This window comes from Actinoalloteichus sp. GBA129-24, assembly GCF_001941645.1.
In the GTDB taxonomy this organism is placed as follows: domain Bacteria; phylum Actinomycetota; class Actinomycetes; order Mycobacteriales; family Pseudonocardiaceae; genus Actinoalloteichus_A; species Actinoalloteichus_A fjordicus.
Window position 1 is genome coordinate 2526737 of sequence record NZ_CP016077.1, and the last position, 57671, is coordinate 2584407.

General features: G+C 70.0%; 46 protein-coding genes and 3 riboswitches (2 of these 49 running past the window's edge). Of the genes, 33 read left to right on the top strand and 13 right to left on the bottom strand.

All coding sequences use genetic code 11. The annotated features are described in order from the left end of the window. Nucleotides 1–783: the 3' portion of a S8 family serine peptidase gene (locus UA75_RS11355; protein ID WP_075740220.1), read on the top strand. It extends 1695 nt beyond the left edge of the window; 783 of the gene's 2478 nt are visible here — the last part of the coding sequence; its start codon lies off the left edge, out of view; it ends in the stop codon at nucleotides 781–783. An 841-nt stretch (nucleotides 784–1624) separates the two neighbouring features. Continuing rightward, complete coding sequence (locus tag UA75_RS11360) at nucleotides 1625–2512, top strand: LLM class F420-dependent oxidoreductase (RefSeq protein ID WP_075743678.1); 888 nt, start codon at nucleotides 1625–1627, stop codon at nucleotides 2510–2512. A gap of 256 nt (nucleotides 2513–2768) precedes the next feature. On the opposite strand, the gene UA75_RS11365 is transcribed toward UA75_RS11360, so the two are convergent. Continuing rightward, entirely contained in the window at nucleotides 2769–3575 is an 807-nt protein-coding gene (locus UA75_RS11365; protein ID WP_075740221.1) for a S1 family peptidase, read from the bottom strand. A gap of 463 nt (nucleotides 3576–4038) precedes the next feature. Here UA75_RS11365 and UA75_RS11370 point away from each other — a divergent pair, with 463 nt between their 5' ends. Beyond that, a complete protein-coding gene (locus UA75_RS11370) occupies nucleotides 4039–5232 on the top strand; it encodes an aminotransferase class V-fold PLP-dependent enzyme (RefSeq protein WP_075743679.1) in 1194 nt (397 codons plus the stop codon). 78 nt (nucleotides 5233–5310) lie between these two features. Here UA75_RS11370 and UA75_RS11375 read toward each other — a convergent pair whose 3' ends face one another. Next, entirely contained in the window at nucleotides 5311–6039 is a 729-nt protein-coding gene (locus tag UA75_RS11375; protein ID WP_075743680.1) for an SDR family NAD(P)-dependent oxidoreductase, read from the bottom strand. 143 nt (nucleotides 6040–6182) lie between these two features. Here UA75_RS11375 and UA75_RS11380 point away from each other — a divergent pair, with 143 nt between their 5' ends. Then, nucleotides 6183–6680, top strand: a complete 498-nt coding sequence (locus tag UA75_RS11380; protein WP_232237725.1) for a winged helix-turn-helix transcriptional regulator — start codon at nucleotides 6183–6185, stop codon at nucleotides 6678–6680. Between the two features lie 384 nt (nucleotides 6681–7064). Here the strand turns inward: UA75_RS11380 and UA75_RS11390 are convergent, their stop codons facing one another. After that, a complete protein-coding gene (locus tag UA75_RS11390) occupies nucleotides 7065–8153 on the bottom strand; it encodes a ribonucleotide-diphosphate reductase subunit beta (protein WP_075740223.1) in 1089 nt (362 codons plus the stop codon). A 94-nt stretch (nucleotides 8154–8247) separates the two neighbouring features. Continuing rightward, nucleotides 8248–10782, bottom strand: a complete 2535-nt coding sequence (locus UA75_RS11395) for a ribonucleoside-diphosphate reductase subunit alpha (RefSeq protein ID WP_075743682.1) — start codon at nucleotides 10780–10782, stop codon at nucleotides 8248–8250. A 184-nt stretch (nucleotides 10783–10966) separates the two neighbouring features. Then, a riboswitch (cobalamin riboswitch) is annotated at nucleotides 10967–11213 on the bottom strand. 186 nt (nucleotides 11214–11399) lie between these two features. Between UA75_RS11395 and UA75_RS11400 the strand changes: the two genes are divergently transcribed. The 5 genes from UA75_RS11400 (at nucleotide 11400) to UA75_RS11420 (ending at nucleotide 17187) form a co-directional block, all read left to right on the top strand. Then, nucleotides 11400–12401 carry a metal ABC transporter solute-binding protein, Zn/Mn family gene (locus tag UA75_RS11400; protein WP_075740224.1) on the top strand — a complete coding sequence of 334 codons (1002 nt, stop codon included), beginning with the start codon at nucleotides 11400–11402 and terminating at the stop codon, nucleotides 12399–12401. Continuing rightward, entirely contained in the window at nucleotides 12398–13453 is a 1056-nt protein-coding gene (locus UA75_RS11405) for a metal ABC transporter ATP-binding protein (protein WP_075740225.1), read from the top strand. Before UA75_RS11400 ends, UA75_RS11405 begins: the two co-directional genes overlap by 4 nt. Continuing rightward, nucleotides 13450–14472 carry a metal ABC transporter permease gene (locus UA75_RS11410; RefSeq protein ID WP_075740226.1) on the top strand — a complete coding sequence of 341 codons (1023 nt, stop codon included), beginning with the start codon at nucleotides 13450–13452 and terminating at the stop codon, nucleotides 14470–14472. Before UA75_RS11405 ends, UA75_RS11410 begins: the two co-directional genes overlap by 4 nt. Next, complete coding sequence (locus UA75_RS11415; RefSeq protein ID WP_075740227.1) at nucleotides 14469–15350, top strand: metal ABC transporter permease; 882 nt, start codon at nucleotides 14469–14471, stop codon at nucleotides 15348–15350. Before UA75_RS11410 ends, UA75_RS11415 begins: the two co-directional genes overlap by 4 nt. 289 nt (nucleotides 15351–15639) lie before the next feature. Next, complete coding sequence (locus tag UA75_RS11420) at nucleotides 15640–17187, top strand: multicopper oxidase family protein (protein ID WP_075740228.1); 1548 nt, start codon at nucleotides 15640–15642, stop codon at nucleotides 17185–17187. A 7-nt stretch (nucleotides 17188–17194) separates the two neighbouring features. Here the strand turns inward: UA75_RS11420 and UA75_RS11425 are convergent, their stop codons facing one another. Then, nucleotides 17195–17977 (bottom strand): TetR/AcrR family transcriptional regulator C-terminal domain-containing protein, encoded by a 783-nt coding sequence (locus UA75_RS11425; protein WP_075740229.1) that lies wholly within the window; start codon nucleotides 17975–17977, stop codon nucleotides 17195–17197. A 172-nt stretch (nucleotides 17978–18149) separates the two neighbouring features. Here UA75_RS11425 and UA75_RS11430 point away from each other — a divergent pair, with 172 nt between their 5' ends. Both UA75_RS11430 and UA75_RS11435 read left to right on the top strand, forming a co-directional pair. Continuing rightward, nucleotides 18150–19109 carry an ATP-binding cassette domain-containing protein gene (locus tag UA75_RS11430; protein ID WP_412459534.1) on the top strand — a complete coding sequence of 320 codons (960 nt, stop codon included), beginning with the start codon at nucleotides 18150–18152 and terminating at the stop codon, nucleotides 19107–19109. Then, a complete protein-coding gene (locus UA75_RS11435; RefSeq protein WP_075740230.1) occupies nucleotides 19106–19900 on the top strand; it encodes an ABC transporter permease in 795 nt (264 codons plus the stop codon). The genes UA75_RS11430 and UA75_RS11435 overlap by 4 nt, the downstream gene beginning before the upstream one ends. 796 nt (nucleotides 19901–20696) lie before the next feature. Here the strand turns inward: UA75_RS11435 and UA75_RS11440 are convergent. Then, nucleotides 20697–21245 (bottom strand): acyl-CoA thioesterase, encoded by a 549-nt coding sequence (locus tag UA75_RS11440; RefSeq protein ID WP_075740231.1) that lies wholly within the window; start codon nucleotides 21243–21245, stop codon nucleotides 20697–20699. A 109-nt stretch (nucleotides 21246–21354) separates the two neighbouring features. Beyond that, a riboswitch (cobalamin riboswitch) is annotated at nucleotides 21355–21578 on the top strand. Nucleotides 21579–21726: 148 nt separating this feature from the next. Between UA75_RS11440 and metE the strand changes: the two genes are divergently transcribed. The 7 genes from metE to UA75_RS11475 all read left to right on the top strand — a co-directional run bounded on the left by metE (nucleotide 21727) and on the right by UA75_RS11475 (nucleotide 30657). Further along, a complete protein-coding gene (metE, locus tag UA75_RS11445; RefSeq protein WP_075740232.1) occupies nucleotides 21727–24027 on the top strand; it encodes a 5-methyltetrahydropteroyltriglutamate--homocysteine S-methyltransferase in 2301 nt (766 codons plus the stop codon). 258 nt (nucleotides 24028–24285) lie between these two features. Beyond that, entirely contained in the window at nucleotides 24286–25371 is a 1086-nt protein-coding gene (locus tag UA75_RS11450; protein WP_075740233.1) for an S-(hydroxymethyl)mycothiol dehydrogenase, read from the top strand. Next, a complete protein-coding gene (locus tag UA75_RS11455; protein ID WP_075740234.1) occupies nucleotides 25371–26000 on the top strand; it encodes an MBL fold metallo-hydrolase in 630 nt (209 codons plus the stop codon). The genes UA75_RS11450 and UA75_RS11455 overlap by 1 nt, the downstream gene beginning before the upstream one ends. Before the next feature lie 233 nt (nucleotides 26001–26233). Beyond that, a complete protein-coding gene (gene solA, locus UA75_RS11460; protein WP_075740235.1) occupies nucleotides 26234–27379 on the top strand; it encodes an N-methyl-L-tryptophan oxidase in 1146 nt (381 codons plus the stop codon). 816 nt (nucleotides 27380–28195) lie between these two features. Further along, complete coding sequence (locus UA75_RS11465) at nucleotides 28196–28660, top strand: helix-turn-helix domain-containing protein (protein WP_157434122.1); 465 nt, start codon at nucleotides 28196–28198, stop codon at nucleotides 28658–28660. A gap of 124 nt (nucleotides 28661–28784) precedes the next feature. Continuing rightward, nucleotides 28785–29318: a hypothetical protein gene (locus UA75_RS11470; RefSeq protein ID WP_157434123.1), complete on the top strand. Its 534-nt coding sequence runs from the start codon at nucleotides 28785–28787 to the stop codon at nucleotides 29316–29318. A gap of 73 nt (nucleotides 29319–29391) precedes the next feature. After that, nucleotides 29392–30657, top strand: a complete 1266-nt coding sequence (locus tag UA75_RS11475; RefSeq protein ID WP_075740236.1) for an MAB_1171c family putative transporter — start codon at nucleotides 29392–29394, stop codon at nucleotides 30655–30657. A 56-nt stretch (nucleotides 30658–30713) separates the two neighbouring features. On the opposite strand, the gene UA75_RS11480 is transcribed toward UA75_RS11475, so the two are convergent. Together UA75_RS11480 and UA75_RS11485 are read right to left on the bottom strand one after the other, a co-directional pair. After that, nucleotides 30714–31586, bottom strand: coding sequence for an LLM class F420-dependent oxidoreductase (locus tag UA75_RS11480; RefSeq protein ID WP_075740237.1), 873 nt, complete (start codon nucleotides 31584–31586; stop codon nucleotides 30714–30716). A 219-nt stretch (nucleotides 31587–31805) separates the two neighbouring features. Next, a complete protein-coding gene (locus UA75_RS11485; protein ID WP_075740238.1) occupies nucleotides 31806–32414 on the bottom strand; it encodes a superoxide dismutase in 609 nt (202 codons plus the stop codon). Between the two features lie 424 nt (nucleotides 32415–32838). Between UA75_RS11485 and UA75_RS11490 the strand changes: the two genes are divergently transcribed. The 9 genes from UA75_RS11490 to serS all read left to right on the top strand — a co-directional run bounded on the left by UA75_RS11490 (nucleotide 32839) and on the right by serS (nucleotide 42667). Further along, complete coding sequence (locus tag UA75_RS11490) at nucleotides 32839–33066, top strand: hypothetical protein (RefSeq protein ID WP_075740239.1); 228 nt, start codon at nucleotides 32839–32841, stop codon at nucleotides 33064–33066. Nucleotides 33067–33258: 192 nt separating this feature from the next. Beyond that, nucleotides 33259–33861: a CDP-alcohol phosphatidyltransferase family protein gene (locus UA75_RS11495; RefSeq protein WP_075743686.1), complete on the top strand. Its 603-nt coding sequence runs from the start codon at nucleotides 33259–33261 to the stop codon at nucleotides 33859–33861. Nucleotides 33862–34104: 243 nt separating this feature from the next. After that, nucleotides 34105–34497 (top strand): glycine cleavage system protein GcvH, encoded by a 393-nt coding sequence (gcvH, locus tag UA75_RS11500; protein WP_075740240.1) that lies wholly within the window; start codon nucleotides 34105–34107, stop codon nucleotides 34495–34497. Nucleotides 34498–34677: 180 nt separating this feature from the next. After that, a complete protein-coding gene (gene garA / locus UA75_RS11505) occupies nucleotides 34678–35139 on the top strand; it encodes a glycogen accumulation regulator GarA (protein WP_075740241.1) in 462 nt (153 codons plus the stop codon). Beyond that, complete coding sequence (locus UA75_RS11510; RefSeq protein WP_198042990.1) at nucleotides 35136–35864, top strand: MerR family transcriptional regulator; 729 nt, start codon at nucleotides 35136–35138, stop codon at nucleotides 35862–35864. Before garA ends, UA75_RS11510 begins: the two co-directional genes overlap by 4 nt. Nucleotides 35865–36012: 148 nt before the next feature. Continuing rightward, a complete protein-coding gene (locus UA75_RS11515; protein WP_075740242.1) occupies nucleotides 36013–36489 on the top strand; it encodes a bifunctional nuclease family protein in 477 nt (158 codons plus the stop codon). A gap of 512 nt (nucleotides 36490–37001) precedes the next feature. Then, entirely contained in the window at nucleotides 37002–37568 is a 567-nt protein-coding gene (locus UA75_RS11520; RefSeq protein WP_075740243.1) for a MerR family transcriptional regulator, read from the top strand. Between the two features lie 93 nt (nucleotides 37569–37661). Next, nucleotides 37662–37764, top strand: a riboswitch (glycine riboswitch). Nucleotides 37765–37990: 226 nt separating this feature from the next. Then, complete coding sequence (gene gcvP, locus UA75_RS11525; protein WP_075740244.1) at nucleotides 37991–40912, top strand: aminomethyl-transferring glycine dehydrogenase; 2922 nt, start codon at nucleotides 37991–37993, stop codon at nucleotides 40910–40912. Nucleotides 40913–41392: 480 nt separating this feature from the next. Further along, a complete protein-coding gene (gene serS / locus UA75_RS11530) occupies nucleotides 41393–42667 on the top strand; it encodes a serine--tRNA ligase (protein ID WP_075740245.1) in 1275 nt (424 codons plus the stop codon). Nucleotides 42668–42803: 136 nt separating this feature from the next. On the opposite strand, the gene UA75_RS11535 is transcribed toward serS, so the two are convergent. From UA75_RS11535 to UA75_RS11545, 3 genes are all read right to left on the bottom strand, one after another. Next, nucleotides 42804–43886, bottom strand: coding sequence for a substrate-binding domain-containing protein (locus tag UA75_RS11535; protein ID WP_075740246.1), 1083 nt, complete (start codon nucleotides 43884–43886; stop codon nucleotides 42804–42806). Nucleotides 43887–44291: 405 nt separating this feature from the next. Further along, entirely contained in the window at nucleotides 44292–45353 is a 1062-nt protein-coding gene (locus tag UA75_RS11540) for a hemolysin family protein (RefSeq protein ID WP_075740247.1), read from the bottom strand. Next, the gene (locus UA75_RS11545; protein WP_083683128.1) at nucleotides 45350–46747 is read right to left on the bottom strand and encodes a hemolysin family protein; all 1398 of its coding nucleotides are present in this window, start codon (nucleotides 46745–46747) and stop codon (nucleotides 45350–45352) included. The genes UA75_RS11540 and UA75_RS11545 overlap by 4 nt, the downstream gene beginning before the upstream one ends. 377 nt (nucleotides 46748–47124) lie before the next feature. On the opposite strand from UA75_RS11545, the gene UA75_RS11550 reads away from it, so the two are divergent. After that, nucleotides 47125–48597 (top strand): peptide MFS transporter, encoded by a 1473-nt coding sequence (locus UA75_RS11550; RefSeq protein ID WP_075740248.1) that lies wholly within the window; start codon nucleotides 47125–47127, stop codon nucleotides 48595–48597. A 21-nt stretch (nucleotides 48598–48618) separates the two neighbouring features. On the opposite strand, the gene UA75_RS11555 is transcribed toward UA75_RS11550, so the two are convergent. Continuing rightward, on the bottom strand, nucleotides 48619–49215 hold the full coding sequence (locus UA75_RS11555) for a TetR/AcrR family transcriptional regulator (protein WP_075740249.1): 597 nt from the start codon (nucleotides 49213–49215) through the stop codon (nucleotides 48619–48621). 142 nt (nucleotides 49216–49357) lie between these two features. Here UA75_RS11555 and UA75_RS11560 point away from each other — a divergent pair, with 142 nt between their 5' ends. The 4 genes from UA75_RS11560 to egtD are packed head-to-tail and all read left to right on the top strand — an operon-like array spanning nucleotide 49358 to nucleotide 53897. Then, the gene (locus tag UA75_RS11560; RefSeq protein WP_075740250.1) at nucleotides 49358–50605 is read left to right on the top strand and encodes a glutamate-cysteine ligase family protein; all 1248 of its coding nucleotides are present in this window, start codon (nucleotides 49358–49360) and stop codon (nucleotides 50603–50605) included. Further along, nucleotides 50602–51942 (top strand): ergothioneine biosynthesis protein EgtB, encoded by a 1341-nt coding sequence (egtB, locus tag UA75_RS11565; RefSeq protein WP_075740251.1) that lies wholly within the window; start codon nucleotides 50602–50604, stop codon nucleotides 51940–51942. Before UA75_RS11560 ends, egtB begins: the two co-directional genes overlap by 4 nt. Then, complete coding sequence (locus UA75_RS11570; protein WP_083690678.1) at nucleotides 51943–52923, top strand: hypothetical protein; 981 nt, start codon at nucleotides 51943–51945, stop codon at nucleotides 52921–52923. Continuing rightward, entirely contained in the window at nucleotides 52920–53897 is a 978-nt protein-coding gene (gene egtD / locus UA75_RS11575; RefSeq protein WP_198042991.1) for an L-histidine N(alpha)-methyltransferase, read from the top strand. The genes UA75_RS11570 and egtD overlap by 4 nt, the downstream gene beginning before the upstream one ends. A 241-nt stretch (nucleotides 53898–54138) precedes the next feature. On the opposite strand, the gene UA75_RS11580 is transcribed toward egtD, so the two are convergent. Then, nucleotides 54139–54909 carry an HNH endonuclease family protein gene (locus UA75_RS11580; protein ID WP_083683130.1) on the bottom strand — a complete coding sequence of 257 codons (771 nt, stop codon included), beginning with the start codon at nucleotides 54907–54909 and terminating at the stop codon, nucleotides 54139–54141. A 1096-nt stretch (nucleotides 54910–56005) separates the two neighbouring features. Between UA75_RS11580 and UA75_RS11585 the strand changes: the two genes are divergently transcribed. After that, a protein-coding gene (locus UA75_RS11585; protein WP_075740253.1) for a multicopper oxidase family protein crosses the window boundary here: on the top strand, nucleotides 56006–57671 show its 5' portion. Its footprint extends 179 nt past the window's final position; the window shows 1666 of its 1845 coding nt (coding positions 1–1666); it begins with the start codon at nucleotides 56006–56008; its stop codon lies off the right edge, out of view.

The following is a 57671-nucleotide window of genomic DNA, read 5'->3' on the forward strand; positions in this document are numbered from 1 at the left end:
GGCATCGAGGTCGCGATCGGCCGAGGCGTGCTGCCGTCGGAGACCACCGGTCAGGACGGGGGATTCGTCTTCGAGTCGGTCCCGGAGGGCGCCTACGAGCTGTCCGCCACCGGATCGGGCTGCCTCGTTCCCGCCGCGAGGGAGGTGGTCGTCGCGGGCGACGCCGTGGTCGTCGACTTCACCCTGCCCGACGTGACGGACTCCCACGGCCACTTCTGTCGCGACGGCGGGGACGTCTTCATCGCCGGTGAGGACCGGCTCAGTCTCACCGGCTGGGACGCCGTGACGACCGTGACACTGCCGTTTCCCGTCGACTTCTATGGCGAGCAGTACAGCCGGGCCTTCGTCAGCTCCAACGGCGTCCTCAACTTCCTGGCGCCGTCGCCGGGCGGCGGCACCACCCCGCGGATACCCGCGGCTGCCGCGCCGAATGCCGTGGTGGCTCCCTTCTGGACCACGATCAACGTCGAGGCGACCGCAGGCGTCTACACCGGGCTTTCCGGGGAGCCGGGCGAGCGGGTGTTCGTCATCGAGTGGCGTGACGTACGACCGCTGAGCTTCGAGCCGGAACTGACCTTCGCCGTGCAGTTCCACGAGGCGGGCGGGATCGTCTTCTCCTATGCGGACCTGCCCGCCGACGACCCCGTCGCGCTGGGCCTGCGGACCACGGTCGGCATCGAGAACGCCGACGGGACCGACGGACTGCAGTACTCCTACCGCGCCCCGGTCCTGTCCTCGGGGACATCGATCCGCTTCGACACGCTCGACATCGCCGCGGGCTGATCGGCCGGACACCCAGGATGTCGCCTGCCGAGATGCGGCGTCTCGATTCCCGGGGATCGAGACGGACCTGACCCGGTAGCGGCGGCCGCACCGGATGATCGGCAGCGGGCGTCGGACGAAAACGATCGTCCGGCGCCCGCGTTCTCGCGTCAACAGCGCACGCGGAGACACCCGATGCGTGGACGTGCGGAATACCGCAGCGGTTGATGTTCGGCCCGCAAGGCAGCGGACTGCTCGATGTCGATTCTGTCCGCACCGCATCCGGATTCCCGGCGAAAGAATTCGAGCCGTAGAAAGAGGAAAGCGGCCAAGAGGGACGCTTCGCGATCTCTTTCCCGCCGCGCTCGGGCCAGAGTGGACAGTGTTTCCGGCATTCGGGTGAACGAATTGACCACATCTTCCCTACGCGATATCGGAAACCGTGAATCCGCTTCGGCGGCGCGTGCTCGGCAGGCCACAGGGCCGCCGGAGCTGTGGTATCCGCGATCGACGCTGGTCGAAGGGTGCAATGAACACGACTCCGGCGCCGATCCCATTATACCGGGAGATGATCTCCCCGGCCAGTTGACGAAGATCATGCCTGCGGTGCGAATCCGGCGTTGCCAGGCACGAGCGGCAGCCGCGATCGAGGGCTAGGGTCGTCGGTGTACGGCAGGTCGGCGGTGGTCGTACCCGGCGTGGTCGCCCCGGTGGCGACGCCGAATGGGGCACGCCTCTCCCCGTCGGATCGTCCGGCGATTCACCGTCATTCCGCCTGCTTCGCCGATGCCCGCACGGAACCGCGCGGGTGCCGGCTGCCTCGTACCGAATCGTTCTCCTTCGTGAGGAAGGCACCGCATTCATGGAGCTCGGCTTTCATCTCCCCATCTTCGACATCGACGGCGGCACCTCCGCCATCGCCGGTGAACTGGCCAGAGTCGGCACGGCGGCGGAGGCGTCCGGTGCAGTCTGGCTGTCCTTCATGGACCACTTCTTCCAGATCGAGCAGACCGGCCTGCCTGCGGAGTCGAACATGCTGGAGGGCTACACCGCACTGGGCTTCCTGGCCGCCCACACCACCACGATCGAGCTCGGGCTGCTCGTCACTGGGGTGACCTATCGGCATCCTGGCCTGCTAGCCAAGACCGTCACCACGTTGGACGTCCTGTCCGGCGGGCGTGCGGCACTGGGCATCGGTGCCGCGTGGTTCGAGCGCGAGCATCTCGGGCTGGGCGTGCCGTATCCGCCGGTGGCCGAACGGTTCGAGCGGCTGGAGGAGACGCTGCGCATCTGCGGGCAGATGTGGGACGCGGAGAACAACGGATCGTTCGAGGGCAGGCACTATCAGCTGGCCGAGACGATCTGCGCACCGCAGCCGATCCACCGGCCGAAGGTCCTCATCGGCGGCGGCGGGGAGCGCAAGACCCTGCGGCTGGTCGCGCAGTACGGCGACGCCTGCAACCTGTTCGCCTCCTCGACCGAGGAGGTCCGCCACAAGCTCGACGTGCTGCGACGGCACTGCGACGACGTGGGCCGGGACTACGACGAGATCCGAAAGACGATCCTCGCCTCGGGTCTCGAGCCGGACTCGGCCGCCCACGACGCATTCGTGCGGACGATGGCGGACTACGCCGAACTCGGCGTGCACACCGCCATCGTGACCCCGACGACCGGTTCACCTGCCGCCTGGATCGACGGCGTCGCACCCGTCGTGCCTCGGCTCGCCGAGCTGGGGGCGGCGAGGTCCTGAACCCGGTTCTGCGCGGGCGGGGCCGTCGCGGGGCGGCCCGCGTGCCCGGCCGAGCGGGTCCAATCGGGATCGGCCCGAGCACGGAGCGGACGGGCGGGACCGACACACGGCGGGATCGAGCGAGACGCTGATCCGGGTCCGGCCCGCTGCGGACGGCAGGCCGGGACGTCTGCGTATGGCGGGGTGAGTCCGCCTGCGAGACGACGGCGGCGGGCAGGAGGAGGGGCCTGCCCGCCGCCGAAGCGAAGGGTGGTGATCAGGAGGCGATCTGCGCCTCGATGTCGGCGGTGTAGGCGCCGACCCGCGTGTAGACGCCGGGGAAGCCTGCCTGGGCGCAGCCTCGGCCCCAGGAGGTCAGGCCGACCAGCACGCCGTCCACGACCAGCGGTCCGCCGGAGTCGCCCTGGCAGGCGTCGATGCCGCCCTCGGGATAACCAGCGCAGATCATCGAGTCGCTGCCGTAGGAGCTGCCGTAGGCGTCGGAGCAGGTGGCATCACTGGTCAGCGGGACCACCGCCTCCAGCAGGTACCGCGAGCTCGATCCGGTCTCCGTGGTGCCCCAGCCCAGGACCGTCGCGGAGTTGCCCTGCGCGTAGAGGGCGTCGTCGGCCGACGACGCCAGATCGATGGTCTCGTAGGGCAGCGAGGTCTCCAGCGTCAGCACCGCGACGTCCTCGCCCGAGGTCGCCGTGACGTAGTCCGGGTGCACCCAGATGTCGGTGACGCCGACGACCTCGCCTGCCGTGCCCTGCTTGTCCTCGCGGCCCGCGACCACGTCCACCGAAGACGGGCTGTCGCCGTCCACGCAGTGCGCGGCGGTGGCGACCTTGTCCGGGGCGACGAGCGCGCCGCCGCAGAACTGGAAACCCGTCGACGTGGCGAGGTAGACCGTGTACGGGTAGTCGTCGATGGACGCCCGCTCACCGCCGATCACCCGGGTCTCGATCGGGTCCGTGGCGGGGTCGTCGGCCGCCGTCGCGACGCCGAACCCGGTGACGCTGAGCGACACCGCCGCCAGTGATGCTCCGAGCAGCGTCCGCAGGCGAGGCAGGGTGATCGCCATGTGGTTCTCCTTCGTCTCATGTTCCTGGTCGAGCGCCTTTCACATCAACAGAGACGGTGAATCACTGACAATCGTCCGTTTGGGTTACCTAGCACCGATAGGGGGCCTCGAGAGTGGAACCGGTGACGGAAATGTCATCTGGGGCGAACGTGATCACCCGAAATATGTGCTCAGTGACGATTCCGATGCGAAGAGTGATCACAATGTGTCGTCCAGTGAGGACCGTCGCAGGTCCTTCGGCGCGACCGGCCAGACGCCGCACATTCCTCACTGAGCGTGATCAATCTTCGGGTTGATCGGCGCGGCCTGCCTGCGACGCGACGGGTGTCCGGCCGCCTCGTCCTCGTGCTGCGGACGGGCGAACGGGGCGCGTCCCGCGCGGTCCGCATGGGCTGCGCCCGGCCGACGCGGTCCGGTGCTTGCCCGCCGTCGACGCGACCGGTATCCAGAGACGATGGTCTCGATGACGGATACGGACGTCGCCAGGGCGCGAGCCCTCACCCTGGGCTGTGGTGAGGTCGTGCACCTCAACAACGCGGGGGCGGCGCTGCCGCCCGCGCCCGTCACCGACATCGTCGTGGAGCACCTGCGTGCCGAGGCGATGCGCGGCGGCTACGAGGCCGCCGAGGAGGCGGCCCCTCGCGTCGACGCCGTGTACCGGTCGATCGCCGCCCTGATCGGAGCCGAGACCGAGGACGTCTCGATCACCGACAGTGCCACCCGTGCCTGGCAGGCGGTGTTCTACTCGATCCCGTTCGTGCCGGGCGACCGCATCCTGACCTGCAAGGCCGATTACGCCAGCAATGCCATCGCGCTGTTGCAGACGGCGCGGCGGACCGGCGCCGAGATCGAGGTCGTCGCCGACGACGAGAGCGGCCAAGTCGATGTCGAGGACCTCCGCCGCAGGCTCGACGGCCGCGTCCGACTGATCACCATGACCCACGTCCCGACCCAGGGCGGCCTGGTCAATCCGGCCGAGCAGGTCGGCGAGATCGCCGAGGAGGCGGGCATCCCCTTCCTCCTCGACGCCTGCCAGTCCGCTGGTCAGCTCGAACTCGACGTCGCCCGGCTGCGCTGCGACGCGCTGAGCGCCACCGGCCGCAAGTATCTGCGCGGCCCGCGCGGCACCGGCTTCCTCTACACCAGCCCGCGACTGCGGAAGAAGCTCGAACCGGCGGTGCTCGACCTGCACTCGGCGACGTGGACGGCGCCCGACGCCTACCAGGTGCACGAGGACGGCAGGCGGTTCGAACTCTGGGAGAAGAACGTCGCTGCAGTACTGGGACTCGGTGCGGCGGTGGACCACGCGTTGTCCTGGGGCCTGGACGCCATCGAAGAGCGGGTGAGCGGGCTGGCCGCAGGCCTGCGCACCGCGTTGGCGGACATTCCCGGCGTCACCGTCCATGATCAGGGGGTGCGCCGCTGCGGGATCGTCACCTTCAGCCTCGCGAGCCTGCCGTCGGCTCGGCTGCGGCGGCTGCTCGGCGCGGAGAACATCAACACGAGTCTGTCGCGGCGTGAGTCCGCCCAGCACGACTTCACCGCGCGCGACCTGCCGGAGATGATCAGGGCGTCGGTGCACTACTACAACACCGAGGACGAGCTGAGCAGGCTCGTCGACGCGGTGGCGCGGTCGTCGAGGCGCCGGGCGGGCTGAGGCGTTCTTCCCGCGCGCCCGGCGTCCGGCACCCCTGGTCCGGCACCCGGGCAGGTCGCCCGCTGGACTTGGCTCGCGTCACCGAGGATCGGCGGCGACGGGCGGGCCCTGCGTTGCGAGGTGCGCGGCGAGTCGGGCCCGGAACTCGTCGAGATCGCCGACGACCTCCTCGACGCGGTCGGCGTGTCGATGCAGGTCGAGGTATCGGGCGCCGATCGCGTCCGGATCGCCGTCGCCCGCGCCCGCCGCGATGCGGGTGCCGATCGTCACGGTGGCGACGTGGACGCCGTGTGGTGCCAGCTCCTCGTGCAGGGTGTGTGCCCAGTTCCGCAGGCCCGCCATGGCGAGTCCGACATTGGCCAGGATCGGCACGGGCTCGCTGGCGGAGATCCCGGTGGTCAGCAGCACGGTCCCGGCCCCCTTGGCGAGCATGTCGGGTAGCACCCGGCCGACGGCGGTGATCGCCCCGAGCACGTGCAACGCGAACTGCGCGGCGGCGGACTCCACGGTGGTCTCGGCGGCCGAGGTGATGCTCCCCGTCGGACTGGGGCTGTACTCCAGCACGTCGATCTCGCCGAGGGCGTCCTTCGCGGCGGTCAGGGCGTCGGCCAGCGATGCCCGGTCCAGGATGTCCGCCGGGAAGGCCCGCGCGGTGACGCCCCGCGCCTGAAGCTGCGCCGTCAGCTCGGCCAGCGTGGCGGGATTCCGGGCGATCAGCCCGACCCGGAACCCCTCGGCTCCGAAGGCCCGTGCGACGCCCATGCCCAGCCCCGGGCCCGCCCCGACGATCACCAAGGTCTTGCTCATCACCGCTCCGATCACTTCAGGACGTCAGGGGATGACGGCTCCGACGTCGACACTTACGCTTTGTGCGTAGCAGCATCGTTTGTCATCGAGGGTCCAGCCACAAGACGGCACATTCATGTCAGTCACGAACACGGAGGTGACCATTGGCCGCCACCAGCGACTCGGCGGCGACGCGACGCGCGTTGCCGTCCTCGCCATGGCCGGAGCCGGGCACGGCAGAGCCCGCCGAGGAGGTCTGCCGCCAGGTGCTCTCGATCCTCGGCAGGGTGGGTGACAAGTGGAGCGTGCTGGTGATCGGCGCGCTGGCGGAGGGAACCCTCCGCTTCGGCGAGCTGCATCGCACCGTCACGGGCATCTCGCAGCGGATGCTGACCCTGACCCTGCGCCAGCTCGAACGCGACGGGCTGCTCACACGCACCGTCTACGCGAGCGTCCCGCCCAGGGTGGACTATGCGCTTACCGGACTCGGCGAGACGCTGCTCGACGCGGTGATCGGACTCTCCGACTGGGCCAGGGACCACCGCGTGGAGATCAACGAGAACCGCAGCCGCTACGACGAGGGGACGACGGGCCCGAGCAGCGACGCGGGTACGGCTCGGCGGTCGACGCTGCCGGAGCATCGGATAGCAGGCATGGGATAGCGGCATCGGACAGCCGGGACGCGAGTGCCGCCGCAGGCCGCAGGCCTACTACTCGTCATGCCTGCCGGTCGGCAGTTCCGAGGACTGCCGGAACTCGTGTTTCGTGGCCGACCTGATCTATGCCGACGTGATCTGTTCCGCACGCACTCCGACCGGCTCCTCTTCGCAAACCGGCTGGGTCGGTCTCACGCCGAGGCGCTGTCCGGTCCGGCTCCGCGAGGTCGAGTCTGCGGCGCGGCCCCGGTGCCCTCGGCTGAGCCGGACCGGCACACCGAGGTGGGGGAGGTGCTCGGACAGATCGTTCTTCCCCGCACGTTCGGAGAAGAAGGCAGCGAGTACAGCGCTGACATGATCACCGACCACCTCCCCCTGATCGCTACCCGATCAGTCCCAGTCCAGCGCCCCGCCGGTCTGGTACTCGTTCACCCGCGTCTCGAAGAAGTTCTTCTCCTTCTTGAGGTCGATCATCTCCGACATCCACGGGAAGGGGTTCTCCGTCGCCGGAAACACCGGCTCCAGACCGAGCTGTACGCAGCGTCGGTTGGTGATGAAGTGCATGTACTGCTCGCAGGCGTCGGCGTTGATGCCGAGCACGCCCCTGGGCATCGTGTCGTGGCCGTAGGCCACCTCCAGCTCACAGGCCTCGACGAGCATCCGCCGCACCTCGTCCTGGAACTCCTCGGTCCACAGCCGAGGGTTCTCGATCTTGATCTGGTTGATGGCGTCGATGCCGAAGTTCAGGTGGATCGACTCGTCCCGCAGGATGTACTGGTACTGCTCGGCGATGCCGACCATCTTGTGCCGCCTGCCCAGCGAGAGGATCTGGGCGAAGCCGGTGTAGAACCACATGCCCTCGAAGATCACGTAGAAGGCCACCAGGTCCCGCAGGAAGGCCTGGTCGGCCTCGAAGGTCCCGGTGCGGAACTCCGGGTCCTCCAGGTTGCGGGTGTACTCCAGTGCCCACGCCGCCTTCGCGGTGATCGAGGGCACCTCCCGGTACATGTTGAACAGTTCGCCCTCGTCCAGGCCGAGGCTCTCGCAGATGTACTGGAAGGTGTGCGTGTGCACGGCCTCCTCGAACGCCTGGCGGAGCAGGTACTGCCTGCACTCCGGGTTGGTGAGCTGCCGGTACACCGCCAGCACGATGTTGTTCGCGACCAGCGACTCCGAGGTGGCGAAGAAGCCCAGATTGCGCTTGATCATCCGACGCTCGTCGTCGGTCAGCCCGTCGGCGGACTTCCACAGCGCGATGTCGGCCTGCATGGAGACCTCGGTGGGCATCCAGTGGTTGTTACAGCCCGCGAGGTACTTCTCCCAGGCCCAGCGGTACTTCAGCGGCAGCAGCTGATTGACGTCTGCCCTGGCGTTGATCATCGCCTTGTCGTCGACGTCGACCCGGCCGCCCTGGCGGTCGATCTCGCCGAGGCCGCTGCCCTCGACGGGGGCGGTGCGCTGCGTCTCGACTCCGGTCATCGGTCTGCTCCGTTGCGCTCGTGTTCGGTGGCGGCCCTGCTGCCGGGCCCCGTGCCTGCTCCGGCGGTCGGCCGGGTGATCGGGTGCGTCCTGGTCACTGGCAGGCCTCGCAATCCGGCTCGTCGATCGCGCAGGCCGCCGCCGAGATGGCGACGGGAACCTCGGCCGCCGGGACGGGCGTCGGTGCTGGTCCGCCCGCCTGGACCGCGTTGAGCCTGCCGTCGGTGCCCTGCAACGTGCTCTTCTCCACGTGGGTGGCGCTCTGCGCCCGCAGGTAGTACGTGGTCTTCAGGCCGGAGCGCCAGGCCAGCCGGTACAGGGTGTCGAGCTTGCGGCCGCTGGGCTCGGCCAGGTAGAGGTTCAGCGACTGCGCCTGGTCGAGCCACTTCTGCCTGCGGGAGGCGGCCAGCACCAGCCACTTCGGGTCGATCTCGAACGCCGTGGCGTAGAGCGAGCGCAGCTCCGCGGGCACGCGGCCGATCGCGCCCAGCCTGCCGTCGTGACGCTTCAGGTCGGCGATCATCTGCTCGTCCCACAGACCCCGCTCCTTCAGCGCGGCCACCAGATGCGGGTTGACCACGGTGAAGTCGCCGGACATGTTCGACTTCACGAACAGGTTCTGATACTGCGGCTCGATGGACTGGCTCACGCCGCAGATGTTGGCGATGGTCGCGGTCGGCGCGATGGCCATCACGTTCGAATTGCGCATTCCGACGGTGCGGACCCGTTCGCGCAGGGACTGCCAGTCCATCGTGGACGTCGTGTCCATGACCAGGTCGCCGCTCTGCCGCTGCTCGGCCAGCAGGGCGATCGAGTCGATGGGCAGCACGCCCCGGCTCCACAGCGAGCCCGCGTAGGACTCGTAGCTGCCGCGCTGCGCCGCCAGCTCGCTGGACGCGGCGATGGCGTGGTAGCTGATCTCCTCCATGCTGCGGTCGGCGAAGGCCACCGCCTCATCGGAGGCGATCGGCAGACCGAGCTGGAACAGGGCGTCCTGGAAGCCCATCATGCCCAGGCCGACCGGGCGGTGCCGCAGGTTCGACCGTCGTGCCTCGGGGATCGTGTAGAAGTTCACGTCGATGACGTTGTCCAGCATCCGCACGGCGGTGGTGACGGTGGCGGCCAGCCGCTCCCGATCCAGCTCCAGCCGTCCGTCGGGGCCGGGGCGCAGGTGCTCGGCCAGGTTGACCGACCCGAGGTTGCAGACGGCGACCTCGTCGGCGGAGGTGTTCAGCGTGATCTCGGTGCACAGGTTCGACGAGTGCACCACGCCGATGTGCTGCTGCGGCGAGCGCAGGTTGCACGGGTCCTTGAAGGTGATCCACGGGTGGCCGGTCTCGAACAGCATGGTCAGCATCCGCCGCCACAGCTCGACGGCCCGGACCCGGCGGAAGACCCTGATCTCACCCCGGTCGGCGGCCCGCTCGTACTCCCGGTACCGCTCGGCGAACGCGGTGCCGTAGAGGTCGTGCAGGTCGGGGACCTCGTCGGGGGAGAACAGCGTCCACTGGTCGTCGGCCTCGACGCGGCGGAGGAACTCGTCGGGAACCCAGTTCGCCGTGTTCATGTCGTGGGTGCGGCGCCGGTCGTCGCCGGTGTTCTTGCGCAGGTCGAGGAACTCCTCGACATCGACGTGCCAGGTCTCCAGGTAGGCGCAGACCGCACCGAGCCGCTTGCCGCCCTGGTTCACGGCCACCGCCGTGTCGTTGGCGATCTTCAGGAAGGGGACGACGCCCTGCGAGCTGCCGTTGGTGCCCTTGATGTGCGCGCCGAGGCCGCGGACCGGCGTCCAGTCGTTGCCGAGTCCGCCCGCGTACTTCGACAGCATGGCGTTGTTGCGGATGCCGTGGAAGATCCCGCTCAGGTCGTCCTCGACGGTGGTGAGGAAGCAGGACGAGAGCTGCGGTCGGGTGGTGCCCGAGTTGAACAGCGTCGGGGTGGAGCACATGAAGGCGAAGGTGGACAGCAGCTCGTAGAACTCGATCGCCCGCGCCTCGCGCTCGTCCTCGCGCAGTGCCAGGCCCATCGCGACGCGCATGAAGAACATCTGCGGCAGTTCGAACCGCACGCCGCCGCTGTGCTGGAGGTAGCGGTCGTAGAGCGTCTGGAGGCCGAGGAACTGGAAGTCCCGATCGCGCTCCGGGCGCAGCGCGGCGGCGATCCGGCCGAGGTCGAAGTCGGCGAGGGTCGGGTCGAGCAGGTCCAGGGCGATGCCGCGCCGCACGAAGGCCTCGAAGGCGGCCGGGTAACTCGCCGCGACCGCCTCGGGGCTCGCGTCGGGCACGGGGCGGCCGAGGAAGGTCAACGCCTCGGCACGCAGCTTCTCCAACAGCAGCCGGGCGGCCACCTGCGAGTAGTGCGGCTCGATCTCGACCATGCTGCGGGCGGCCATGATCTGGGCCAGCGCCAGCTCGTCGGCGTCGATGCCGTCGTAGAGGTTGCGCACCGTCTCGTCGAGGACGGTCTGCGCGGTGACGCCTGCCAGCCCGGCACACGCCTCGTGCACGGTCGCGGCGAGCCGTTCGACGTCGAGTGGAGCGAGAGCGCCGTCCGCGTCCTTGACCCGGATCACCCGATCGGGAAGTTCAAGCGGCGCGGGAGCGGCGGAGGCGGGAATCCCCTCGGCGATCGCGCGGCGATCTGCCTGAACGGGTCGTGCTGGTCGGAGTGACTCGACGGTCACGGTGGTCTCCTCGTAGCCGGGGCGGCATCGGTTCACCCCCGAGGAGGAGCGCGCGGCAGCACGCGGACCTGCCGATGGCATGATCCGTCGCTGTCCACACGGCCCACCCTCGAGGCCTCGGACGGCGTGCTCGGTGGCACGCGCCGATGGCAGGTCTTCGGACTCACGGGCTTCCGGCGAGGTGGGACTCGCCGGTCCTACGGCCGTCACTTCCCGAGAGACCGAGGTCTCCTAGTGTGTGCACCGTCCGGTATGGACGGCGACGGCCTTCGTTCCCGTTCACCGCTGCGGGGCAGTCCCGGACTCGCACCGGGTTCCCTGTCTCCTCGTCATGACACCGGCAGGCGCCCTGACGAACCATCAGCGGGGGTGAGACTACATGTTGGGGTCGGTGCTTTGTCTCACCCCAACATCCTGGCGTGTTCCCGACTGTGGTCGGCTAGGGTGACTCGCCGAGAACGAGGCGATCACAGGGTGACCGGGCCGACCGGGAGGGTGACGCGACCCGGTTCTTAGTGAAAACTGCTCTCATCAGAGTGGGCGTCCTTCTCGAGAGGAGAGCCGTGGACGGGGCAACGGAAGCCGAATCGGGCAGACACCGCAGCAGAGCCCGTCGCCGCCGCCGCGTCGTGCTGGGCATCACCTCGGCGCTGCTGGTCGTGCTCGCCGCGTCGGCCTGGGCAGTGCGCCAGGACGTCGGCGGCGGATACAGCGAGGCAGGGAGCAGACTCCGGGTCGTGACCACGACGAACTTCCTCACCGACGCCGTCGGTGAGATCGGCGGCACCGACATCGAGCTGACCGGGCTGATGGGCAGCGGCGTCGACCCGCATCTCTATCAGGCCCAGGCGGGTGATCTGCGGCTGCTGCGGGAGGCGGACCTGATCGTCGCCGTCGGCCTGCATCTGGAGGCCGGGCTCCGGCCGGTGCTCGACGATCTCGCCCGCGACACCACGGTCCTGTTCGTGGGCGAGACCGTGCCGACCGCCTCGCTCCTTCCCGCCGAGGAAGCGGGCTCGGCGACGGAGTACGACCCGCACATCTGGTTCGACGTGGCACTGTGGCGAGACGCACTCGCGTCGGTCGGCGGCACGCTCGCCGAACTCGATCCCGACCGGGCCGACCGCTTCGACGGCCGCTGGGAACGGCATCGCGTCGAGCTGAGCGAACTGCACGAGGAGGTCGGCGAGCGGCTCGCCGAGATTCCGGAGTCCCGCCGCATCCTGGTCACCTCGCACGACGCCTTCCGCTACCTGGGCCGCGCCTACGACATCCGGGTCGAGGCGGTGCAGGGCGTGTCCACTGTGGACGAGGCGACCATCGGCGACATCGATCGAGTGGCGGGCGTCATCGCCGAGCACGGCGTGCGGGCCGTGTTCGTCGAGTCCAGCGTGTCCGGTCAGACCGCTGCCGCGGTGCTCGACGCGGCGGCCGCCCTCGGCGCGACGGCGACGCTCGGCGGAAGCCTGTACTCCGACGCGGCGGGCGCGGAAGGCACGCCGGAGGGCACCTACCTCGGCATGGTCCGCGCCGACGTCGACCTGCTCGTGGCGGGACTGCGATGATCCGCCGCGCAGCCGCCACGCCCGATTCGCCGACTCCAGGGGCGACCGAGCCCGCGCCCGCCCTCGTCGCGACGGGGCTGACGGTCGGCTATCGCGGGCGGACCGTGTTGACGGTGCCGGAGCTGGTGGTGCCCGCAGGCCGACTCACCGCCGTGGTCGGGCCCAACGGCGCGGGCAAGTCGACGCTGATCAAGGCCGCGCTCGGTCTGCTCCCGTCGACCGGGGGCGCCATCCGACTGCTCGGCGAGCCGTTGGCCCGGGTGCGCAGGCGGGTGGCCTACGTGCCGCAGCGCGATGCCGTCGCCCAGGACTTCCCCGTCACGGCCGTACAAGTCGTGGAGATGGGTCGCTACCCGCATCGCGGCTGGTTCCGCAGGCTGACTCGGGAGGACGACCGCGCCGTCAGCGAGGCCATGCTGCGGACGGGGGTCACCGACTCGGCCGACACGCCGTTGGACGAGCTGTCCGGCGGTCAGCGGCAGCGGGTGTTCCTGGCGAGGGCACTGGCCCAGCAGGCCGACCTCCTGGTACTCGACGAGCCCTTCGCCGCCGTCGACACGAGCACCGAGACACGACTGCTGACGCTGCTCGTCGAGCTGTGCGAGCAGGAGGGCCGCTCGGTGCTGATGGTGCATCACGACCTGCGCACGGTGCAGGACCACTTCGACCACGCCGTGCTGCTGTCGGGCCGGGTGATCGCCGACGGGCCGGTGAGCCGCGTGCTGCGGCCCGAGCACCTGGAGGCGGCCTACGGCATCCCGATGCCGAGTCGCGCCGACTCCGCAGACCGCGACGCCCACTCCGCGACCCCGCCGACGGCGGACGGCACCGACCGGACCACCGAGGCGGACGTCGAAGGCCGGGCACCTGCGCGCGGCTCCGCTGCGTCCGACCCGACCGCTCCCGGTTCCTCAGCGTCCGGTTCCTCAGCATCCGATTCCTCAGCGTCCGATTCCCCAGCGTCCGATTCCCGAGCGTCCGATTCGAACGCGCCCGATTCGGACACACCCGGCTCGGATTCGGCAGGGTCCGGACCGGAGCGGACGGGATGACCGGCGGAGTCCTCGGTCTGTCCTACGCCGCGTCCGTGGTGATCGGCGGCTCCGCGCTGCTGGGCATGCTGGCCGGAGTCCTCGGGCCCTTCGCCGTACTGCGCGGTCGAAGCATGTTCGGCGACGCGATGAGTCACGGGACGCTGCCCGGCGTGGTGATCGCCTTCATGGTCGGGGGAGTGAAGGACGCTCCGGTGCTCCTGATCGGGGCGGCGATCTCGGCGCTGCTCGCCGCGCTGGCCATGATCGGTCTGGAGCGAGCCGGGCGGGTCAGCCCGGACGTGGCGATCGGCGTGGTGCTCTCCGCCGCCTTCACCCTCGGGATCGTGTTGCTGACCCGGCTCTCCGCCGCCGGGTCCGGCGGACAGAGCGGTCTGGAGGAGTACCTCTTCGGGCAGGCCGCAGGCCTGGTGCGCGGTGATCTGGTGGTCGCGGCGATCGTCGGGGCGCTCGCGATCGGCGCCGTCCTGGTCTGGTTCCGGCTGCTGCGGACCGCGATCTTCGATCCGGGATTCGCCTCGGTCGCCGGAGCGCCGGGCTGGGCGGTGGACGTGCTGACCACCGCGCTGCTGGTCGTCGGGATCGTGCTCGGTGTCCGCACCGTGGGGGCGATCCTGATGGTCGCGCTGCTCGTCGCGCCTGCCGTGGCCGCGAGGCAGCTCACCACCAGGCTGTCGACGCTGGTTCCACTGTCCGGCCTGATCGGCGCGGCGGCAGGCGGGGTCGGCGCCTTCGTGTCCGGCCGGGCCGACCTGCCCACCGGGCCCGCGATCGTGTTGCTGGCGACCGCCGCCGCCCTCGCGTCGGTGCTGCTGGCACCGCGCCGAGGCGTGCTGCTGCGGGCGGTCCGGTCTCGACGTCATCGCGGCGGTGTGGCCGAGGAACGGGGCCTGTCGGGCGACGGGAGCAGGCACGAACCCGATCCGCTCACCGCCGGTGCGGCGTCGGAGAGCCCGCACCGTGTCGGCGGGCCTTCGCCAGGCGAGGCATCGTCTCGATTCGGGGAGGGCAGGCGATGAGCGCCGACGACGTCGTGATCATCCTCACCGCCGGCCTGCTCGGCACCGCCTGCGCGATGCTCGGCTGCTTCCTCGTGCTGCGCAGACAGGCCCTGCTGTCCGACGCGATGAGCCATGCGGCGCTGCCGGGGATCGTGCTGGTGTACCTGATCACCGGTCAACGGGCGCCGCTGACCATGATCCTGGGCGCCGCCGCATTCGGCGTCGTGTGCGTGCTCGGCTACACGGCGCTGCGCCGCAGCGGCCTGCTCGGCCCGGACGCCGCCATCGCCCTGGTCTTCCCCGCGCTGTTCTCTCTCGGGGTCGTCGGCGTGAGCAGACACGCCTCCGGCGCGCATCTGGACCTGGACGCCGCGGTCTACGGCGAGATCACCTTCGCCCCGCTGCGCACCATGGCGATCCTCGGCGTCGACGTGCCCCGATCGCTGGTGATCACCGGCCTCGCGGCGCTGTCGGTGCTGGCGGTGGTGCTGGTGCTCTGGCGGCCACTCCAGGCGGCCACTCTCGATCCGGAGTTCGCGCGCGTCGCAGGCCTCGGCTCCCGCGTCGTCGATCGCACGGTGCTGGTGGCGACCGCGCTCGTGGCGGTGACGGCCTTCGAGAGCGTCGGCGCGATCCTGGTGGTGACCTTCTTCATCGTCCCCGCCGCGACCGGCGGCCTGCTCGCGGTGCGGCTGGACGGGATGCTGGCCATCGCGGTGACCTCGGCCTGGGTCGCGGCCATCGCCGGGCAGCGACTGGCCGTCGGGCTGAACGCGTCGATCGCGGGCACCGTCGGACTCACCGCCGTCGGACTCTTCGTGCTGGCACTGCTGTTCGGCAGGCGCCGGGGCCTGCCGAGGACCTTCCGACGCTCCGCCCGAGAGGCCCAGGGCTGACCCTGCCGTCGAGCCGCCCGACTCCGGGTCTGGGCGCTGCTCGCGACGGCGCCTCCTCGCGCCGTCGTCCGTCGCGACCGGCCTCGGCGGGCACCGTCGGACTACATCCGAGGGAGTAGCGGCCCACACCCGAGATACCCCGGCGGGCGGATCGACTACCGACAGGCGGTGGACGACGCGCGCGCGGTGGCTCCGTAACGTGGTAGAACGATCGCTCTTCGTATCGGGACGCCGCGGGCGCACGGGAACCGTCGCACGTCTGGATCGGCATTCACTGGAGGACCTGGGCATGACGCTGACTCGAAGGACCATGCTTCGACTCATCGGTGGTGCGGTGGTGTCGCTGCCGTTGCTGTCGGCCTGTGCGGCGGAGGGCAGCACCGGAATCCTGCTGCCCAGCGGTGCCCCGCTGCCCGATCCCTTCGGCGTGCCGCTGCCCGTTCCGCCGGTGCTCCAGCCGACCGGGACGGACGAGACGACCGACTACTACGCGATCACTCAGCGCGCGGCGGACGTCGAGATCCTGCCGGGCCTGACCACGGAGGTCTGGGGCTACAACGGGATCTTCCCCGGTCCGACGATCGTGACGCGGCGCGGCAGACGGGTGGTCGTGCGGCAGCGCAACGAACTGCCGGTGCCCGTCGCGGTGCACCTGCACGGCGGGGTCAACCCGGCCGAGCACGACGGATATCCGACCGATCTGATCCTGCCGGTCGGCGGCTGGGAGCCGAACCCCGAGCATGCCGCGCACCATCCGATGGGCGACACCACTCAGGACGAGCGGGAGTACGTCTATCCGCTGGAACAGCGAGCGTGCACCCTCTGGTACCACGACCATCGGATGGACTTCACCGGCCCGCAGGTCTACCGAGGTCTCGCGGGCTTCCACCTCCTCCGCGACGACGGCGAGGACGCGCTCGGGCTGCCCTCGGGCGATCGGGACATCCCGTTGATGATCTGTGATCGCAGCTTCACCGAGGACGGCTCCTTCGACTACCCGTCGCTGGACCCCTCGCTCGGCGGCGCTCCCGGCGTCGGCGAGGAGATGATGGAGGGCGTCCTCGGCGACGTCATCCTGGTCAACGGGGCGCCGTGGCCTTATCTGGAGGTCTCCGACACCCGGTACCGCTTCCGCATCCTGAACGCCTCCAACGCCCGGCGTTATCAGCTCCAACTCGATCCGCCGCCTGCGGACGGCCCGTCCTTCGTGCAGATCGGCAGTGACGTCGGGATGTTGGGCGCGCCGATCTCCCACGATCAGGTCGAGATCGCCTCGGCGGAGCGCTTCGACCTGGTGATCGACTTCTCGGCCTACCCGGTCGGCACCGAGGTGACGCTGGTCAACGCCTACGGGACCGAGACGACCCGACCGGTGATGCGCTTCCACGTCGTCCGGGAGGAATCCGACGACAGCAGCATCCCGGACCGTCTCGTCGAGTTCGAGACCCTCGATCCCGCCACGGCCGTCGTCGAACGCGACTTCCGCTTCGCCAGGGACCGGATCGACGGCGAGCGGATGTGGACGATCAACGGCGAGCCGTTCGACCCCGAGCGCATCGACGCCGATCCGGCCCTGGGATCGGTCGAGATCTGGCGGCTGCGGACGAACGTCCATCACCCGGTTCACCTGCACATGGCGCACTTCCAGGTGCTGACGCGCAACGACCGCGAGCCGGGGCCCTACGACGCGGGCTGGAAGGACACCATCGACCTGGCGGGCGGGGAGGAGGCGGAGATCATCATCCGCTTCGCAGGCCACACCGGGCGATACGTGTTCCACTGCCACAACCTGGAGCACGAGGACATGATGATGATGGCGAACTTCCAGGTCTCCTGACAGCGGCTCAGCTCGCTCGACCGCGTTGCTCGATCAGCGTCGCGATGCCGCTCAGGATGAGTTCGAGGCCGAACTCGAAGTCCTCGGCCAGATAGTCCGCCGCCTGCGAATCCGGAGGCTCGTTGTCGAAGACGCCGTCGGAGATCAGCGCGGACAGCGCGGGGTGGGTCGCGGGGTCGACGAGCCGTGCCAGGGTCTGTCCGTAGCCGTCCGCGCTGCTCTGCTGCGGGTCGGGTCGGGAGAGGTCCTTGGCGAAGGCGGCCTCATGGCGGACATAGCCGGTGATCGTCGCGATCACGCCCAGCTTCTCGGTCTCGTCCAGGCCGGTGTCCTGCATCGCGGCGAGACCGCGTTCCATCCAGTCCAGTGACGCCGGGGTCAACGGCGGGCCGGTGATCTTCATGTCCGAGAGCCAGGGATGGCGGACGTACATGGTGACCTGATCCCGAGTCCAGGATTCCAGCCTGCCCCGCCAGCCGGCGGACGACGGCGGGGCGGGCGAGGCGGCGGTCATCGCCGTCGCCTTGTCGTGCATGAGCACCAACAGGACGTCCTTGCTGCTCACGTAGCGATACAGCGACATCGTGGTGAACCCGAGCCGGTGGGCGACGGCCGCCATCGAGAGTCCGGCGAGCCCCTCGGCGTCGGCGATCTCGACGGCCGCCGTGACGACGGCCTCCAGGCTCAGTCCCGGCCGGGTGTTCCGTCGGGGGGCCTCCCGGCCTGCGGCCTCGCCCTTCCACAGCATCGTCAGGGCCTGAGACAGCCCGGCTGTCGCGTTGGTGTCCATCGTCTCCCGCGTCCGTCGTCCGGTTGACCCGCATCCTAGGTCTGTGTATAGGATACACTCGAACGTACGGCATAAACTCAGTCGTTTATCTCATATACAGGTACTGGTCCGGTGTCGTCGAGGCGACCTCGGGGGTCGATGACGCCTGATTCAGAGAAGAAGGGGGAGAGACATGGTGATGGACCCGATTATTCGGGCCGTCGGACTCACCAAGTCCTATGGTGACAATCCGGTGCTGCGGGGGGTCGACCTCCAGGTGGCACCCGGCACGATCTTCGCGTTACTGGGCCCCAACGGCGCCGGTAAGACGACGATGGTGCGCATCCTGTCGACGCTGATCCGTCCCGACGGGGGGCGGGCCTTCGTCGCTGGCCACGACGTGGCGCGCGAGCCGAAGGCGGTGCGTGGCGTGATCAGTCTCACCGGGCAGTATGCGGCGGTCGACGAGCTGCTCACTGGGCGAGAGAACATGGTGATGATGGCCCGACTGAACCGTCTCGGCAGGTCGGCGGCCCGCGAGCGGTCGGCCGAGCTGTTGCGGCGGTTCGACCTCGAAGACGCCCAGGACCGCCTGGCGGGCCGCTACTCCGGCGGAATGCGCCGCAGGCTAGACCTCGCGATCAGCCTCATCACCGCCCCGCCGGTGATCTTCCTCGACGAGCCGACCACCGGGCTGGACCCGCGCAGTCGGCAGACGATGTGGAGCGTGATCCGGGAACTCGTCGACGAGGGCGTCACCATTCTGCTCACGACGCAATATCTGGAGGAGGCGGATCAGCTCGCGAATCGGATCGCCGTTCTGGACGGCGGCCGAATCGTCGCCGAGGGCACCGCCTCGGAACTCAAGAGGGGATTGTCGGCGGGCACGGTCGAGCTGACCTTCTTCGACGTCCCGGCGTTCGACCGAGCCGCCCGATACCTCGGGCACGAGGCGCTGCACCGCGATCAGACGAACCTCTGTCTGCGGGTCTCGTTCGACGGCCACGCCGAGCAGGTGCGTGTCCTGCTGGAGCGGTTGCGACAGGCGGGTGCGCCTGCGGCGAGCCTCGAGCTGCACACCCCGAGTCTCGACGACGTGTTCCTCTCCCTCACCGACACCGCCCGCGCACCTCAGGAGACGGCAGCCCGATGACCGCAACGACCAGCCCGACGACTCGCCCCAGCCTGCGCTGGGCCGTCTCGGACGTCCTGACCATGATCGGCCGGAAGCTCCGGCACGTCCTGCGCACGCCGGACGAACTGATCGTGTCGTTGATCCTGCCGATCACGATGATGCTGCTCTTCGTGTTCGTCTTCGGCGGTGCGCTCGACCGCAGCGGCGGCTACGTCGACTACGCCGTTCCCGGCGTGCTCATCCTGTCGGCGGGCTTCAGCGCCTCGCAGACGGGGATCGGCCTGACGAGCGATCTGGTCACGGGCGTCGTCGATCGATTCCGCTCACTGCCGATCGTCGTGTCCTCGGTGCTCACCGGGCATGTGGTCGCGAACCTGCTGCGCAACCTCGTCTCCACGACACTGGTGATCCTCGTTGCACTGCTGATCGGCTTCCGACCCGCCGCGAACGTCCTCGAATGGGCGGCTGCCTTCGGGGTGGTGGCCCTCTACATCCTGATGATCAGCTGGCTGTCGATGATCTTCGGACTGCTGGCCAAGACCGTGGAGGGTGCCGGCCAGTTCTCCTTCGTCATCCTCTTCCTGCCCTATCTGAGCAGCGCGTTCGTCCCCACCGAGACGATGCCGGACGCACTGCGCGTCGTCGCGGACAATCAGCCTGCCACGCCGGTCATCGAGACGGTGCGGGCGCTGCTGACGGGGTCGCCGGTCGGGAACAGCGCGGCATGGGCCCTCGGCTGGTGCGTCGGGCTCGGCGCGCTGGCGTTCGTGATCTCCAGCGTGCTGTTCGTCCGTCGCACCAGCCGCTGACCCTCGGCTGATCTCGATGCGCGCGGCGGCGGTGCACCGTGGGGGAGAGCCGCTGATCCGCACGACGTCGGACGATCGACCGAGACGGGGCCCCGTGCCCTCGGCGGCGCGCCCGGAGCGGCAGCGTCCCTGGCATCTCGGTGCCGCGAAACCCGGTGACGGGGACGAGAACGGGGATCTCGACCGCGGTCAGCCGGGCACGGCGCCCGTACCGGCAGGCGCCGTGGCGACACGGTGCTCCGCAACGGACGGTGGCTCCGTGGTGAGTGGACGGCCGATCGGCAGGCCCGATGACGCCGCCCCCGGCCGTTCTCCGCGCTGACGGAGCGCGGCCGGACTCCCCCGATCGGGCGGATGACGAGCGCCGGGGGTGTGCTCGGTCGGTGAGGGGGAAGCCGTCACGGTGTGGGGCGGCGGCCCTGCGGACGGCACGGCAGGCGGGTGCAGGGGGGAGGCCCGTCTGTGGTGTCGCCCGATGTCTGCTCGGGTCCGCTGTTGCACGTGCGGGCGGTTCGTCGTCGATGAGGGGTGACGACGAACCGCCCGCACTCGGCTTCTCCGCCCCGACCATCCTCGCCGGGCCTGCCTGTCGGCGGGTTCGCCTGCGCCGGGACGCAGCCATCGTTCGCTGCGAGCGCCGAGGGCGGGCGGCTGCCCTGCCTCGCAGGCCGCGTGCGGCGGGGAGTGGTCGGGCGGGCACCGGTCCGGCCCCGCCGAGCGACCTCGCCGGCCTGGCCCGGACGGGACAGGCCGCCGCCGTGCCTGCCCGCCGGATCGCCTCGGCGCCGACCGTGACTCAGGAGCGGGCAGCGGGGTCCGAGGCCGCAGGCTCGGGGCCGACCTCTCGACTGCGCTTGATGGCCGCGCGTCGGGCCAACCGGTGCTCACGGCGGATGCCCGCCTCGGCGTGCCGTCGTCGATCGGTCGCCGACTCGGGAAGGACCTCGGGAACCGGTCTCGGCTTCCCGTCGGAGTCGACCGCGACGAACACCAGGTAGGCGCTCGCCACATGCGTGGGCGGCACCGACTCGTTCCAGCGCTCGGCCACGACCCGCACCCCGACCTCCATCGAGGTGCGACCCGTCCAGTTGACCTGGGCGCTGGCGTGTACGAGATCACCGACGCGAACCGGGATCAGGAACAGCATCTCGTCCATGAACACTGTCAGCGCCGTGCCACCCGAGTGTCGCCCGGCGCAGGCCGCCGCGACGTCGTCGACGAACTTCATGATCACGCCGCCGTGCACCGTGCCGTACAGGTTCGTCTCGGTCGCGGTCATGATCTGACTGAGCGTGGTGGCCGCTGCCGAGGTCGGCTTACCGGGAAGCTCGGAGACGGGATGCATGGCGTCGAGGGTAGGCGATCCCGGCCTGCGAGATGTCGAGTCCGCGTCGAGACGAGCCCGTTAGGATCGGTTTCGCCGATGGTTCGTCGGCGTCCACGGCCCACGCCGAACGGCGTGGATCAGCGGCGGTGACGAGGCAAGAGGGAACCCGGTGGGAATCCGGGACTGCCCCGCAGCGGTGAGCGGGAACGAACTCCGTCACCGTCCTCACAGCGAGGACGGTCACAGCACTGGAGGTCCGGCCTCCGGGAAGCGACGGACAGTAGGTCAGCCGACCTCGACGGTCGGAAGCGCCCGTGAGTCCGAAGACCTGCCGTCGGCGGCGCGGTCCCGACGGGTCCGTGCCGCTCCGAGGTCTTCGCGGGAGGACCGGGGTGAGCAGTCAGTCGGGGACCGGTCTCGGTCCTGCCCGTTCTGCTCGCGTTCCGGTCGCTCGCGTGCCCGCCTCGGGGTTTCGTTGCCGCCTCGCGAGGAGAGAGCAGTGACCCATCGCACGCATGTCCCGGCGCTCGGCGCCACGGTCCTGGGCTACCCCCGGATCGGACCCGATCGAGAACTCAAGCGTGCCCTGGAGGCGTACTGGGCCGGGCGGATCGACGCCTCGGCCCTGCACGAGGTCGCGGCCGCATTGCGCGCGGCCACCTGGACGGCCTTGCGGGACGCAGGCCTCGGCTCGGTGCCCTCCAACACGTTCTCCTACTACGACCAGGTCCTCGACACGGCGGTCCTGGTCGACGCGTTGCCCGCCCGCTATACCGAGTCGGGTCGCACGCCGTTGGACGCCTACTTCGCCGCCGCCAGGGGAGCCGACTCCCTCGCGCCCCTGGAGCTGACCAAGTGGTTCGACACCAATTATCACTACCTGGTGCCCGAACTGGGCCCGGACACCGTGCTGCGACTGGCCGGCCGCAAGCCGGTCGAGGAGTTCCGGGAGGCCGCTGCCCTCGGCATCACCACCCGGCCGGTGCTGATCGGGCCGGTCACGTTCCTGCTGCTCTCCAAGTCCGCCCCCGACGCTCCGGCAGGCTTCGACCGGCTGGACCTGCTCGACGCGATGATCGACACACAGCTGGAACTCCTCGCCGAGCTGGCGGACGCGGGCGCGGAATGGGTCCAGTTCGACGAACCCGCCTTCGCAGCCGATCGGACTCCGGCGGAACTCGACGCGCTCGCCCATGCCTACCGCAGGCTCGGCGAGGCTCAGCGGCGACCCAATCTCCTGGTCACCGGCTATCACGGTGCACTCGCTGACGCACTGGGCGTGCTCGCCGACGCGCCGATCGAGGCCGTCGGACTCGACCTCGTGGCGGGTCGGGCCGACCTGGTGGGCATCGCGAGCATCGCCGGGATTCGGAACAAGACCCTCCTCGCCGGGGTCGTCGACGGACGCAACGTCTGGCGCACCGACCTCGACGAGGCCCTCGCCTACTGCGCGACTCTGCTCGGGGTGGCCGACAAGGTCGAGGTCGGCACCTCCGCGCCGTTGCTGCACGTCCCCTACGACCTCGACGCCGAATCCGGGCTCGACCCCGCGCTGCGTGCCCGGCTCGCCTTCGCTCGACAGAAGGTGGACGAGGTCGTCCTGCTGAGCAAGGCGCTCAGCGGGGCCGACGAGGTGGCCGCCGAGCTCCAGGAGTCGCGGCGGGCCCTGCGGGCACGCGAAGGCGCGGCAGCCCGCGACCAGCGGGTCAGGGCCAGGCTCGACTCGCTGCGTCCGGAGCACAGCAGGCGGGCCGACTATCAGGTCCGGGTCGAGGGCCAGGCCGAACGGCTGGGCCTGCCGCCGCTGGCCACCACGACCATCGGCTCCTTCCCCCAGACCGGCGGGGTTCGCCGGGCGAGGGCGGACCGCCGGGCGGGCCGGATCGACGAGGACGAGTACCGGCGGCGGATGCGCGCGGAGATCGCCGACGTCATCGCGCTTCAGGAGGACATCGGCCTGGACGTGCTGGTCCACGGCGAACCGGAACGCAATGACATGGTGCAGTACTTCGCCGAGAACCTGGCGGGCTTCCTGTCCACCGAGCACGGCTGGGTGCAGTCCTACGGCTCCCGCTGTGTCCGGCCGCCGATCATCCACGGCGACGTCAGCAGGCCCGCCCCGATGACCGTCGAGTGGAGTTCCTACGCACAGTCGCTGACCGAGCGGCCGGTCAAGGGGATGCTCACCGGACCGGTCACGATCCTGGCCTGGTCTTTCGTCCGAGACGATCAGCCGCTCGGCGACACGGCACGCCAGGTGGCGCTGGCGCTCCGCGACGAGATCCGCGATCTGGAGAGCGCCGGGCTGCGCATCGTGCAGGTGGACGAACCCGCGTTGCGGGAGCTGCTGCCGCTGCGGGAGGCCGACCGCGCCGACTACCTCGCCTGGGCGGTCGACTCCTTCCGGCTGGCGACCTCCGGCGCCGCCGACAGCACGCAGATCCACACCCATCTGTGCTACTCGGAGTTCGGGGACGTCATCGACGCGATCGACGCGCTCGACGCGGACGTGACGACGATCGAGGCGGCGCGCTCTCGGATGGAGGTGCTGGACGACCTGCACAAGATCGGCTACCGCCGAGGCGTGGGTCCCGGCGTCTACGACATCCATTCGCCGCGAGTGCCCGACGAGGCCGAGGTGACCCGGCTGATCGGCGCGGCGCTGGACGCGGTGCCCGGCGACCGGTTGTGGGTGAATCCCGACTGCGGCCTGAAGACCAGGGGATACGCCGAGGTCGAACCCGCCCTGCGTGCCATGGTCTCGGCGGCCCGAGCCCTGCGGACGCAGGTTCGCGGCTGACGTTCGCCGATGCCCGGCGCCGGACGTCACCCGCGAGTGAGTCCGGCGCCGGGCGTCGAGCGATCCGCTGGATCGGCCGTTCTTCCCGGCAGGCGGCGGCCGATCCGACCCCGAGGCACTCGGTGTGTGCGTCACCCCCGGAAGGGGGCCTGCGGACTCCCCGCGTGGCGGTGGATCGGCGGCCTGTGCTGCTCTACCGTGATCCTTCGCCCCGACGCCGCCGAGGCGCCGGGCACCGGGTCGACCAGAGGAGTTCGGATGCCGCAGCAGGTCAGAGCGGTCGTGGCCACCGCACGGGACGCCCCCGTCACCGTCGAGACGATCGTGGTCCCCGATCCGGGACCGGGCGAGGTGGTGGTGGACGTCGCGGCGTGCGGGGTGTGCCACACGGACCTGCACTACCGGCAGGGCGGTATCAACGACGAGTTCCCCTTCCTCCTCGGACACGAGGCGGCGGGCACCGTCGAGTCCGTCGGCGAGGGCGTCGAGGACGTCGCCGTGGGCGATTACGTGGTGTTGAACTGGCGTGCGGTCTGCGGCCGATGTCGCGCGTGCAGCCGGGGCCGACCCTGGTACTGCTTCGCGACGCACAACGCGACGCAGCAGATGACGCTGACCGACGGCACCCCGCTGTCCCCGGCGCTGGGCATCGGGGCCTTCGCCGAGAAGACCCTGGTCCACCAGGGCCAGTGCACGAAGGTCGACCCGAAGGCCGAGGCGGCGGTGGCCGGGCTGCTCGGCTGCGGCGTCATGGCCGGGCTCGGCGCGGCGATCAACACCGGCGAGGTCGGTCGGGGCGACTCGGTGGCGGTCATCGGCTGCGGCGGAGTGGGCGCGGCGGCCGTGGCGGGTGCGCGGCTCGCGGGCGCGTCCAAGATCATCGCGGTGGATCTGGACCCGCAGAAGCTGGAGTGGGCCACCGGGCTGGGCGCAACCGACACCGTGCGTGCCGACCAGGTCGACGTGGTCGCCGCCGTCAAGGAGCTGACCGGCGGGCACGGGGCGGACGTCGTCATCGACGCCGTGGGAATCCCGCAGACCTTCACGCAGGCCTTCTACGCGCGCGATCTCGCCGGGAAGGTCGTGCTGGTCGGGGTGCCCACCCCGGAGATGACGCTGGAACTGCCGCTGCTGGACGTGTTCTCCCGAGGTGGCGCGGTCAAGTCCTCCTGGTACGGCGACTGTCTGCCCAGCCGCGACTTCCCGATGCTGATCGACCTCTACCTCCAGGGCAGGCTCGATCTGAAGGCCTTCGTCACCGAGAAGATCGGGCTGGAAGACGTCGAGGACGCCTTCGCTCGGATGCATCAGGGCGACGTACTTCGCTCGGTGGTGGTGCTCTGATGGCGGCGCGGATCGAGCAGGTCGTCACCTCGGGAGTCTTCAGCCTGGACGACCAGGACTTCGAGGTCGACAACAATGTCTGGCTGATCGGCGACGATGCCGAGGTCGTCGTGGTGGACCCCTCGCACGACCCGGCGGCCGTCGAGCAGGCGGTGGCGGGCCGCCGGGTGACGGCCGTGGTCTGCACCCACGGGCACAACGACCACGTCAACGGGTCGGTGGCCCTCGGCGCCGCCGTCGGCGCGCCCGTGCTGCTGAATCCCGCCGATCGTGAGCTCTGGGACCAGGCGCACCCCGGTGTCGAGCCGGGCGGTGAGCTGGTCGACGGGCAGGTGCTCACGGTCGCGGGCATCGAACTGCACGTCCTGGCCACGCCCGGCCACACCTGGGGCTCGGTGAGCCTCCATGCCCCGGCACTGTCCGCCGTCTTCACCGGCGACACCCTGTTCGAGGGCGGGCCGGGGGCCACCGGTCGGTCGTTCTCCGACTTCCCCACGATCATCGCCTCGATCCGGGATCGGCTGTTGACCCTGCCTGCGGAGACGGTGGTCTACACCGGGCACGGGGATCGCACGACCATCGGTGCCGAGGCACCCGCCCTGCCTGCCTGGATCGCCAGGGGACACTGAGTCCTGCCTGCCTGCCTGCCCGCCCGCCGACGTCCGATGTCGTGGCGGGCGGGCTCTTTCGCCGAGCTGAGCCGCAGCCCGCGCAGGCGCGGGCCCTGCGGACCCGCCGTGGCGACCGGCGGTCGAGGAAGGGTCTGGACAGCGAGCGGCGGAGCCGGGCAGAGTCCGAGGCGGGCTGCGCACGACGGAGCCGGACAGCAGTCGCGAACCCCGAAGTATGAGGTGAGTCCACGATGTCCTCCCACGATGTGATCGTCATCGGCCTCGGCGGCATGGGCAGTGCCGCGGTTCATCGACTCGCCGCCAAGGGCCTGCGGGTGCTCGGCCTCGACCGGTTCCCCGCCGCCCACGATCAGGGCTCCAGCCATGGCGGATCGCGGATCATCCGGCAGGCCTACTTCGAAGGCGCGGACTACGTTCCCCTGCTGCTGCGCGCCTACGAGCTGTGGGACGAGCTGGAGGCCGAGTCCGCCGTGGAGATCCGGCATCGCACGGGCGGCCTGATGATCGGGGCGGGGGACAGCCTCGCGGTCGCGGGCAGCCTGACGAGCGCGCGGGAGCACGGACTCGACCACGAACTGCTGGACGCCGCCGAGATCCGCCGCCGGTTTCCCACGATGACCCCGGCCGACTCGGACATCGCCCTCTACGAGGCGGCGGCGGGCTTCGTCTCGCCGGAGAACGCGGTGCTGGCCAACCTGACCATGGCCCGACGCCACGGTGCCCAACTGCGGCACGGCGTCCGGGTGGACTCCTGGGCCGCCGACGACGCGGGCGTGACCGTGCGCACCGAGGACGGCGTCCATCGGGCCGATCACCTGGTGATCTGTCCTGGCGCGTGGGGTCCCGCACTGCTCGCGGAACTGGGACTCCCGCTCGTCGTCGAGCGGGTGGTGCAGTTCTGGTTCCGGCCGACCGGCCCGCCGGAGGTGTTCGCCGAGCAGCGGCACCCGATCTTCATCTGGGAGGACGCCCGGCAGCGGCAGGGCTATGCCTTCCCGATGCACGCCGAGTCCGACGGCACGGTGAAGGCGGCCTTCTTCCGTGGCGGCGCCACCTGCACGCCCGACACGATCGATCGCCGCGTGGCACCGGGCGAGGAGGAGGAGCTGCGGCAGTTCTTGTCGAACCGCGTGCCCGCACTGCCCGGCCCGCTGGCTCGGGCGAAGACCTGCATGTACACCACGACCCCGGACGAGGATTTCGTCATCGGCGCCCATCCGTGTCATGACCGGGTCACCCTGGCGTGCGGCTTCTCCGGGCACGGGTTCAAGTTCGTGCCCGTGATCGGCGAGATCCTGGCCGACCTGGTCACCGACGGCGCCACCCGCCATCCGATCGACATGTTCGATCCCCGCCGGTTCGGCGTCGAGGACTGATCGACCGGGGACACCCTCGGCCGAGGCCGGTCGCCCGGCTGCGACCGTCCGCCTGCGTCCTCAACCGGCGCGGACCCTCGCGGGCTCGGCCGGTTCGGGAATTCCCGCTTCGACACCTGCCCGGCGGACTGCTGCCCCGATAGGCCGGACTTCGCGGCAGGCGACGGTGCGGCGGCAGGCGGAGACGTGCGGCCGCTCGCCGTCGGACGCCGCCGGCTTCTCCGACCCGCCGCGTTCGTCCCGCGTGGCGGGACGAGACCCGGGCAGCAGACGTGCCACACCCGAACGTCGGTCCCTGGCGGACGTTCGGCAGGCCGCCGCCCCGGCGTGGTCGGCCGGGGCAGGGGAGTGTCACGCGGGTACGGGCGAGCAGGCGCGGCGGCACAGGTTCGGCGCGGCGAAGGCGCAGGAGAGCGAAGGGCTCGGATTCCGTCGGTCGAGTCCGCGACGAAACGGGCGGAGGTGACCGCAGTGTGCGACAGGCCGAAGTCACCGGCGGCCGGGGCGGTCCGCCGACGCTGCACGGCCTGGTCAAAGCCGACGATCCTCGAGCCCAGCCGGTGGCGGCGTAAGTCGATCACCGCCCGGACGCCCCTCCCCGACATCCGGGCGGTGACCCACCTTGCCGCCCCCGGCATCCCCAGGCTGGCGCGTGGACCTCCACTCCAGTGGAAGTTGACAAGGCTCGATCTTCAGGTCAGTTGAGCCGTCGTCAGTGGAAGTCTAGGGTTGAGACAGAGGTTTTTTCAACCGGGGTGAAGATGTTGCTCCATTCGTGTTTCTCATGAGTGGAGATCGGACTGGGGAGTGGTCACCGTGGCGGTGTCGGACACGCAGGGCGAACGTAGCCTGGCCGACAAGCTGAACTACCTGTTCAGCAAGGTCCGCGTGGCGGGCCAGGCCGAGTACAGCAACGAGCACGTCGCCGCAGCCATCAGGGAACAGGGCGTCAACATCTCGCAGAGCTACATCTGGGCGCTGCGCAAGGGACGCTCCGACAACCCGACCAAACGCCACCTGGAGGCGCTGGCGAGCTTCTTCGGCGTGCCGCCCGCCTACTTCTTCGACGACGCCCACGCCGCCCGCGTCGACGCGCAGCTCGACCTGATCACCGCGCTGCGCGACGCCGACGTCCGCGACGTGGCCCTGCGGACCATGGAGCTGGACGACGACGCTCGGCGGTCGGTGGCCCGCATCGTCGCCGAGATCAGCCAGATCCGAGGACTCCGTCCCGGCGGCCCGGCGGGTCAGAACACCTCGCCCTCGGCCCCGGACGCCTGACGGCCGCCGACATATGACGGGCGGGCGTGACAAAATCGAGTATGGCCTCCACAGGGTGCAGTTCACCCCTCCCGTGTGTCTTCGCCTTGCTCGAGGCTGGGCACCGCCGCTGATCAGGGAGGCGATGACCCCGATGCACTATCAGGAACTGCGGCGGCGTTGCCAGGACCGCGTGCGCAGGCTGGACGAGGAGGCGGGCATCCCGCGCCCCTTCGAGCTGCGCGTGTTCCTGGATCGGCTCGCGGAGCAGCGGGGACGGCCGATCCTGCTGCATCCGAGCGAGCACGTCGCGGGTCGCGCCTGCGGTCTGTGGCTCGATCTGGGCGACGCCGACGTGATCGCCCACGCCATGACGACCCCGCTGCACGTGTGGCACATCGTGCTGCACGAGGTCGGTCACATGATCTCCGCGCATCGGGGCGGGCAACTGCTCGACCGGGACTTCCTGCGCAGGCTCGCACCCGACGTCGACCCGGCCGTGGCGGTGCGCATGATGGGTCGCACCTCCTACTCGGAGATCGAGGAGCAGGAGGCTGAGATGATCGCCTCGCTGATCCTCGAACGTGCGCGCCATCGAGGCGGGGAGACCGTCAACGACCCCGCCTCGCCACAGGCCGCCCAGATCGCCGACCGGTTCTGCGACGTGTTCGGCGGCTGAGCGAGCACGTGACGTCGAGAGGCCCGACAGGCACACCCGTCGCTCAGCCCGCTCGGCAAGGAGATCGATCCGCATGGTCACGCTGCTCTTCCTCAGCGTCTCGGCGCTGACCTTCCTCGCCGCCGGATACCGTGCGTATCGGGCGTTACGTTCCGTCGGCGATCGAGCGAATCCGGGACGATGGGCCTTGGCGGGCCTGCTGGCCGCGCTCGGCTTCGCCTTCTTCGTGCTGGCGCCCGCCGTGCAGGAGATCGAGGGCCGGATCTACCCGAATCTGGGCAGGCTGCTCTCCAACACCGCCACCCTGACGGCCGCGCTGTCCGCACTGGCACTGGTCCTCTACCTCGCCTACCCGGCAGCCCAGGCGCGGACGCGCCTACCGCGACACCTGATCACCTACGGGGTCTCGATCGTCGCGATGTGGGTGTTGTTCTTCCTTGCCGACATCCCGGAGAGTCGAGGACTGTTCTCCGAGTACTACGCGACCCATCCCACCCTGGCCTGGTACGTCCTCGTCTACTCGGCCTATCTCGGCGCGGTGCTGATCGACCTCGGCCGGATGACCCTGCGGTACTCCTCGGCCACCCGAGGCCCGCTGCGCCTCGGTCTGCGGCTGCTGGCGCTCGGCTGTCTTCTCGGGCTCTCCTACATCGGCGAGAAGCTGGTCAGCACCATCCGGCAGACGCGGAACGGGCCCGACGAGACCGCCGAGTTCTGCGTGCATCCCTTCGAGAACTTCGGCTGCACCATGGCGGTCGGGATGCCCGCCATCTCGGTCCTGGTGATGCTGCTCGGGATCTCGCTGCCGGTCATCGTCCCGGCGGTGGTCCGGGCCGCGCGGTGGCCGCGGGAGTACCGGGTTCACCGTGAGCTCCGGCCGCTGTGGACGGCGTTGTACACGGCGGTGCCCGAGATCGCCCTGACCTCGCCGCAGGCCGTGACGGGCAGCTACGCCCGTCGGGACGTCGGGATGCGGTTGTACCGGCGCGTCATCGAGATCCGCGACGGAGCGCTCGTCCTGCGGCCCCATCGTGACCCGGCGGTGGAGGCGCAGGCGGCCGAGCGGGCGCGAGCGTCGGGCATCGACGGCGACGAGCTGGCCGCGACGGTGGAGGCCGTGGGGCTGGCGGCGGCGATCGAGGCCTTACGGCACGGCAGCCCTGCCCGAGACGGCGAGGCGGAGGAGTCTCCGGTGGGACGTACCGAGATCGAGCCGGAACTGCGCAGCGAGGCCGCCTTCCTGCGGCTCGTCTCGCGGGCCTTCGTCTCCTCTCCGCTGATCTCGGAGCTCGTGACCCCGTCCGGCCCTGATCGGTCGGACGAGACCGCCGCCGACTGATGCCGGATCGCGGCGGCCCGCCTCCGCCGGGCCGCAGCCCGCTCTGGCCGCTCGGCTCAGAGCCGGGCCGCGGCCGGGACGAGTCGGGCCCCGATGATCTCCAGCGGAGTGATCGAATGCACGTCGGGGACCGCCCCGATCACGCGGGTGATGCCCAGTTCGGCGGCGTCGCCCATGGTCGTGAGCAGTGCGTCGACGTTCTCTCCCCGGCTGCCCACGTCGAGCGGGAGGATCATCGTCTTCTCGATGTCGTCGTAGTCCCGTCCCTCCCGCTCGCAGTGCTCCCGAAGCACCGCCAGCTTGTGCGCCAGCTCGGGTCCGGGGAACAGGTTGCACGCCTGGGCGTACCGGGCCACCAGCCGCAGCGTCTTCCGCTCGCCCCCGCCCCCGACCATGACGGGCGGGTGCGGTCTGGACAGCGACTGCGGTGAGTTCAGCGGCCGGGCCAGCCGGAAGTGGGCGCCGACGAACGGCGACTCGTCGTCGGACCACATCCGCAGGGCGATCCGCAGCGTCTCCTCGAGCTGCTCGAACCGCTGTGCTCTCGGCGGGAAGGGCAGACCGAGCCCGTCGGCCTCCTCCTGATACCAGCCCGCGCCGATCCCCAGCTCGGCACGCCCGCCGGAGAGCACGTCCAGCGCGGTGACGGCCTTGACCAGCACGGCGGGCGGCCGGTAGGTCGCGCCGGTGACCAGGGTCAGCAGCCGGACCCGTGACGTGTGCGCGGCGAGGAAGCCGAGCGTGGTGTACGCCTCCAGCATCGGGTCCTCCTGGGGACCCAACGAGCTGAACTGGAAGAAGTGGTCCATCACCGCGATCGAGTGGAAGCCGGTCTCCTCGGCCGTGCGGGCGACGGCCGCCAGCTCGGCGCCCAGTCTGCCGGGACCGTCGGGCCAGGCGAAGCGGTTGATCTGAAGACCGAGTTCCATGCCGGGTCCCCTCTGGTGCTCGACGTGGCGTGCCCGCGTGCCCGCCCGAGTCAAGCACGACCCGTCAGACCGTGCTGATCGTCCGCTCCCCGCCTGCTGCGCAGGCCGGATCGGCCCCTGACGTCGGAATGCCCCGCCGCCGCTCGGGAGTGAGCGGTGACGAGGCATTCGCGTACGTGCGGTGTCACGGCCGTCGAGTCCGACGCCCGCAGCGCGTCCTCAGTTGATCTTGACGCCCTTGGCGGTCTGGAAGCGCTCGGTGACGTCCGCCCAGTTGACGATGTTCCAGAACGCCTTGACGTAGTCGGCCTTGACGTTCTGGTACTGGAGGTAGAAGGCGTGCTCCCACATGTCCAGCATCAGCAGCGGGTAGCTGCCCGCGGGCAGGTTGCCCTGGTGGTCGTAGAGCTGTTCGAGCAGCAGCCGCTGCCCGAGCGCGTCCCAGGCCAGGATCGACCAGCCGGAGCCCTGGATGCCCAGTGCGTTGGCGGTGAAGTGCGCCCGGAAGCCGTCGAAGGAGCCGAAGGCCTCGTCGATCGCGGCGGCCAGCTCGCCGTCCGGCTTGTCGCCGCCGTCGGGCGAGAGGTTCGGCCAGAAGACCGAGTGGTTCACGTGGCCCGCGAGGTTGAACGCGAGGTTCTTCTGCAACAGGTTGACGGTGCCGAGCTGGTTCTTCTCCCGGGACTCCGCCGCCTGCTCCAGCGCGTCGTTGGCGCCCTTGACATAGGTCGCGTGGTGCTTGCTGTGGTGCAGCTCCATGATCTTGCCGGAGATGTGCGGTTCGAGTGCGCCGTAGTCGTAGGGCAGGTCCGGAAGGGTGTACGTCACGAGTAGCCACCTCGCATTGGTCTGTGGACGTAAGTCGCAGTAGATCAGCCCTAACGCTAAACCCGTAGAGCCCCCGTCTCACCTCGGGGTAGTCGCGACCCACCCCGTCCGTGCGGCGAGACACGTGCCGATCTTGAAACATCGGCCTAACCGCTCGGTAGCACGACGACGGCATCCTGGGCGTGTCGGCCTGCCGTCCACTCGGGGATGGACGACTGGTCCCTCACACACGGTGAACGGCAACCCGGACTTCGGCCGCGCCGACCCGTTCGGCTGCACCACCTGGTCGGTGGACGACTGAACCGGTCCGGTGGGCTAAGGCCGGAGCGTCTCCCAGCCGAACACGAGCGAGACGGTCCACAATCGAAGGCCGGGATCACCGACACAACGACGTGTCGTCATCCCCGATGGAGGTGCCACCGCTATGAGCGCTGATACGGCGACGGAGTCCGATGCCCGTTCGATCAGCACGCCGCCCAGCACGATCCTGCCCACGGTGCCGTGCAGCGTGGTCTGGAGTCGTGGCCACGCCTACGTGCTGGAAGGCGGGCCGGGGCAGGCCCGGTGGGTCGGCGTGGACGACCGGGGCCGCCCCATCGTGTTGACCAGTGCCGAACTCGCCCAGCGCGGGTGGAGTCGTACCTGGTCGTAGGGACACCACGCACGCCCGCCGTCGAACCGGTGTGACAGGCTAGGAGCCTTGGCGGTGGGTCGGGCGGGTCCGGTGAGAGGGGACGCCTGTCGTCGTCTGGGGTGACGCAGGGGAGGCGTAGTGGGCGGCGATACCGGCATCGCCAGGCGCAGCGGGGCGGAGGCCTTTCTCGGCCCGGAGTTCGGCGACGGCATCTGGAACGCGATCCGCAACGACCGGCTCCTCACCGTGCCCAACCTGCTCAGCCTGCTCAGGCTGGTGGGCGTGCCGCTGTTCCTGTGGCTGCTGCTCGGTCCGCAGTACGACATGCTCGCGCTGCTGGTCCTGGTGTTCAGCGGGATCACGGACTGGCTGGACGGCAAGATCGCCCGCTGGCTGAATCAGTCGAGCGCGCTCGGGGCACTGCTCGATCCCTCCGTGGACCGGCTCTACATCTTGTCGACGCTCGTGGCGTTCATGATCAGGGGGATCGTCCCCTGGTGGCTGGTCGCCGTCCTGGTCGCCAGGGAGATCGTGCTCGTCGCCGCGCTGCTGATGCTCAGACACCACGGCTTCGGGCCGCCGCAGGTGCACTACCTGGGCAAGGCGGCCACCTTCACCCTGCTCTACGCGTTTCCCCTGTTGCTGCTCGCCGAGGGCGACTCCGCCTTCGCGGCGATCGCCAGCCCGTTCGGCCTCGCGTTCACGGCCTGGGGCTGCCTGCTCTACCTCTGGTCCGGTGCGCTGTATCTGATCCAGTTCGGCGGGGCGATTCGGCGCCTGCGCAGCTCCGCGCCGGGCGACGTGGCGGCCTGAGCGCGGCGATGACGCCTCAACGGGGCTCCCGCGCAGTCGGAATCGATCCCGTCGGGCATGATTTCCGGGGACGGCCCTGTGTGGGCGTGCGGCGGACTTGGCAGGATGATGCTGACACTCGGCGGGCGGGGCAGTGATGCCGACGGCCTCGCCGTCGAGTGGCGGAAGTAGTCCCTGGCGCGTCACCGTCCGTCCGTACACAGTGGACGGTCACGCCGAAGGAGAGTTTCGATCGGAGGCAGGATGTCGTCGGTTCCTCAGGAGCTGCGCTTCACCCAGGACCATGAGTGGCTCGCGTCGGGCGACCAGGACACAGTGCGCATCGGCATCACCGACTACGCGCAGCAGCAGCTCGGCGACGTGGTGTTCGTCCAGCTTCCCCAGGTGGGAGAGAACATCTCGCAGGGGGAGACCATCGGCGAGGTCGAGTCCACCAAGAGCGTCTCCGACGTCTTCGCGCCGGTGACCGGCGAGGTGGTGTCGAGGAACGACGAGCTGGAGGAGAGCCCGGAGCTGGTCAACTCCGACCCATACGGGGCAGGGTGGATGATCGAGGTAAGACTCGCCGACCCGAAGGCGTTCGAGGAGCTTCTCGACGCCGACGGGTACAGCGAGCTGATCGCCGGCCAGGAGTGACGGCGGTCTGTCCTTCTGTCGCCGTCGACCGACGGCGACGGGGTGCTTCAGCCGCCGTCGACCGACGGCGGACGTCCATGGTGAACAACCTGATCTCGGGAGTCGGGCCACGTGCGCTCTGATCGGCAAGGTAGTTTGAGACGAGCTTGGCATCGTTTATTCAGCAGGAGGAGAGCTCAGGTGAGCACGAACGACGGGCCCGGCGTTCCGCCGGAGCGGTCCCCGGAACAGACCTCCGTCTTCCGGGCCGACTTCCTCAGTGAGGTCGAGAATCCCGAGCATGCCGCACCGGAGCCTGCGGTCTCCGGCATCGACGCACTTCCCTCCGGGTCGGCACTGCTCGTCGTCAAGCGGGGGCCCAACGCGGGCTCCCGATTCCTGCTCGACCGGGAGACGACCAGCGCAGGCAGGCATCCGGACAGTGACATCTTCCTCGATGACGTCACGGTCTCGCGGCGACACGCGGAGTTCCGTCGCGAAGGCGGCGAGTTCGTCGTCGTCGACGTGGGCAGCCTGAACGGCACCTACGTCAACCGCGAGCCGGTGGACACGGCGGTGCTCGCCAGCGGCGACGAGGTGCAGATCGGCAAGTTCCGACTGGTGTTCCTGTCCGGCGTGTCCGGGGGTCAGGAACCACGGTGACCGCGGCCGGGCGGTCCGAGCGCGGTGCCCTCAGCATCGGCATGGTGCTCTCGCAGCTTCGTGCCGACTTCCCTGAGGTGACCATCTCGAAGATTCGATTCCTCGAATCCGAAGGCCTCGTCCGCCCGGCACGTACTCAGACCGGTTACCGACAGTTCAGCGAACAGGACGTCGAGAGACTGCGGTTCGTCCTCAGTGCGCAGCGTGACCACTACCTGCCACTCAAAGTGATCAAGGAACAGCTGGTGGCTGCCGACCGAGGAGTCGAGCTGGCCCTGCCTGAGGCAGGGCGGGCGCCCAAGGGCGTCACAGGTCATGGATTGCCGAGAGCGTCGGACTTCGCGAGTGGTGGCGAGATGCGGTTGACCAGGGAGGAGATGCTGGCAGCCGCAGGCATCACACCGGCGCTGCTCGCGGAGATGGAGCAGTACGGGCTGGTGAGGCCGGGGCAGGCCGGGTTCTACGACCCGGACGCGGTGGAGATCGCCCGCACGGTCCGTGCGGTCACCGCCTTCGGCATCGAGCCCCGGCATCTCCGCGCCCTGCGCAGTTCGGCGGATCGACAGGTCGATCTGCTGGCCCAGGCGGCGACGCCGATCGCCAGACAGCGCGACCCCGACGCGGGCGCGCGGGCCGAGGAGACGCTGCGTGAACTGGCGGCCTTATCGGTCCGGCTGCACGCGCTGCTGGTCAAGACCGGGTTGCGTGATGTGATCGGACGATGAACTCGGTCGCGGGCCGGTATCGGTCTGCTTCTCGTTCGCCGAGAATGAGAAGCGTATTGCGCTCATCGCGGGTAGCGTCGAAGACGACGGCAGGCGATCCTCGATGGTGTGACGTCGTGGTGTGGTTCGCGGGAGGAGGCGAGACCCGATGAGCAGTGAGATGCGCGTCGTGGGCGTACGGGTGGAACTGCCCGCAAACCAACCCATTCTGCTACTGCGTGAGACCGAAGGCGAGCGGTACCTGCCGATCTGGATCGGTTCGGTGGAGGCCACCGCGATCGCGCTGGAACAACAGGGTGTCCGCCCGCCGAGGCCCCTGACACACGACCTGCTCAAGGACGTCATCGGGGCCCTCGGCCGAGATCTGGAGCAGGTGCGGATCACCGACCTCCAGGAGGGCACCTTCTTCGCCGAGCTGGTGTTCGACGGCGACATCCGGGTCTCGGCGCGCCCGAGTGACTCGGTGGCACTGGCGTTGCGCATCGGGGTGCCGATCCACGCGGACGAGTCGGTGCTCGCCGAGGCGGGCCTGATCATCCCGGACGAGCAGGAGGACGAGGTCGAGAAGTTCCGCGAGTTCCTCGACTCGGTCTCCCCGGAGGACTTCCGAGGCGCGGACACCTGAGTGAGTCGGGGGCTCCTGCTGCCCGCCTGCCTGCCGGAACATCGTCTGCCGATCCGAGCCTCGTCGTGGCGCTGTCGCCTGCGTCGTCGGTGGAACACCGCGAACACCTGGTCTCGCCACTCTCGTTCGGAGCCGCACCTCCGCCGTCCCGCGCCCACCGACCGGCGTCGCCCGTCGGCCTGCGGTGTCGCCGAGACCGTCGACGCTGCCGCGAGGGCTCCTGTGCCGTCCGGAGGCGCTCCCGTCGACTCCCGGTCGGCTCCGGCCACCGCCTCTCGGCCGGATCGCACCGTGATCGGCGCTTATCGGCCATGGTCTGCCATCGGCGCGTCACACGTCGCTCGGCGGCTCCGCGCGTCGCGTTGACCTGTCCTCACCACGGTCTTACGGTCGTGGTCAGACGGATGTCATCTGGAGCACCCCTTCAGGTCATCATGGCGGTCTCGGGACGTGCAGGCGATCATGAGGCGCATCGTCGTCGGCCTTCAACGGCCGCACGAGAGGAGGCAGGCGTGACTGAGGATTCGCCGGTCTGGTCGACCTCCGGTGAACAGGGCGAGCTGTTTCCCGACGAGTCGCTGCCGGACGAACTGGTCGGCTATCGCGGGGCGGCCGCCTGTCAGATCGCGGGCATCACCTATCGGCAGCTCGACTACTGGGCGCGAACGGGCCTGGTCGGTCCGTCCATCCGCAGCGCCCACGGCTCCGGCAGTCAACGGTTGTACTCCTTCAAGGACATCCTGGTGCTCAAGGTGGTCAAGCGACTGCTGGACACCGGGGTCTCCCTGCAGAACATCCGGGTCGCGGTCGAACACCTGCGGCGCCGGGGTGTGCCGGATCTGGCGCGGATCACGCTGTTCAGCGACGGGACCACCGTCTACGAGTGCACCTCTCCGGAAGAGGTCGTCGATCTCCTCCAGGGCGGTCAGGGCGTCTTCGGCATCGCCGTGAGCGGAGCCATGCGGGAGATCAGCGGCACCATCCACGAGTTCCCCGCCGAGCGAGCCGACGGTGTGGCGACGCTCGAACCGGACGAGGACGAGCTGGCCCGCAGGCGTCGGGACCGGCGCACCGGTTGAGTCCGTGGGTTCGGCGCGGCTCCTCGGGGTAGCCTTTGCGCGTAGTCGTCAGGGTCGCACCGGGGCTGTTCGACCGATTCCCCAGCGTGACCCGAACCTCGTGCGGGAGAGTCCGCATCACCCGGACGGGTGGTTCGGCGCCGAAGGAGCAACTCCTCCCCGGAACCTCTCAGGCAGCAGGGACCGCACGGGACAGACGCCTCTGGAAAGCGGGTACGCGAGGCGAGGCACGGCCGCCGAGGCCGGTCTTCGCCGTGCTGCCCCGCCGACGGTGCAAGTCCGGCGCGGCCGAGCCGGACGAAGCTCTCAGGCGCCCGTGGTCCTCGAACGAGGACTCTCCTCGGGTGAGGACAGAGGGGGAGGACAACACCTCACACCGCCCGTGGTGGGAGGCCATCGCTCCCGAGTCCTGAGGTTCGGCCATGACGATCTCCGCGCACCGGCCCCGCGAGCGGGCCAGCTCCGAACGACCCGCCCTGTCCGTCCTCGAACAGGGCATCCCCTTCACCGAACGGCACATCGGGCCACGGCCCGCCGAGTTGGCCAGGATGCTGGCGGTCATCGGCGTCGACTCGCTGGCGGATCTCGCCGACCGCGCGGTGCCCGAGGCCATCCGGGACGAGGCGACGGACTCGACGCTGCCCTCGGCCGCGAGCGAAACCGTCGCGCTGCGTGAACTGCGGGACCGCGCCTCCCTGAACCGGGTGTACACCCAGATGATCGGCCTCGGCTACCACGGCACGGTGACCCCGCCGGTGATCCGGCGCAACGTGCTGGAGAGCCCGGCCTGGTACACCGCGTACACGCCGTACCAGCCGGAGATCTCGCAGGGCCGCCTCGAGGCCCTGCTCAACTTCCAGACGATGGTCTCCGACCTGGCCGGGCTTCCGGTGGCCAACGCCTCGATGCTCGACGAGGCGACCTCGGCGGCCGAGGCGATGACACTGATCCGCCGGGCGGGCCGGTCCCGTTCAACCCGTTTCGTCGTCGACTCCGACACCCTGCCGCAGACGCTCGCCGTCCTGCGGACCAGGGCCGAGCCGCTGGGCATCGAGATCGTCGAGGCCGATCTCGGCTCGGGCAGCCTGCCGGACGGCGACCTCTTCGGGCTGCTGCTGTCCTATCCCGGCGCCTCCGGGCGCGTCGTGGACCAGGAGGATCTGATCGCCGAGGCACATCGGCGGGGCGCGATGGCCGTGGTGGCCGCCGACCTGCTCAGCCTCGTCCTGTTGCGCTCGCCGGGCTCGATCGGTGCGGACGCGGTGGTGGGGACCGCCCAGCGATTCGGCTTCCCGATGTGCCTCGGCGGGCCGCACGCCGGTTATCTGGCGGTCCGCAAGGGCCTGGAGCGGCAGCTCCCCGGCAGGCTGGTCGGCGTGAGCGTCGACGCCGACGGCGCGCCCGCGTATCGACTCGCCCTACAGACCAGGGAACAGCACATCCGCCGGGAGAAGGCCACCAGCAACATCTGCACCGCCCAGGTGCTGCCCGCCGTGGTGTCGGCGATGTACGCCGTCTACCACGGCCCGGAAGGGCTGCGTCGGATCGCCGAGCGGGCCCATCGGATGGCGGCCGTGGTCGCGGAGGGTCTGCGCGGCGGTGGTCACGACCTCGTCCATGACGCGTTCTTCGACACGCTGTGCGTCCGGGTTCCCGGCCGCGCGGACCAGGTGGTCGCCGCCGCTCGTGATCTCGGACTGAACCTCCGTCGCGTCGACGCCGATCAGGTGGGGATCTCCTGCTCCGAGACGACCACCCTCGAGCACCTCGACGCGGTGTGGCGGGCCTTCGGGGTGGACGTGGACGCGATCGACGTCGACGAACTGGACGCCGCCACGCCCGACGCACTGCCGGAAGGGCTGCGTCGCACCGAGGACTTCCTCACCCACCCGGTGTTCCATCGGCACCGCTCGGAGACGGCCCTGCTGCGGTACCTCCGATCGCTCTCCGACAAGGACGTGGCCCTGGACCGGAGCATGATCCCGCTCGGGTCCTGCACCATGAAGCTGAACGCCACGGCCGAGATGGAGCCCATCACGTGGCCCGAGTTCGCCGAGCTGCACCCCTTCGCGCCTGCCGACGACGCGGCGGGCCTGCTGTCGATCGTCGGCGACCTGGAGCGCTGGCTGGCCGAGATCACCGGCTATGACGCGGTCAGCATGCAGCCCAACGCCGGCAGCCAGGGGGAGTTCGCCGGGCTGCTGGCGATCCGTGCCTACCACCTGGACCGGGGCGAGCCCCGGCGTGAGGTCTGCCTGATTCCGGCCAGCGCCCACGGCACCAACGCCGCGAGCGCGGTGATGGCCGGGATGCGGGTCGTGGTCGTGGCCTGTGACGACGCGGGCAACGTCGACCTGGACAGTCTGCGGACGCTGGTGGACGTCCATCGGGACGACCTCGCCGCCATCATGATCACCTACCCGTCCACGCACGGCGTCTACGAAAACACGGTCCGCGAGGTGTGTGCGCTGGTGCACGACGCGGGCGGCCAGGTGTACGTGGACGGGGCGAACCTCAACGCGTTGATCGGGCTGGCGCGGCCCGGCCGGTTCGGCGCCGACGTCTCGCACCTCAACCTGCACAAGACCTTCTGCATCCCCCACGGCGGCGGCGGCCCCGGCGTCGGGCCCGTCGGAGTTCGACAGCATCTCGCGCGATTCCTGCCGGGGCACCCGCTCCAGCCCTCGGCCGGTCCCGCAGGCGGGGTCGTCGGGCCGGTCAGCGCGGCACCCTGGGGCAGCGCCGCGATTCTCCCGATCTCCTGGGCGTACGTGCGGATGATGGGCGCGGACGGGCTTCGACAGGCCACGCTGACCGCCGTCGCCGCGGCGAACTACGTGGCCCGGCGACTCGCCGAGCACTACCCGGTCCTCTACACCGGCCAGGGCGGATTCGTCGCCCATGAGTGCATCCTCGATCTGCGTGGTCTCACCAAGGCCACCGGCGTCACGGTGGACGACGTCGCGAAGCGGCTCGCCGACTACGGGCTGCACGCCCCCACGATGTCCTTCCCGGTTCCCGGCACGTTGATGGTCGAGCCGACCGAGAGCGAGGACCTCGCGGAGCTGGACCGGTTCTGCGCCGCGATGATCGCGATCCGGGCCGAGATCGATCGGGTCGGCGCGGGGGAGTGGCCCGCCGAGGACAATCCGCTGCGCAATGCGCCGCACACGGCCGAGTGCCTGACCGGCGAGTGGTCGCACCCGTACAGCCGCGCGGAGGCGGTGTACCCGGCGGGGCACGGCAGTCAGAAGATCTGGCCGCCGGTGCGGCGGATCGACGGGGCTCGCGGCGACCGCAACCTGGTGTGCTCCTGCCCGCCGTTGGAGGCATACCAGGGCTGAGCCGGGCCTGCTCCGCGCGAGTGCGACCGGGCGCCCGGCGGCTTCGTGCCGTGTCGGGCGCCCGGAGTCTCGCCGTCGATCCACCGGACGAGGCTCGCCGGCTCCGGGGAGCCCGCAGCTCCCGCAGCACAGGAGACGTGCCGCCGGAGCGGCCGGTCTCCGCTCCGCGCCCCGGCGTAGGTTCTCCCGGCTGCCCTCGCCGGCGTCGCCCGACGGGCCCGGCCCGAGGTTTCTCGCCCGGACCGTCCACGTCTCGCGGACAGGGCAGGCCGAGTCGTCGGCGTGACCGGCTGCCGGACGGCAGGTGACGTCAGCCGATCCGGCTGCTCCCGACGGGAGGAGGGGTGCGGCGCGGGGGAGAAATCGGGTGCGTCGGCGACGGTTAGGCTGTCAGGATCACAAGACCGTGTGATCGGCGGCGTCGTACCTCCGACGGCCGACCGGTGATGACCCGAATCCCGGCGATGGAGCTTTGAAGAGATGCACGACCCGCGCGTTCTGCTCGATCCGGCCACCGACGCCGTGCGCAAGCTCGCACGACGTGGCTACCAGCTTGACCTGACGCGACTGGAGACGCTCCTCTCCGCCCGGAACTCCGCCATCCAGCGTGCCGACGAGGCCCGCGCCGAGTCGAAGAAGGTCGCCGCCTCGGTCGGCCAGGCGGCCAAGCGCGGCGAGGACATCACCGCGCTGCGGGAGCACGCCAAGGGGCTCAAGGGCAGCATCGCCGAGGCGGAGGAGGAGCATCAGCGCCTCGACGCCGAACTCACCGAGTGGATGCTCGGCATTCCCAACCTTCCGGACGACCGGCTGCCCGACGGTGCCACCGACGAGTTCGCCGAACTGGTCAGCACGTGGGGCGAACAGCCCGAGTTCGACTTCGAGCCCGCCGACCACGTCGACGTCGGCGAGCGGCTCGGGATCTTCGACTTCCCCCGGGCGACGAAGCTGGCAGGCCCGCGCTTCGTGGTGCTCAAGGGCGTCGGCGCCCGGCTGGAGCGTGCGCTGGCGAACTTCTTCCTCACCCTGCACACCGAGGAACAGGGCTACACCGAGTTCGGCTTGCCTGCCCTGGCCAATCGGGCGGCGTTGACGGGTAGCGGGCAGCTCCCGAAGTTCCAGGACGACCTCTTCGCCACCGGCGTCGCCGATCGGGAGCTGTTCCTGGTTCCGACCGCCGAGGTCCCGCTGCTGAACCTGCACGCCGACGAGATCCTCGCCACCGAGGAGCTGCCGTTCGCCTACACGGCGCACACCCCGTGCTTCCGGTCGGAGGCGGGCTCCTACGGCCGAGACACCCGAGGCCTGATCCGGATGCACCAGTTCTCGAAGGTCGAGCTGGTCCGCTTCTGCGAGCCTGCGGAGTCCGACGCGCAGCTCAGACTGATGCTCTCCCACGCCGAGGAGTGCCTGCGCAGGCTCGGGCTCGCCTACCGGGTGGTGGCGCTGCCCGCCGGTGACATCGGCTTCTCGGCGCAGTTCACCTACGACATCGAGGTGTGGCTGCCCAGCCAGGGCCGGTATCGCGAGATCTCCAGCGTCTCGGACTGCGGCGTCTTCCAGTCTCGACGCGCGGGCATTCGGACCAGGACCAAGGACGGCAGGCGGGGCCTGGCCGCGACGTTGAACGGCTCGGGCCTGGCCGTCGGCCGGACCATGGTGGCGATCCTGGAGCAGAACCAGCAGGCCGACGGCTCGGTGCGCGTTCCAGAGGCGCTGGTGCCGTTCCTCGGCACGGACGTCCTGCGGCCCTGACGAGGTCGGCTCCGCACGGCCTGCCACGCGCGCGGCGCCGACCCGACCGGGCTGACACGGGTCGGCCTGCGTGGCTGGTCGGCGGCCTGGCGGTCGCAGCGTCGTGACCGTGTCCGGTGCGGGTCGGGGAGAGCGCTCAGCGCTCGGCCTGGCCGTGCCAGGACTCGATCAGTTCCTGGCTGGTCGGGCCGTCGGCCGAGGCGAGATTGGCGTCCGGCGTGCTCCAGCGGACGCCGGGCGCGGGGTTCGGGTAGTACATCACTGCGGTCACCCGAAAGCCCGCCTCGGCCAGTACGCGCTGTTGGTCACGGTGCCGGAGGAACTCGCCGAACTGCTGTGTCGCCCGGCTGAGGGTGGTGTCCCGCTCGCCGCCGTTGATCGCGACCAGGGGGTACTCGACGCGTGGGTTGGCGCCGCCGGGCATGAAGCCCGCGATCGGGGTCTGGGGGGCCTGGTCGCCGTCGAGGCCGAGATTGCGGCGGTAGAGATCCACCTCGGCGACCGGGGCGGCGTGGAAGGCCTCGGCGCCGGGATCGGTCGTCCGGCCCAGCACGGTCAGCGCCTCGCGGGTGGTCGGGGGCACCTCCCTCGGCTCGTTGCGCCACAGCCGCCCCAGGGTGTCCTGGGCACCCTGTTCCGCGAGGGCCTCGGAGGTCACCGGCCCGGTTGCGTCCGGACCCGCGAGCACGCCCTCCAGCGCCAGCCCGGTCGCCGGGTTGGTCGCCGGGTCGGGCAGCACCAGCACGAACCGGCCCCAGGCGTCCTGCTCGAAGCGGCTCCAGCCCGAGGGCTCCTCGACCAGGTCGGACACCTCCGACCAGCGCAGACCGCCGTGCAGGCGCACGGCGTGGGCGGCGGGCTCCGACATGCCGAGCAGGATCGGGCTCGTGGCCAACACCAGCGGTTGGGAGCCGATCAGGTCGCCGCGCTGTTCGGAGAGCTGCTGCACCCAGCGCAGCGAGTCGGGCACCCACGCGTCGGGGCGTGCACCGTGCTCGGCCTCGTCCCATTCGTCGACGAGTCCCCGCAGCACGTCGGCGGAGCGATGGGTGGTCACCTCGACCCTGATGCAGTAGTCCTGCACGACCGGTCGTGTCGCGCTCCACTCCTGGGCCGACTCGATGAGCGGGGCGGCCATCGAGTCCTCGGCGGCGATGCGCAGTGTCTGATCACCCTGTGGGCAGCTCGCGGCCTCGGCGTCGGCACGTCGCTCGACCATCGCGCCGAGAGAGGACCAGCCGACGTATCCGAGCGTCGAGATCAGGAGAACCGCGATGACCGCAAGGGGCCACCCTGCTACTCCGCGGAGTCTGAGTCCTGAACCACGATGTCGAGCCATTCGGCTCCCCTTCACGCAGAAGAGCGAAAGTTGTTTTCGCTAAGTAACGAGAACGGACTGGTGAGAGCGGGTCCCCGCCCGCTCGGCCGAAAGCTACGCTAACAGGTGAGGGATTCCGGTCAAGATCCTTACGGAGGTGCCCTCACCCAGCCGTGATCCTTTGCTGCGTCCCGACGACTCGACGACGCGATGTGGTCGGCCTGCCACGAGTCTCGGCGAGAAACGGTGAAGGGGTGCCCGCAATCAGGCACCCCTTCACCGGTCATGATCCGATCGAACCGATGATCAGTTCGCCGGGCGCGGGATGCTCCTGACGTGAGTGCCGTCGCGGACGGTGCCGACGTACTCCTCGACCAGGTCCTCCAACGCCACGACGCCCAGCACCTCGCCCTCGGCGCCCACCGCCGCGGCCAGGTGACTGTGCGCCCGACGCAGCGTGGTCAGTGCCTCGTCCAACCGCATGTTCGCGGGCAGCTCGGGCAGGCTGCGGACGCGGCCCGCCGTCACCGGCGCGCTGCGGTCGGCGTCGGCCTGTTCCAGCACGTCCTTGACGTGTAGGTAACCGACCAGACGTCCGTCGCCTGCCTGCACGGGGAACCGGGAGAACCCGGTGCTGGAGACGGCCTGCTCCACGTCGCCGATGCTCGGGTGCTCCGGGATCGTGGTCAGTTCCGCCACCGGCACCAGGACGTCGCCCACGGTCCGCTCGGCGGAGGACAGCGTCTTGGCCAGCCTCCGGTGCTCCGAGTCCTCCAAGAGGCCCTCGCGTCGTGACTCCGCGAACAGGTTGGTCATCTCCTGCGCCGTGTAGGCGGAGGCGAGTTCGTCCTTCGGCTCCACCTTCATCAACCGCAGAATCCCGTTCGCCGCGATGTTGAACGTCCCGATGAGCGGCCTGGTGACCCGCACGAAGCCCACGTGTGCGGGAACTAGCCACATCGCCATCTTCTCCGGTGCGGCGATGGCGAGGTTCTTCGGCACCATCTCACCGAGCATGATGTGCAGGATGTTGATCAACGACAACGCGATCACGAAGGCGATCGGGTGCAGCAGCACCTCGGGAACGCCGAGGGGCTCGAGCACCCGCTCCAGCTGATGAGCCACGGCGGGCTCACCGAGCGCACCCAGTCCCACGGTGCACATGGTGATGCCCAGCTGTGCTCCCGCCAGCATCAGCGAGATCTCCTTGCCTGCCTTCATCACCGTCTTCGCCCGCTTGTGTCCCTGTTCGGCCAGGCCTTCCAGCCGGTCGCGACGGGAGGACAGCAGGGCGAACTCGGCACCCACGAAGAAGAAGTTCAACACCAGCAGGAGCACCGCGACGAGCACGGCCATTCCGTCGCTCATCGGGTACCCCTCTCACTGTCTTGCGCTGTGGCGTGGGCGACGTCGGCCCGCTCGCCTGCGTGGCGGTCGCCGGAGTCGTCGGACTCGGCGACTCTGGCGACGCGAAGCTCGGCGATCCGCCTGCGGTCCATCCGCAGGACGGTGAGCAGCCAGCCGTCCAGCCGGACCTCGTCGGCGACGTCGGGAATCCGGCCGAGCCGATCGAGCACGAAGCCCGCGAGCGTGTCGTAGTCGCCCTCCGGGATCTGCAACCCGGTCGCCTCGGCGAGCTCGTCGTCCCGGAGCAGGCCGGAGGCCACCCAGGTCTGATCGCCCATCGGTCGGATCGGAGAGATCTCGCGGCGATCGTGCTCGTCACGCACGTCGCCGATGATCTCCTCGATCACGTCCTCGAAGCTGACCAGTCCGGCGGTTCCGCCGTACTCGTCGACCACGAGCGCGAGCTGGAGCCCGGAACCACGCAGCCGGTCGAGCAGTGTGTCGCCCTCCAATGAGTCGGGCACGCTCGGCACCGGCCTGGCCAGCGAGGCGACGAGCGTCGCCGCCCGTTCGGCCGGCGGCAGGGTGAACGCCTGCTTGACGTGCACCACCCCGCGCACGTCGTCGAGGTCGCCTCCGTGGACCGGGAATCGGGAGAAACCGGTCCGGTGGGCGATCTCCAGCAGGTCGACCGCCGTCGACTCCGCCGTGAGCGCGGCGATGCGCACCCTCGGCGTCATCAGCTCGCCCGCCGTCCGGTCGCCGAAGCGCAGCGAGCGGTCCAGCAGACTGGCGGTTCCCGCATCCATGGTCCCCTGCTCCGCGCTGGATCGGACCATGGAGCCGAGTTCCTCCGGGGAGCGCGCGGAGCGCAGCTCGTCGGCAGGTTCGACGCCGAGCTTGCGCACGAGTGCGTTCGCACCGTTGTTGGCCAGGTTGATCAGCCCGCGGAACAGGCGGGTGAACCACGAGTAGATGCCGGTCACCGCTCGAGCGGTCTCCAACGGCCTGGCGATGGCCAGGTTCTTGGGCACCAGCTCGCCGAACAGCATGGACAGCGAGGTGGCCACCACCAGTGCCAGGACGACGGAGACTCCCGTCGCGGCGGAATCGGACAGTCCGATCCCGCCGAGAAGGGGGCCGAGGAGATCACCGATCGCGGGTTGTGCGAGGAAACCCGTGGTGACAGTGGTGACGGTGATGCCGAGTTGAGCACCCGAGAGCTGGAAGGACAGGGTCCGATGTGCGTGTTGGACCATCTTCGCCCGCTTGTCGCCGACCTCGGCGACATGGGTGTCGATGGTGCTTCGCTCCAGCGAGGTGAGTGCGAACTCGGCCGCGACGCAGATGAAGGTGCCTGCGGTGAGTAGAACGACCAATGACAACAGCAGGATGTTGATCAGAATCTCGTTCACCGGGCGCACCCTTGCGGGGCGCGCGGGACGGTCTGGCAGCCGGGATCTTCGCCCGGCTCGCTACTGCTGCCGGGTGACTCCGCCTTCTGCACGGAAGTCTTCACTCCTTTTTCACCTAGGCCGACGTTCGGAGACGTTCGCGCCCGAGGTGTCGGCACGCGGCACGTCGAGGTCCGTCGGGGATTCGGAACGCTCATTGTAGGGCTTGGCCCGGTCAGCACAGCGCCGAACGGCCTAGTGGCGGGCCGACGTCTGGGCGATTGATCCCGATCGGACGCTGGCGAAGCAGGTGTGTCGCCCTCGGCGCAAGCCGCCGTTCGGCGTAATGTCAGCCTGCGGGAGCGCCTCGTCGGGGGCCGCGGCAGGTGGGGAGCGGCGTGACGGAGAACAAGCGGGCCGAGCCCGCCGAGCGGGGTTTCTTCGGTCATCCGCGCGGGCTGGCGACGCTGTTCTTCACTGAGATGTGGGAGCGATTCTCATTTTATGGGATGAGAGCGATTCTGGCGTTCTACCTCTATCGCTCGGTGACCGAGGGCGGCCTCGGCGTGGACCAGGCCACCGCGCTGGCGCTGGTGGCGGCCTACGGCTCCGCCGTCTACATGGCAAGCGTCGTCGGCGCCTGGGTGGCGGATCGCCTCCTGGGCACTCAGCGATCGGTGCTCTACGGCGGCATCCTGATCATGATCGGCCACCTCGTGCTTGCGCTGGTCCCCGGGCTCGCGGGCGTCGGATCGGGGCTCAGCCTGATCATCGTCGGGACGGGCCTGCTGAAGTCGAACGTCTCCGCGATCGTCGGGACCCTCTACGGCCCGGCCGACGAGCGACGTGACGCAGGCTTCTCGATCTTCTACATGGGCATCAACCTGGGCAGCTTCCTCGCCCCGCTGCTCACCTCGTTGGCTGCGGAGCGGGTCGACTTCCACCTCGGCTTCGGGCTCGCGGCGGCGGGCATGGCGCTCGGGCTCCTGCAGTACGTGCTGGGCAGGCGGCATCTCGGCGAGGAGGGGCGGCGACCGAGCAACCCGCTCACGGCGGTCGATCGACGCAGGCTCGTCGCCAGGGTCGGCCCGCCCCTCGCGGTCGCGGTCGTCGTCGTGCTGTTCATCCTGTTCACCGGCCGCTTCACCATGACGGGGCTCGTCGCCGTGCTGAGCCTGCTCTCGGTGCTGCTGCCGATCGTCTACTTCACGGTGATCCTGCGCAGCCGCATCACCCCGGTCGAACGGGATCGAGTGCTCGCCTTCATCCCGCTCTTCCTCACCAGCGTCGTCTTCTGGATGCTCTTCGAGCAGCAGGCCACCGTGATCGCCGCCTTCGCCGACAGCAGGGTGAACCTCTCCCTCGGCGGGTTCGACATCCCGCCGGGCTGGTTCCAGTCGGTGAATCCGGTGGCGATCATCCTGCTCGCCCCGGTGTTCGCCACGGTGTGGACGCGGCTGGGCGATCGCCAGCCCGGCACCCCGCGCAAGTTCGCGGGCGGAGTCTTCTTCGTCGGACTGTCGTTCCTGGTGATGATGGTGGCGAGCACCACGGGGGACGGCGCCGAGGTCGCGCCGCTCTGGCCCGCCGTGGCGCTGGTCGTGATGACCTGCGGAGAGCTGATGCTCTCTCCGGTGGGGCTGTCGGTCAGCACCAAGCTCGCGCCTGCCGCCTTCTCTGCGCAGATGGTCGGCCTGTTCTTCCTCTCGCTCGCCGCGGGCTCCGGCATCGGAGCCCAGATCGTCGGTCTCTACTCGCCGGACACCGAACTGCTGTACTTCGGCGTCCTCGGCGGACTGGCCGTGCTGCTCGGGGTCCTGCTCGCCGTCAGCACCCCGATCATCCGCAGGCGGATGCACGGCGTCCGGTGACTCGGCCCCGCTCCCGTCGACTCACTCGGTCGCCCGGTGGCGACGGACGGACTCCTCCACCAGGTCCAGCACCGGCCCCATCGCCTCGGCGGACAGGCCCTTGGCCAGGTGAGACACCAGGCCCTCGAGGACCAGCTCCAGGTACGCGGTGAGCACGTCCACCTCGACGTCGTCACGAAGCTTGCCCGCCGCGTGCTGCCGAGACAGTCGCGCCCGCGTCGCCGCCGTCAGTTCCTGCGACCGTTCGGCCCAGCGCGCTCGGAACTCGTGGTCGGTGCGCAGCCGCCGGGAGACCTCCAGGCGCGTGCCAAGCCAGTAGGCCGGGTGATCGGGCTCCTCTGCGCCCGCAGGCACCGCGATGAGGTCTCGCATCACCTGCACCAGCCCCTGCTCGGCCACCACCTCGGCCATCCGATGGGCGTCGTCCTCGGCCAATGCCAGGAACAACGACTCCTTGTCACGGAAGTGGTGGAAGATGGCGCCCCGCGACAGACCGGTGGCCTCTTCGAGACGCCGGACGGTGGCGCCCTCGTACCCGTGCCGGGTGAAGCACGTCCGCGAGCCGTCCAGGATCTGGCGTCGGCGGGCGTCGAGATGATCTTGGGTGACGCGTGGCATGGGGAGATCGTCGCAGTGCTCCCGAGGAAAATCCAACACGTACGTACGTCTTGGGTGTCCATTGGTACGGACGGGCGATGAATCTGCGACGCGCCCCGCACGGGAGTAGCGTCGAGACTCCCGAACAGGCTGAGGTGAGGGCATGACGCTGTCGCAGAGTCCGCCGTCGGAGGCCGTGGGCGCGGCCCGGATTCGCAGTCGCGTGGAGGCGGAAGCCTACGTGGCGTCGGTCTGCTTCAAACACGGGCCGCCAGCATTGGCAGGCGTCGAACTCGAATGGACCGTTCACCACCGCGCCGACCCGCGCCGCCCCCTCGACCTGCGGGAGCTGGCCTCGGCACTGGGCGCACACGCCCCCACCACCCTCGTTCCGGACAGTCCGCATCTCCCACTGCCCAGCGGCTCGGCGGTCACCGTCGAGCCGGGCGGCCAGGTCGAGATCTCCTGTCTTCCCCAACGCAGTCCGCGCCGCCTCGTCGAGATCGTCGACGGCGACATCGCGTTGCTGGTCGATCTCCTCGGCAGCCGAGACCTCCGACTGGGAACCCGCGGCATCGACCCGTGGCGTTACCCGACGCGACTGCTGCACACCCCCCGCTACGACGCCATGGAACGAGCCTTCGATCGGATCGGGCCCGGGGGGAAGACCATGATGTGCAACACGGCAGGGCTTCAGGTCTGCCTTGACGCGGGCGAGGTCGAGCAGGCCCCACTGCGCTGGTCCGCGCTGCACGCGCTCGGCCCGGTGTTCATCGCCGCCTTCGCCAACTCCCGGCAGGCCGAGGGAGTCGCGGGAAGCTGGGCCTCGGCGCGGATGAGGTCGCTGTTCGCCACCGACCCGATCCGTGTCCGGCCCGGCAGGCCGGACGGCGATCCGGCCGCAGCCTGGGCCCGGCGGACGCTGGACACTCCGGCGATCTGTGTCCGTCGCGCCGACGGCCCCTGGGACGTTGCCGTGCCCGTGCGGTTCGCCGACTGGATCGCCGGTTCGCTGGCGCCGCCGCCCAGCCTCGATGATCTCGACTATCACCTCACCACACTGTTCCCCCCGGTACGCCCGCGCGGGTACCTGGAGGTGCGGTACCTGGACACGCAGGCGGGGCAGGCCTGGGTCGTGCCCGCTCTGCTGCTCATCGCGTTGTTCGCCCGGCCGGAGACGGTGGCGCGGGCGGCAGAGCTGGCCGCCCCGGTCGCCCGCCGCTGGGTGCCCGCAGCGCGGGACGGGCTGGCCGATCCGCCGTTGGCCCGAGCGGTCCCGAAGCTGCTGGACCTGGGCTGCGCCGCGCTGAGCGGGCTCGACCTGCCCGCCGACCTGCTCGCCGAGATCGTCGAGGTCGCTCAGCGACGCGCGGTGGGGGCGGCACTGGACTTCGGAGAGGACGGGGCATGACGACGACGGACTTCTTCACCACGGGCGAGGACGTCCTGCGTGCGGCGATCGCGGCCGAACTCGACCGCACCCGACGACGGAGCCTCGCGCTGACCGACAGCGTCGACGACGCCGACCTCACCCGCCAGCACTCGCCGCTGATGTCCCCGCTTGTGTGGGACCTCGCCCACATCGGCAATCAGGAGGAGCTCTGGCTCGTTCGCGACGTGGGCGGCCTCGTCCCGCTCCGCAGCGACATCGACGAGCTGTACGACGCCTTCCAACATGCCAGGGCGGATCGTCCGGCACTGCCGCTGCTGAGCCCCGCGGAGGCACGGGGCTATGTGCGCGGCGTTCGGGAGAAGACACTGGACGTGCTGGACCGCACGCCGCTGCGCGGCCGACGGCTGGTGGCCGACGGATTCGCCTTCGGCATGATCGTCCAGCACGAGCAGCAGCACGACGAGACGATGCTGGCCACCCATCAGCTCCGTACAGGCGAGCCGGTGCTGCACGCCCCGGCGCCGCCGCCGTCGATCCTCCCGCCCACGGCGCGCGAGGTCCTCATTCCCGGCGGCCCCTTCACCATGGGCACCGACTCCGACCCGTGGGCACTGGACAACGAACGGCCCGCGCACACCGTGCTGGTGGACTCCTTCTATCTCGACGCTGCTCCCGTGACCAACGCCGCCTACGCCGAGTTCATCGCCGAGGGCGGCTATGACCGTCGGGAGTGGTGGACCGAGGCGGGCTGGGCCCATCGGCAGCAGGCCGAGCTGCGGGCGCCGTTGTTCTGGGAACGCGACTCCGACGGCACCTGGTGGCGTCGCCGCTTCGGGGTGACCGAGCCGGTGCCCGCCGAGGAGCCGGTCGTCCACGTCTGCCTGCACGAGGCCGAGGCCTATGCCCGCTGGGCCGGTCGGCGGCTGCCCACCGAGGCGGAGTGGGAGAAGGCCGCTCGGCACGATCCCGTCACCGGGCGATCCCGGCGCTATCCGTGGGGCGACGAGGCACCGACCGAGCACCACGCCAATCTCGGCCAGCGCCACCTGAGCCCGGCACCCGTCGGCGCGTATCCCCAGGGCACCACCCCGGCCGGGGTGCACCAGCTCGTCGGCGACGTCTGGGAATGGACGTCCTCGACCTTCACCGCTCATCCCGGCTTCGCTGCCTTCCCCTATCGCGAGTACTCCGAGGTGTTCCTCGACGGCGGATATCAGGTGCTGCGCGGTGGTTCCTTCGGCACGGACACGTCGATGGCGCGCGCCTCCTTCCGCAACTGGGACCATCCGATCCGCAGGCAGATCTTCGCGGGCTTCCGATGCGCCAGGGACGCCGCACGGGCGGAGCGATCCTGAGTGTGTCGTCATCTGGCTTATCTCGGCCCGCCCGTGTCCTTGGCCGAGTTGATGTTCGACGGTGCCAACTCCCTGGCACGGCAGGCCTGGGCGCCGACGATGATGCGCCAAGGCGGCACCGTCAACGTGGACGGCTTCGGGGTCGGCTGGTTTCCCACCGTCCCGGCGAAGCCGGGCGCAGCGGGTGTTGTGCCGGCGGAGCCGGGCGCAGCGGGTGTTGTGCCGGCGGAGCCGGGCGCAGCGGGTGTTGTGCCGGCGGAGCCGGGCGCAGCAGAGACCGTCCCGGCGAAGCCGGGCGCAGCAGAGACCGCCCGCGCGAAGGAGTGTGCAGGGGAGACCGTCGCGGCGGAGGCAGGCACGGCGCCTGTCGCTCGCCCGGTCGACTCGCCGCTGCGCTATCGGCGTACCGGGCCCGTCTGGAACGACCACGGCTTCGCCGAGATCGCCACGGTGGTCCGGACGGGAGCCGCCATGGCCGCCGTCCGCTCGGCGACCGTCGGGATGCCGATCAGCGAGGAGGCCTGCGCGCCCTTCCGGCACGGCCCGCTGCTGTTCAGTCACAACGGAGTGCTGCCAGGCTGGCCCGGCTGCGCGACGGGGCTCGTCGAGGGGCTGTCCCCTGCGGCGCTGCTGACGGCGAGGGCCACGGACTCCGCACTGCTGTGGGTTCTGCTGCGTGCCAGACTCGATGCGGGCCAAGCCCCTGCCGACGCGGTGCGCGACCTGGTCGGCGAGGTGGGCGCCTCGGTACCGGGGGCGCGGCTGAACCTGCTGCTCACCGATGGTGTGACGGTCATCGCCACCACCTGGACGCACTCGCTCTTCGTGCAGCACGCTCCCGGTCGCCTCGTGGTGGCCTCCGAGCCGCTGGACGAGGACGAGGGCTGGGCCGAAGTGCCGGACGCACGACTGCTCGTCGCCACCCGTGACGGGGTCGAGATCACGCCGATACACCCGATATCGGTGCCATCGAGAGGATGACCGTGAACATTCCGCACATCGACGTACACCTCGACGAGGCCGCGGCGGCAGGCGGCCTGCGCGCCGAGGTCGCCGAGGGCCTGACCGCTGCCGAGCGCAGGCTCTCCTCGATGTGGCTGTACGACGCGCGGGGCAGCGAGCTCTTCGAGGAGATCACCCGGCTGCCGGACTACTACCCGACGCGCTCCGAGCGCGCCGCGTTGCAGGGTGCGGCGATGGACATCGCCGAGATCGTCGTGGCGGACACGCTGATCGAGCTGGGCTCCGGAGCCGCGGAGAAGACCCGGCTGCTGCTCGACGCCATGGGAAAACAGGGCGCGCTGCGGCGTTTCGTGCCCTTCGACGTCTCGACGACCGCGTTGCGGGAGTCGGCCTCGGAGATCGCCGCCGACTATCCCGATCTCGAGGTGCACGGGATCGTCGGCGACTTCACGCGCCACCTGGGCACCCTGCCCGACGGTGAACGACGGCTTCTCGCGTTTCTCGGCGGCACGATCGGCAACCTGCTGCCCGCCGAGCGGTCGGCCTTCCTGACCGAGGCCAGAGCGGTGCTGCGTCCGGGCGAGTGGCTGCTGCTGGGCACCGATCTCGTGAAGCCGACCAAGACCCTGATCGCGGCCTATGACGACCCGCAGGGAGTGACGGCCGAGTTCAACCGCAACGTGCTGCGGGTGCTCAACCGCGAGCTGGACGCCGATTTCGATCTCGGGCTCTTCGCTCACGTCGCGCACTGGGACCCGGACCAGGAGTGGATCGAGATGCGCCTGCGGGCGACGGAGGCGTCCACCGTGCACATCGGAGCGCTGGACCTGACGATCGACTTCTCGGCGGGCGAGGAGATCCGGACCGAGGTGTCGGCCAAGTTCCGGCCCGACGGCGTGGCGGCCGAGCTGCGGGCCGCGGGATTCCGACTCCATCGACAGTGGACCGACCCGGCGGACCGGTTCGCGGTCAGCCTGGCCGAGGCGGAGTAGTCCTCCCCGCCGCCTGCCCTGCTGCCCCGCGACGGGCTCGGAGTCACCCGAGGACGGTGCAGGCTCCGAGCCCGTTCGCGGGTCGGCGAACCGAGGCCTGCGGCGCGCCGCAGGCTTTTCGACGACGGGGCGCCGCAAGCCGCCTGCGGACGGCAGTCCCGAGCGCCGCTCGGCGGTTCTGGCGTGAGATGTCCTCCTCCCGCAGTGTCCTGCGGTGTCCCGCGGGCTTCGCGGCGAACGGTCAGCAGGTGGCGAGCATGCCCTCCAACGCGGCGGCCTCGTCCTCGGTGACGGTGAGTTCGTAGAGGTGCTTCACCGCGATCCAGTCCTCGGCGTAGACGCAGTGATACGACTCGGCGGGCGGCAGCCAGTCGGCCGGGGTCTGGTCGCCCTTCGAGCGGTTCGACGAGGCCGACACCGCGAGGAGCTGCGGCGAGTCCAGATCGTTGGCGAAGGCCTCCCGGCGGTCCTCGTCCCAGTCCGCGGCACCGCTGCGCCACGCGGCGGCCAGCGGCACCGTGTGATCGATGTCGAGATCGCCCGCCTCGGTGAACTCCTGGTCGTCGTACACGCTGATCCAGGTGCCCGACTGCGGCCGACACTGGTCGTCGGCGACGACGTCGGTGCCGTCGCGCTCCAGCACGACCTCGCGCGTGTTGCAGTTGTCGCCATGACTCGACCAGTGCGGGAAGCGCTCGCGGGAGTAGCCGGTCATCGGTCCCTCCGGCGCCACGGTGAGCTCGGCGAGCTGCCGTGGCGCGTCGGAGTCTCCGGTGCCCGCGCCGCCCTCGGTGTCCTGCCCGCCCGCATCGGCGGCGTCCTGGCCCGCCGACTCGGACACGGCCGGTTCGTCTAACGCGCTGGACAGGTCGGCGGCGATCTCGGAGCAGCCTGCCAGGGCGATCGACGCCGTCGCCAGCACTGCCGCGAGGCGGGACAGACCGCGCGGTGACCGGCGATGGAGGCGTTCCGGGTCCCGCAGCGCGGGGTGCGGGCGGGTGGCGTGCGTCATGTCTTCCTCGCAGAACGTGAGTGCCGACGGATCGTCCGAGCCGGTGAGCCGCAGCCGATCGACGGCGGGTTCGGACCGTCTCGCCGCTGCTCATCCACGGGGAAACCCTAGTCGGTCGCGACCTGTTCGCGATCACCATAACGAGCGGAGAATCAGCGGCCACGCCGACGAACCCGTGACGGTGAGTAGCATCGCCCGCCGCGTCCGGCGGCCTGAGCGCGCCGTCGCTCCGCCTGGGCCGCAGGCCGGTCGTCCAGCCGAGTCACCGTGGTCGACGCCGACCGTCGAGCGGGACCGTCGAGCGGGACCGTCGAGCACGATCGGTGAGCCCCGGCAGCGCGCTGCCGATTGCCGACACGGCCCGCCCCGCCTTCCTCCCCGCCTGCCTCCGCCGCGTTCCTTGGCGGCGACGGCGGCCCGCCACGACGAGGCATCGTGCGACGCACCGAATCGATTCGCTCGAGCCGAGCAGGCTACTAGTCGGGCAGGCTCGGGCGAGGGCGCACGATCGGTTCGGAGGCCGGTGGTCCTCGGCGCATGTTGGCGGGGATCGGGCTCCCGCGTGCGATCGGCGGCCCGGAGTTCGTCGCGCCTGCTCGGTCGTGGTGCCACGTCGTCACGCGCGTCGGGCAGCGTGCCTGCGGTGCGGTGCGAATGATTGCGAGGTCGACTTCCTTTTCGGGAATTACCTGCACCGCTGATCGTTGGTTCTGTACTATGGTGACGGCAGGAGAGCCGAGTGGGCCTGGGGAGGCGCACGGTGTCGGTTCTTTCTGGGGAGCGGAACAATAGGGGGAATGACCATGAGCGAGCCTGCCTGACGGCTGATCCGCCGTGATTCACGGTGTGCCGATGTCACCGGTCGGGCCGCCGACGTGTGTCGGCGACTGCCGCCGAGCCGTGTCCTGGCAACCAGGGCAGGCTGCTGCCGGAATGCGCGGACGTCCTTGGTGTAGCTCGTCATCGCGGATTCGGGCGAATCCGGCATGGTCCTGCCGTCGTCATTCTGACGGGGTGGCGAATACCGAGTCTCTCTCGCAGGTAATGCGGGTCGGTATTCGTCGAGTGAATTCTTGCAGTTTACTGGGGAGTAGACATGACCGAAATCGTCGAGCTGGTCTCGAACGTCGACGCCGACCTAGCCGAGATGTCGCAGGTCGTCGACGTCACCCGCGCCTCGGCACGCACCGAGCTCACCAAGTTCCGCGATCCGCTGCGGATTCCGCCGGTACTGCGCCCGGAAGGCGGCGAGCTGGTGACGGTGGTCCAGCGGGCCACCTGGGTGCGACTGCACTCGGAGCTGCCGCCGACCCGCGTCTGGACCTATGACGGTCACCTGCCTGGTCCGACGTTCGACGTCCGGCGCGGGCAGCGGGTGCGCGTGGCGTGGACGAATGAGATCGAGGGGCCGTTCCCGGTGACGGCGGTGGACGTGCCGCTGCCGCAGCCCGGCGAGCCGTCGCCCTCCGACGAGCCCGGCCGCAGCGGCGGCCTGCCGATCCCCGAGGTCACGCAGTTGCCGCCCTGGACCGTCGTACACCTGCACGGCGCCGTCACTGCGGCGGGCAACGACGGCTGGGCGGACAACGGAGTCCTGCCGGGGGAGGCGCAGATCTGCGAGTACCGCAACGATCAGCCTGCGATGACCCTCTGGTACCACGATCACGCCATGATGATCACCCGGTGGAACGTCTACGCCGGACTGCTCGGCATGTATCTGCTCCGGGACGAGGAGGAGGACGCGCTGAACCTGCCGTCGGGCGATCAGGAGGTCCCGCTGATCATCTGTGATCGCAATCTCGACGTCGACGAGAAGGGCGCGCTCACCGGGGCGCTGGTGCACAAGACGGTCGAGGAGCGTGGCTTCAGCGGTCCCTTCACCCTGGTCAACGGGGTCATCTGGCCGCATCTCGACGTCGAGCGTCGCTGGTACCGGTTCCGGGTGCTCAACGCCTCCAACGCCAGGACCTTCACGTTGTCGCTGCGTGACGAGCGGGGCGAGCCGATCACCGGAACGGCGTGGCAGATCGGGACCGACAGCGGCCTGCTGCCCGCGCTTCTCCCGCTGCCCGCGGCGGGCCTGGTGATGGCGCCTGCCGAGCGCGTCGACCTGCTGATCGACTTCAGCGTCTTCGCGGGCCGCAGGCTCCGACTGGTCAACGCGGCCGCGAATCCCGGCCCGAACCCGGAGATCATGGAGTTCCGCGTCGGTCGGCGACGGGTCACCTCGGACTTCCGCCGTCCGACGACCGTCTCCGGGTCCTACGTCCGGTTGCGACACGATGAGCACGGCCACGAACACGGGCGCCGACTGCTGGTGCTGGCCAACGGGACCAGCGGACACGGCGAGCTGTGGGAGATGCACCGGCTGGACCCGAAGCACGATCACATCCCGGAGTTCGACGGCGTCACCGTGCACGACGGCTACGTGCAGGTACAGGATGCTCGCGGCGAGGTCGTCACCTATCACCGGATGTCCAGGGTGTTCGAGGACACGGTGAACTGGTTCGTCCGGCAGGACAGCTGGGAGCAGTGGGACATCCTGAATCTGACCGGGCCCACCCACCCCATCCACGTCCACCTGGTGCGCTTCCAGGCCGTCGACCGAGTGCGGTTCGACATCGGCGGCTTCGATCAGGCGCGCGGCGGCACGGCGACGCCGGTGCGATACGTGGCGGACGGGGCGCTGCTGCCGGACGAGCGGGGCTGGAAGGACACCATCCGCGTCGGCTCGACGGAGCTGGTCTCCATCCTGTCCCACT

Excerpts from the sequence above, each read along its gene's own strand:
- UA75_RS11555 (WP_075740249.1), bottom strand. The coding sequence starts at position 49,215 with ATGCCACGCGTCACCCAAGATCATCTCGACGCCCGCCGACGCCAGATC.
- egtB (WP_075740251.1), top strand. The coding sequence starts at position 50,602 with ATGACGACGACGGACTTCTTCACCACGGGCGAGGACGTCCTGCGTGCG.
- UA75_RS11450 (WP_075740233.1), top strand. The coding sequence starts at position 24,286 with ATGCCGCAGCAGGTCAGAGCGGTCGTGGCCACCGCACGGGACGCCCCC.
- gcvP (WP_075740244.1), top strand. The coding sequence starts at position 37,991 with ATGACGATCTCCGCGCACCGGCCCCGCGAGCGGGCCAGCTCCGAACGA.
- gcvH (WP_075740240.1), top strand. The coding sequence starts at position 34,105 with ATGTCGTCGGTTCCTCAGGAGCTGCGCTTCACCCAGGACCATGAGTGG.
- serS (WP_075740245.1), top strand. The coding sequence starts at position 41,393 with ATGCACGACCCGCGCGTTCTGCTCGATCCGGCCACCGACGCCGTGCGC.
- UA75_RS11425 (WP_075740229.1), bottom strand. The coding sequence starts at position 17,977 with ATGGACACCAACGCGACAGCCGGGCTGTCTCAGGCCCTGACGATGCTG.
- UA75_RS11420 (WP_075740228.1), top strand. The coding sequence starts at position 15,640 with ATGACGCTGACTCGAAGGACCATGCTTCGACTCATCGGTGGTGCGGTG.
- UA75_RS11415 (WP_075740227.1), top strand. The coding sequence starts at position 14,469 with ATGAGCGCCGACGACGTCGTGATCATCCTCACCGCCGGCCTGCTCGGC.
- UA75_RS11365 (WP_075740221.1), bottom strand. The coding sequence starts at position 3,575 with ATGGCGATCACCCTGCCTCGCCTGCGGACGCTGCTCGGAGCATCACTG.
- egtD (WP_198042991.1), top strand. The coding sequence starts at position 52,920 with ATGACCGTGAACATTCCGCACATCGACGTACACCTCGACGAGGCCGCG.
- UA75_RS11430 (WP_412459534.1), top strand. The coding sequence starts at position 18,150 with ATGGTGATGGACCCGATTATTCGGGCCGTCGGACTCACCAAGTCCTAT.
- UA75_RS11535 (WP_075740246.1), bottom strand. The coding sequence starts at position 43,886 with ATGGTCGAGCGACGTGCCGACGCCGAGGCCGCGAGCTGCCCACAGGGT.
- UA75_RS11435 (WP_075740230.1), top strand. The coding sequence starts at position 19,106 with ATGACCGCAACGACCAGCCCGACGACTCGCCCCAGCCTGCGCTGGGCC.
- UA75_RS11475 (WP_075740236.1), top strand. The coding sequence starts at position 29,392 with ATGGTCACGCTGCTCTTCCTCAGCGTCTCGGCGCTGACCTTCCTCGCC.
- UA75_RS11440 (WP_075740231.1), bottom strand. The coding sequence starts at position 21,245 with ATGCATCCCGTCTCCGAGCTTCCCGGTAAGCCGACCTCGGCAGCGGCC.
- UA75_RS11480 (WP_075740237.1), bottom strand. The coding sequence starts at position 31,586 with ATGGAACTCGGTCTTCAGATCAACCGCTTCGCCTGGCCCGACGGTCCC.
- UA75_RS11410 (WP_075740226.1), top strand. The coding sequence starts at position 13,450 with ATGACCGGCGGAGTCCTCGGTCTGTCCTACGCCGCGTCCGTGGTGATC.
- UA75_RS11490 (WP_075740239.1), top strand. The coding sequence starts at position 32,839 with ATGAGCGCTGATACGGCGACGGAGTCCGATGCCCGTTCGATCAGCACG.
- UA75_RS11560 (WP_075740250.1), top strand. The coding sequence starts at position 49,358 with ATGACGCTGTCGCAGAGTCCGCCGTCGGAGGCCGTGGGCGCGGCCCGG.
- UA75_RS11455 (WP_075740234.1), top strand. The coding sequence starts at position 25,371 with ATGGCGGCGCGGATCGAGCAGGTCGTCACCTCGGGAGTCTTCAGCCTG.
- UA75_RS11390 (WP_075740223.1), bottom strand. The coding sequence starts at position 8,153 with ATGACCGGAGTCGAGACGCAGCGCACCGCCCCCGTCGAGGGCAGCGGC.
- UA75_RS11470 (WP_157434123.1), top strand. The coding sequence starts at position 28,785 with ATGACCCCGATGCACTATCAGGAACTGCGGCGGCGTTGCCAGGACCGC.
- UA75_RS11540 (WP_075740247.1), bottom strand. The coding sequence starts at position 45,353 with ATGAGCGACGGAATGGCCGTGCTCGTCGCGGTGCTCCTGCTGGTGTTG.
- solA (WP_075740235.1), top strand. The coding sequence starts at position 26,234 with ATGTCCTCCCACGATGTGATCGTCATCGGCCTCGGCGGCATGGGCAGT.
- UA75_RS11515 (WP_075740242.1), top strand. The coding sequence starts at position 36,013 with ATGAGCAGTGAGATGCGCGTCGTGGGCGTACGGGTGGAACTGCCCGCA.
- UA75_RS11360 (WP_075743678.1), top strand. The coding sequence starts at position 1,625 with ATGGAGCTCGGCTTTCATCTCCCCATCTTCGACATCGACGGCGGCACC.
- UA75_RS11370 (WP_075743679.1), top strand. The coding sequence starts at position 4,039 with ATGACGGATACGGACGTCGCCAGGGCGCGAGCCCTCACCCTGGGCTGT.
- UA75_RS11375 (WP_075743680.1), bottom strand. The coding sequence starts at position 6,039 with ATGAGCAAGACCTTGGTGATCGTCGGGGCGGGCCCGGGGCTGGGCATG.
- UA75_RS11405 (WP_075740225.1), top strand. The coding sequence starts at position 12,398 with ATGATCCGCCGCGCAGCCGCCACGCCCGATTCGCCGACTCCAGGGGCG.
- UA75_RS11580 (WP_083683130.1), bottom strand. The coding sequence starts at position 54,909 with ATGACGCACGCCACCCGCCCGCACCCCGCGCTGCGGGACCCGGAACGC.